The sequence below is a fragment of the Staphylococcus sp. IVB6214 genome (assembly GCF_025558585.1).
Lineage (GTDB): Bacteria > Bacillota > Bacilli > Staphylococcales > Staphylococcaceae > Staphylococcus.
Genome location: NZ_CP094723.1, coordinates 1,038,090 through 1,095,760, shown reverse-complemented (window position 1 = coordinate 1,095,760; position 57,671 = coordinate 1,038,090). Strand labels below are relative to the sequence as shown.

Sequence of the window (57,671 nt, the reverse complement as noted above, 5' to 3'; positions counted from 1 at the left end):
TGCGTCAAATCGGTCATTATATCGGCATGAGTTTCCAAATAATTGATGATATATTGGACTTTACGAGTACAACAGAAAAGCTAGGAAAACCGGTTGGCAGCGACTTGCGTAACGGTCATTTAACGTTACCTGTATTACTAGAAATGCGTCGAGATCAGGTATTCAAACAAAAAGTTGCATCGCTTCATCCGGATGCAGATGCCGAACTGTTTGAAGATTGTGTAGCACAAATCAGACGTTCTGATGTCATTGCACAGTCAAAAGAGATAAGTGCGCAATATCTTAGCAAAGCAACACAGCAACTAGATTTATTATCAAATGATGCATTGAAACCACTTTTCCAAAAAATCATTCATAAACTACAACATCGCATGCGTTAATTTGTAATTGAAAGCGCTTTACATACGTGATAGTATATTGATGTATGTTTATTAATAAGGGGGATTTTTCATGGAAAGAACATTTGTAATGATTAAGCCAGATGCGGTTCAACGTAAACTGATTGGAGAAATCGTACAACGCATCGAACGTAAGGGGTTAAAACTAGTCGGTGCGAAGTTAATGACTGTACCGCAATCTTTAGCAGAGACACATTATGCTGAACATAAAGAAAGACCATTCTACAATAGTTTGATTAGCTTTATTACATCAGCGCCTGTTTTTGCGATGGTATTAGAAGGAGAAGATGCAGTCAACGTCTCTCGTCATATCATCGGTGCAACGAACCCATCAGAAGCATCACTAGGCACAATTCGTGGTGATTTAGGTTTAACAGTAGGTCGCAATGTCGTTCACGGCTCTGACTCAGTTGAATCCGCAGAACGAGAAATTGCACTTTGGTTTGATGAATCAGAAATTAGTTCATACACTTTACCAGAAGAGGTATGGGTATACGAATAAGCGTATCATTTATGGAAGGGTCTATTGGGCCTTTCTTTTTTTATTTCAATGTTTGTATAGCGTTGGTTTTTAATCAGTAAAAGCGGTAAAATATTTTGAAGTTTTCTGTTAATTAAATATATGATTTATGCTATGATGAGAAACATATCTATTAAGTGAGCGATTGTAAATACTTGTCTTAGGGTAGATACATATTTTGCGCTTGAGAAGGAGTGTTATACAGATGAGGTTTTTAACAGCTGGAGAATCACATGGCCCACAACTCACAGTCATTGTTGAAGGGTTACCTGCAAATATGAAAGTGGATATTGAATCTTTGAATAAAGAGATGTATAAGCGACAAGGTGGGTATGGTCGTGGGCGACGTATGCAAATTGAAAAAGATAGTGTCGAGATTGTTTCAGGTGTCCGTCACGGCTACACACTCGGCAGTCCAATTACAATTGTGATAAAAAATGATGATTTTACACACTGGCGGAATATCATGAGTGCAGCACCGATTAGCGAACAAGAAGAAGCTGATATGAAGCGTGTCATTACTAAACCTAGACCCGGGCATGCTGACTTAGTTGGGGGACTAAAATATCAACATCGAGACTTACGCAATGTACTCGAACGTTCATCTGCACGTGAAACCGCTGCACGTGTTGCCGTTGGTGCCTTATGCAAACAATTGTTACAACAACTAGATATTGATGTATACAGTCGTGTGGTTGCTATTGGCGGCGTTCATGATGCTTCAGAATACGATATCGCAACAATTAAAGAACGCGTAGATAGCAATGATGTACGTGTTGTTGACGAAACAATTGCTCAACAAATGAGAGACAAGATTGATCAAGCAAAGCAAGAAGGCGATTCTATTGGTGGTGTTGTTCAAGTCATTGTAGATCATATGCCTGTCGGAATCGGCAGTTATGTACATTACGACCGCAAGTTAGATGGCCGCATCGCACAAAGTGTCGTCGGTATTAATGCATTTAAAGGTGTATCGTTTGGCGAAGGTTTTACGGCAGGTGATAAGTTAGGAAGCGAAATTCAAGATCCAATCCTTTATGACGAAACATCTGGTTACTACCGTGCTTCTAATCATCTCGGTGGTTTAGAAGGTGGGATGTCGAATGGAATGCCATTAGTTGTCAATGGTGTAATGAAGCCAATCCCAACATTATATCGACCATTAGCTTCTGTCGATATCAATTCAAAAGAACCATTCAAAGCGACAATTGAACGCTCGGATAGCTGTGCAGTTCCCGCTGCAAGTATTGTCTGTGAACACGCTGTAACTTTTGAAGTCGCACGTGCTCTATTAGAAGAATTTGAGTCGAATGATTTGTCGATTCTCAAAAAACAAGTCAATCAACGTCGTGAAATGAATATTAATTTTTAATAGGAGGTACGTTCATGGAATTCACAACGACATATGTATCTCAAAATTATCCCGTCGTCGTTTCACATCAAGCAATTCAGAGACTAATGCAATATACAGATGACTATCAACATGTCTTTGTATTTGTAGACGAACATGTTTCAGCACATTGGTCTTCAAAAATTCAAGCAGTGACTGAGTCTCGTGTCGATAGGACGTTTATATTACCGGCGGGAGAGCAAGTTAAAACATTTGAACATTTCCAATCCTACTTAGAACAATTATTAAGTTTTCAACCAAGTAGAAATACATGTCTTATCGCTATTGGTGGTGGTGCAGTTGGTGATTTTGTTGGTTTCTTAGCTGCGACATTGCTGCGAGGTGTCGACTTCATTCAAGTACCGACGACGATTTTAGCGCATGATTCAAGTATCGGCGGAAAAGTAGGAATTAATGCAACTCAAGGCAAAAACTTAGTCGGTGCATTCCATAGACCTGCAGCTGTGCTCTATGATTTAGACTTTTTGACCACACTGCCACCAGATGAAGTATTGAGTGGTTATGGTGAAGTATACAAACACGGACTACTTAATGGTGCTTCATCAATAAAAGCGCTGGAATCATCATACAATAATCGTGCTTCATTGTTAAAATTAATCAATATGGAACAATATTTGATGGAAGGTATTCAAACAAAACTCAACATTGTTGTGAATGACGAAAAGGAACGTGGACAACGACAATGGTTAAATCTTGGACACACATTTGGACATGCGGTTGAATATGCGACAAAAATCCCACATGGACATGCAGTGATGATCGGGATTCTCTATCAAATGATCGTTTCAAATCAAATGCTTGGGTCGTCGCATCAAGTTCAACACTATTATGATTATTTTCAAGCACTTGGTTATCCGCTTCATTTGATTGATACACTTACTTTTGAACCATTATTACAACTGATGAAACAAGATAAGAAAAACAATCAATCGGGTATACGTATGGTATTGCTCAAAAATATTGGCGAACCGACTGTTGAAACCGTTGAAATAGAGATACTGCAGCAAGCTTTTAATCGCTTGAAGTTGCTAAGAAAGGAGTCATCCGAAAATGACAACATTGATTGACATACAAGGTCCGTTGAAAGGGGAAGTCATCGTTCCAGGCGATAAATCGATGACGCACCGTGCCATCATCCTATCTTCGTTAGCGAAAGGGCAATCTACCATTTATCAACCGCTGCTTGGGGAAGATTGTTTGCGCACAGCAGAAATTTTTCGATTACTTGGTGTGTCTATCGCTATTCAAGATGATCGCATTGTCATTGATTCGCCTGGCTATAAGCACTTTAAAACACCACACCAAGTGCTTTACACGGGCAACTCGGGAACGACAACACGTTTGCTCGCTGGATTGTTAGGTGGTGTTGGCATACAAAGCGTGTTATCAGGCGATTTTTCAATTGGCAAACGACCAATGGGGCGTATTTTGACACCGTTGCAACAAATGAATATTGATATTTCAGGTGTTGATGGAGACTATACACCATTAATTATTCAACCAAGTTCTGTTAAAGGCATTCACTATCAAATGCCTGTCGCAAGTGCACAAGTCAAAAGTGCAATCTTATTCGCTGGATTGTTTGCTGATGAAGAAACTGTCATAGATGAAATCGATCTCTCACGTAATCATACAGAAACAATGTTTGCGCACTACGGTATTCCGATTGAAACTGACTCTTTACAAGTGTCCCTCCCTTCACGTGGTATCGATCACATTGAACAAGCTGATTTTTATGTGCCGGGAGATATCTCATCAGCTGCTTTCTTTATTGTTGCTGGTTTAATGATTCCTGGCAGTGATATTACAATACATCATGTTGGCATTAATCCAACACGAGATGGTATTCTAGAAGTTGTCAAAAAGATGGGTGGGAACCTTACTATTTTCAATGTTACTGAAGGGCCTGAACCGACCGCATCTATCCGTGTACAATATACACCTACTTTGAAAAGTACTGAAATCAGTGGAAACTTGATTCCTAGATGTATTGATGAACTACCTATCATTGCATTACTCTGTACACAAGCCCAAGGTTCAAGTATTATAAAAAATGCTGAAGAATTAAAGGTAAAAGAAACCAATCGCATTGACACAACGGCAAATGAATTAAACAAGCTCGGTTTAGCACTCGAACCTACGGAAGATGGTCTTATTATTCATCCATCCTCAATCACAAAAGTGGCTAAACTCGATAGTCATACAGACCATCGTATCGGTATGATGTTGGCAATTGCTTCAATCTTGTCACAAGAAAAGTATCATATTGAGCGATTTGACAGTGTCAATGTGTCATTTCCTGGCTTCTTAAATGTCTTAAAACAATTAGAAAATGAGGGATAACATGCAAGACATCTATAAGTTAATCGACGACATCAATAGTCAGAAATTAGAAGATATTAATAGTCGTGTAGAACAAGCGATTCAATCAGACCATGATGAAGCTTTATTCCTTCTCGGTGAAACATTATACCGTTTCGGACTTATGCCGCAGGGACTGGATGTTTTTAGAGCACTCTATATGAAATATCCAGATGAAGCAGACGTACTCATTTATTTTATTGAAGGTTTGATTTCTGAAAATCATACCGATGAAGCTTTAGAATATTTAAATGATGTGGAATTAACTCCTGAACGTTTAATGTTAGAAGCAGACTTATATCAACAAATCAATATGACAGATGTTGCGATTGATAAAGTACAACAAGCGATTGATATGCAACCTTCAGATCCGATATTGCACTTTGCAATTGCAGAATTATTTTATTATGACGGTCAATATCTTCGTGCATCACGTGAATATGATACAGTTCTTGAAGCAGGGGAACACATGGTTAATGGTGTGAATCTTTTCTCACGCCTTGCTGACAGCAGTTTACAAAGTGGGAACTATTCAGATGCCTTACAATGGTTTGAAGAAATTCATGAACAAGAAATGACTTCGGAAGATTATTTCAAAAAAGCAATTGCATTTGATAAAAATGATTTAACACAAGAAGCTATTAAAATCATACGTACATTATTACAAAAAGATCCTGATTATATGCAAGCGTATTTTTACTTACAACAACTGTACGAAAATGAAAAAGCATATGAAGATGCAATTGAAATCGGGACAAAAGGATTACGCCTTAACCAATTTTATAAAGAGTTGATGTATACGACAGGTGCATTACAAGTCGAACATGGTGACGCAGAAGTTGGGGTGTCATTATTAAAGCAAGCACTAGAAGTGGACCCTGCTTATCAAGAACCATTGATGTTACTGGCAGACTATTATCGCAACGAAGAAGATAATGAAGGACTTATCTCATTGATTCAATATACTGAAGAAGATGATATGGATCCACAATTCATGTGGCAAATCGCCTATGCACTTGGAGAAGAAGAACGCGATAAAGAGGCACAACATTTCTATGCACTTGCACATGAAACGCTGCACAGCAACATTGATTTTCTCGGCGACTATTATCACTATGTCGTTGAGATTGGTGATACAACAACACGAGAGAAACTTTTAGATCGACTTATCGAATTAGAACCAAACAATACGCAGTGGCATGAAGAACGTGAGCGCTATTTATAATTATAATGCCTTATCTGATACACCTTTATATGTAGCAAAGCAACAGTTTATCGCATATTTACTATCACACTATACATTCAAATCACGCATTAGTGTTTGGTTGCTTAATTATATCAGGGCAAATAGACAACTTCTCGATCATATTCGCTTTGTCGATCAAGTCATTGAAAATCATCCGACTTTAACACTCAGCACATCAGAATCTGAAGCGCATGCCATTCGTTATGATGATGACACATTTCATCTCATTAATACGAATCAAATTTTTCATGTCGTCCTTGCGTCAAACAAAACAATCGACATCAAACTTCATTTCGATCACCAAATGACAAGAGATGCACACCTTGATCACATCTTGTTACATCAGTTACTACAACAATCTAATCATGCAGACTACATGCGTGATTTATATCATATTGAACTTTCGCAAGCGACCGAGCAGGGTTTATTAACAATGCTTTCATCACAAATTGATATGAGTCTCACAATGCAAGATGCAGAAGCATTCTATCATTTCACACGTTTGCGTAATACGATAAAATTGCGTCGACTTTCTCAATAAATTGTCACGAGGTAAATATCATGTCTCATAAAGAACTCATGCACGCTTTTTTGTATGATAGGCCATTTCTTTACTTTTTACTTTTCTGCAACGTATTAGGGACGATATATGGTTATATATGGTATGAAGGTCAACTATCACAAACATCGTGGTATTTTTGGCCGTTCGTACCTGACAGTCCAACAGCAACCCTTTTCTTATCAATCAGTATCTTGTTGTTTCTGTTGAATAAACAATCAGCTATTGTTGATACACTCGCCTTTGTAACACTATTCAAATATGGCGTTTGGGCTGTCATCATGAATCTCATGCTTTTTTATGAAGACAACACCATCTATATCGTAGGGGTCATGCTTATCATGTCACATGGCATCATGGCGATTCAAGCACTCATATTCATACCAAGATTTCGTTTTACACTTGTGAGTCTCTCAGTTGCACTCATATGGGTTATTCATAACGATGTCATCGACTATGTATTTCACCAATACCCTGTATATGGATCCTTAGATCGATACGAGAGTCTCATTGGTTATATCGCATTTTGGCTATCGATGATACCGCTCCTTTACGTTATTTCAAAAATTAAGCGCCGCACAAGTAAATAGTTTGACCCTATAACATGAACCACGTAAAATATAACAAAAGGAGTGAAATACATGTCTTTAGTATCAATGATTGTATATTTTGCCATCTTGATGGTACTTCCAATGTACGCACAACACAGTGTAAAATCCAATTATGAAAAATATTCAAAAGTAAGATCAACAAGTGGCAAAACAGGGAGAGAAGTGGCATTAGAAATATTACATGCCAATGGGATAAATGACGTTGATGTCCAACGAGGCAATGGCTTTTTGACAGATCATTATGATCCAAGAAAGAAGGTTGTCGTTTTATCACCAGCAAACTATGACCGCCCAAGTGTAGCCGGAACTGCGATTGCAGCGCACGAAGTAGGACATGCAATTCAACATTATGAAGGATATTTCTTCTTACGCTTCCGCACAGCACTGGTTCCTGTGGCTAACTTAGGTAGTTCATTATCATATATCTTTATTATGATGGGAATTGTTTTAACTACAATGAATAGTGCTTTTGGAACATCCGCATTATGGATCGGTATTTTCTTAATGGCGTTCGCCGTGCTGTTCTCAATTGTGACATTACCAGTTGAGTTTGATGCAAGTAAACGCGCCATGACCCAAATTAAGAAGATGCAAATCGTTAATGAAAATGAATACAAACATGCAGGCCGTGTTTTAAGAGCGGCAGCAATGACATATGTGGCAGCAACCGCTGTTGCAGTGGCAGAGTTATTACGCTTTATCTTAATTGCACGTTCTCAAGAATAGTCTTAAAAGCTGAAACAAAATATGTTTCAGCTTTTTTGTGTTTTTATACACGCTATCCTGTAAACATGTCTCTATGAAACAGATGAGAGACATATAATATTCACCATATAAGCATCAAGAATTGCTCAAGAAGGCAGATACATGTATCATGAAAGGGAATGCTTATTAAGAAAGAGGTCATATCATGACAAAATCTATGCACGAGATGCAACAAGAAGTAGATGCTTATATTTCACAATTTAAAGCAGGGTATTTCTCACCACTCGCTAATCTAGCACGCATGACGGAAGAAGTAGGTGAACTTGCGCGTGAAATCAATCATTATTACGGAGAAAAACGTAAAAAAGAGAGTGAAGAAACAAATACAATCGAAGCAGAACTGGGTGACAATTTATTCGTATTACTTTGTATTGCGAACTCACTCAATATTGATATGACAGAAAGTTTTAATCAGACGATGCACAAGTTTAATACACGTGATAAAGATCGTTTTGAGAGAAAATAAAGGAGGTCTTTACATGAAAATAGGAATAACGTGTTATCCTTCTATCGGTGGGTCTGGTGTGATAGCGACCGAACTCGGAATATTGATGGCAGAACGTGGTCATGAAGTACACTTTATCACATCTAATATGCCTTTCAGACTAAATAAACCGATTCCTAATATTACGTTTCACCAAGTCGATGTGAATCAATATGCCGTCTTTCAATATCCACCCTATGACATTTCTTTGAGTACAAAAATTGCGAATGTGATTAACGAATATGATTTGGATGTGTTACATATGCATTATGCAATCCCACATGCAATATGTGGCATTCTCGCACGTCAAATGTCTGGTAAAGATATTAAAATTATGACAACACTTCACGGTACAGATATCACTGTCCTTGGTTACGACCATGCTTTGCGTAACGCAATAAAGTTTGGTATTGAACAAAGTGATGTTGTGACAAGTGTAAGTCAATCACTGAAAGAAGAAACTTATGACATCATTAAACCAAACAAGGATATTGTGCCAATATATAATTTCGTCCGTGAAACTGAATTTCCAACAGGTTATCAACCTGAACTTAAGGCAAGCTATGGAATTGCAGAAGATGAAAAAGTCATCATTCATGTGTCAAACTTCCGCAAAGTCAAGCGAATAGATACAATTATTGACACATTCAAACTGATTCGCCAAAACATAAAATCAAAACTATTACTGATCGGCGATGGACCAGAACTTCTCGATATGCGTGAAAAAGTCCGTGAACTAAAATTACAAGATGATGTATTGTTTTTAGGTAAGCAAGATTGTGTCAGCAATTTTTATCAAATCTCAGACTTAGTCTTGTTAATGAGTGAAAAAGAAAGTTTTGGACTCACGTTACTTGAAGCGATGACAACAGGAGTCGTTCCAATTGGTACATACGCAGGTGGTATAAAAGAAGTCATCAAGCATGGTGACACTGGTTATTTAGTCGATATAGGGGATAGCCGACACGCTGCAGAATATGCACTAAAGTTATTGTCAGACTCACAGCTATACACTCAAATGCAGCATCGTATGTTAAAAGATGTTCGAGAACGTTTTCACTCGACTATTATTGCTGATCAATATGAAGCGCAGTACCGTCAAATGATTGGAGAGTCCAACGATGCAAGATAAAGAAATTTTTGTGACAGCTTTTCCCGTCATGCAACAACTCGTCAATCATGGTTATGAAGCATATTTTGTCGGTGGTTCTGTGCGAGATTATTTAATGAAACGTCCAATCAATGATATCGATATAACGACGAATGCGACACCGGATGAAGTAGAAGCCCTTTTCGACCATACAATTCCGATTGGAAAAGCACATGGCACGATTAATGTCGTTTGGCAAGGTAGCAACTATGAAATCACCACTTTTCGTACTGAAGGAGATTACACCGATCACCGTCGTCCAAGCGAAGTATACTTTGTACGTGATTTATACCAAGATGTTGAACGACGTGACTTTACGATTAACGCTATTGCGATGGATCAACACTTTCATATAATTGATCACTTTGACGGATATAAGGATATTGAAGCAAAAATCATTCGTACAGTAGGTGATCCGCACGCACGTTTTGAAGAAGATGCTCTGCGTATCTTGAGAGGCATCCGTTTCAAATCACAACTCGGCTTTACAATTGCATCTGAAACATACGATGCAATGTTAAAACGCACACCTGATATTACACATCTTGCAATTGAACGTATCATGGTAGAGTTAGAGAAACTATTGAGTGGTCAATATGTCTCACATACGTTTGAGATGTTACAAGATTTGAACATATGGAAATATATGCCTTTCTTCAAAGAGATAGATATGAACCATATTCACGTTACAAACCCTGTAACATTAGCCCAGTTTTTAGCAATTGTTATGTATCAAACAAATGGGCAAACCGGTAGTTTAAAACAATTAAAGCGAAGCAATGATGAAGTCAAACATGCTGAACAATTATGTCGTGCGATGAAGCTCGCACCATCATTAAATACAAAAGCAGCATTGCGTCAATTTGTCTATGATTTTGGACAAACACTATGTATTGAATTGTTCACAATGCAATCTCTACTGAAAATGAATGGTATCCCACAAGTGTCACCATTGATTTTCAATACACAGACAATCTCAGACACTTGGCAGTCGCTTGCAATTCAGGAGCGACAACAATTAGCAGTCAATGGTAAAGTCCTTATGACTGCATTTAATCGAAAATCAGGTCCATGGCTAAAAGAAGCTTTGCGTTGTGCTGAATGTGCCGTCGTACAACAAAAGGTTCTTAATCATGAACAAGAAATTATTGAATGGGTGAAAGTACATGTCGAAATATCGTGATCAAATTTTAAAATTGTTAACTGAAGCACAACCACAATATGTATCAGGACAAACAATAGCCAATCAATTAAATATTTCACGTATGACAGTGAAGAAAGTCATTGATCAACTAAAGTCAGAACATGTCTCGATAGACTCCGTTCATAATAAAGGTCATCGGTTAAATGATTATCCAACTGTCTGGCATAAAGGGATTCTCCAAGGTTTATTGAAAAATCAGTCACTCATTGAAACGATTGAAACATACGAGTCAGTCACATCAACACAAGATATTGCGAAACATTTGCTCATTGATCATTCTGAAAGTATGCTGATATTAAGCAATGAGCAAACTGCTGGAAAAGGGCGATTCAAACGCCCATGGCAATCAGCAAAAGGAAAAGGCGTTTGGATGACACTTGTGTTACGTCCAAACATTCCTTTTTCTATGTTAACAACATTTAATTTGTTTATTTCACTCGCAATTTGCCATACGATCCAACAATATACAGATGAGACGGTTTCGATTAAATGGCCGAATGACATCTATATCGGCAATCGAAAAGTGTGTGGGTTTTTAACTGAAATGGTTGCGAACGCAGATGGGATTGAAGCTGTCATCTGTGGCATTGGCATTAATGTCAATCAACAATCCGACGACTTTGATACATCTGTGCCACTTCAAGCAACAAGTATTCGTCAACACCGAGAAACAGATGTAGAACGTTATACATTTATGCGGGATTTAATCATGCAAATCGAACGTCGATACCAACAGTTTTTGACAGAACCGTTTAACACAATTAAAGATGAATATATTGCTGTATCTAATATATGGAACCGACGATTGCGTTTTACAGAAGGTGAGAAACAATTTTACGGAGAGGTTATTCGTATAGATGACGACGGCTTTTTATATGTATTAGATGAGCAAGGCGATGTCCACCGTCTTATGAGTGCGGATATCGAACTACCATAGTGTTGTCGTGAAAGGAGGGCGTCATTGGAATGAAATCACCAAGATATGCGGTCATTGATCTAGAAACGACAGGTAATCAACCACATATAGATGATATTATTCAGATCGGTATCGTATTTATTGAACACCATTCGATTGTGGATACTTACCATACAATGATTAAAACAGACAAAGAAATCCCAATATTTATCCAAGCACTGACATCTATTGAAAATAATATGCTTACACAAGCACCTTATTTTCATGAAATAGCAGAAGAATTATTCGAAAAATTGCAAGGGTGTATTTTCGTTGCACACAATGTGAATTTTGATTTGAATTTCTTAAAAAATGCATTTGAACAATGTCATATCTCATACAACCCGAGACGTGTGATTGACACTTTAGAACTATTCAAAATTGCATTTCCAACAGCGAAAAGTTACCAGTTAAGTGAACTAGCACAATCTTTAAACATTCCGTTGACGCAAGCACATCGAGCAGATGAAGATGCAGAAACGACAGCGAAAATCATGATACGTGCCTTTCATCACTTTGAAAGCTTACCAATCGAAACAAAAAAGCAATTGTTTCACCTGAGTAAAGACCTAAAATTCAACTTACAAGATTATTTCTTTGAGCTTGTAAGACAACATCATAACACTCAAGTGTTGTCACCGTTATTGGAACAATTTGAACACATACACTATAAGCCTGTATCTCTTTTTGAGAAATCACATATTGAATTTGATGGTGATTTGAATGCACTCTATCAAAAAGTGATTACACAAGCTGGTTATCAATATCGTGAAGATCAACGTTATTTGACAGAAGTGATTTATCATCAACTCATGCATAATGAAAATGCATTGATTGAAGCTGAGACAGGAAGTGGCAAGTCTCTCGCATATCTTATTGCAGCCGTGATGTATTATATCGAAACTGGCGAGCATGTGATGATTTCAACAAATACAAAGCTATTACAATATCAATTAATCCAACAGGACATTCCATTAATCAATCAAGCATTAAATACACAGTTGAATGCCTGTATGATCAAAAGTAAAAAGGACTATATTTCATTAGGACTCGTACAACAAATCATTAAAGATCAAACGAATAACTATGAAGTTAATTTACTTAAAATGCAATTGCTCGTTTGGTTAATTGAAACGCATACTGGAGACATTCATGAGTTGAATTTACGTGGTGGCGTAAAAATGTATATGGACCAAAAGATCGAGACATATGTTCCTGTACGAAAAGATATCGAGTATTACTACCAACTGAGAATGCAAGCACCCCATATTCAGATAGGTATTACAAATCATGCACACTTGTTAAAAGCATCTGGAGAAAATGTGATTTACCAATTATTCGATCACTGCATCATTGACGAAGCACATCGTTTACCTGACTATGCCTTAGATTGTGTTGTTCACGAAGTCGGATATGCAGATATTAAATATCAACTAGGATTAATTGGAAAAACAGAAAATGAAAAGTTATTATCTCAAGTTGATCAATTGGAACAATTAAGAGTCCAGCAAAAAATAAACATTGCACCGATGAATGTATTTGCAATCAAACAAGATATCAATGAAATACACGAGATGAATGATGCACTTTTTGAACGATTGTTCACACAGATTCGACCAGAACAATTACATAATGATGAGTCATCAAAACGATATGACATCTATGATTTATCAACAGAGTCACTGTTAACCGACATTCAACAACTGACGAAAAAAATACATCTCACACTTCTTCATTTTGAAACAATTAAACATAAAACAATCAAAACGCTACGCAAGCAATTGTTAAATATTGTTGCACAGTTAAAACCATTTGAAGAAGGGATTAAACAAGGAAAAGTATTTTATGTATCTCTTAAAAATTTAGACCAAAAAGCAACCATTCGACTGCATATCAAACAAAATGATGTGAAAACGATATTGACTGAAAAGTTACTGTTACAGTTTAAATCGCTCACCTTCATTTCCGGTACCTTGACATTTAATCAATCATTTACTGCATTTGAAGGTTGGTTTAAAGAAGATACTGAATTTAATCGTTATCAGATTCACACTGAACCAGTGAACTATCCGAATGGCTATATCTTTATTCCAAATGATATTGAAGATTATCATTATCAAAATTATGATGCATATATTCAAACGATTGTAGAATATATATCACGCTACGTCTCAACAACACAGGGAAAATGTTTAATATTATTTACAAGTTATCAAATGATGTATACTGTCATGGAATATTTAAATGACATCACACTCTTCGATGAATATGTGATTCTTGCACAGCAACAAAGTCAAAATCAAAAAATCGTTCAGCAGTTCAATCATTTTGATAAAGCAATCTTATTAGGAACAAGTAGCTTTTTTGAAGGCTTTGACTACCAAGCGCAAGGCGTCAAATGTGTCATGATTGTAAAACTGCCGTTCATGAATCAACATGCGACAAAACCTTTATTGTTAAAAGATGAATTCACTAATATTTTCAAAGATTATATTTTACCAGATGCTGTTACACGTTTCAGACAAGGTCTTGGTCGATTGTTAAGAAATGAGCATGATAAAGGAATCATTGTCTCTTTTGACAACCGCTTAATCAACAGTCGTTTTAAATCATTCTTCCAGAAAACGATTCAACCGTATCATCAACAAATTGGTGATATCGATGCATTTGAAAAGCGTTTAAAACAACTTGGACATATGGAAGTTGAACAGAAAAACTGATACCAACCCTAGATGAGATTATTAACTTTTGTTAAAATAATAACAGTAAAATAAAATAGGAGATTAATTATGAAAACAACAATTAAAGAAGCAAAAAATTATATCGGACAAGAAGTAACAATTGGCGCTTGGCTTGCTAATAAGCGTTCAAGTGGTAAAATTGCATTTTTACAACTGCGTGATGGTACTGGTTTTATGCAAGGCGTTGTTGTCAAATCAGAAGTCGGTGAAGACCTCTTCAAAACGGCTAAATCGCTCACACAAGAATCTTCTATCTATATCACAGGTGAAATTACCGAAGATCAACGTTCTGACTTAGGATATGAAATGCAAGTGAAAGCAATCGAAGTGATTCATGAAGCGCATGATTATCCAATTACACCAAAAAGTCACGGTACCGAATTTTTAATGGATCACCGTCACTTATGGTTACGTTCAAAAAAACAACATGCAGTGATGAAAATTCGTAACGAAATTATCCGTGCGACATATGAATTCTTTAATGAAAATGGATTTACAAAAATTGATCCGCCAATTTTAACTGCAAGCGCACCGGAAGGAACAAGTGAATTGTTCCATACGAAATATTTTGATGAAGATGCTTTCCTTTCTCAAAGTGGACAATTATATATGGAAGCTGCAGCAATGGCACACGGTAAAGTATTCTCATTCGGTCCAACTTTCCGTGCTGAAAAATCAAAAACACGTCGTCATTTGATTGAATTCTGGATGATTGAACCAGAGATGGCATTTACAAATCATGACGAAAGTTTAAAAGTTCAAGAAGCATATGTTGCATTTGTCGTTCAATCCGTTCTTAAAAACTGTAAATTAGAATTAAAAGTTTTAGAGCGTGATACATCAAAATTAGAAAAAGTCGTTGCACCATTCCCACGTATTACGTATGATGATGCAATTAAGTTCTTACATGAAGCTGGTTTTGATGATATTGAGTGGGGGGATGATTTTGGTGCACCTCATGAAACTGCCATTGCAAATCACTATGATTTACCAGTATTTATCGTGAATTACCCAACAAAAATTAAACCTTTCTATATGCAACCAAATCCTGATAATGAAGATACAGTATTTTGTGCAGACTTAATTGCACCTGAAGGTTACGGTGAAATCATTGGTGGTTCTGAGCGTATCAACGATATAGAATTGTTAGAATCCCGTATTGATGCACATAACTTAGACCCAGAAAGTTATCAATATTATTTAGATTTACGCAAATATGGCAGCGTTCCGCATAGTGGTTTTGGATTAGGCCTAGAGCGTACTGTCGCATGGATTTCAGGTGTTGAACATGTTCGTGAAACTTCACCATTCCCACGTTTGCTTAACCGTTTATACCCATAATTAAAGGGAATTGATATATGCGCATAATGACCCATTGAAACCTTTATATCAAAGGTCTTCAATGGGTTTTATCTTATGGTAAAAAAAGAATTAATTGCTATAAACTATGCCCAAAATACGGTATGATAGTGATGCTACGTTAAAAGAAGGGGGGATTTGATGAAACTTCATGAATTAAAAATACGACCTTTCGTTTGTCGATACGAATTACTAGAACAATATGCATCTCTTGGTCTTAATGAATCAGACCTCATCATACTTATGAAAATATTATATGCCTATGAGACGAGTAATGAACTTCCTTCCATAGATATTTTACAGAAGGGAACATCAATGCAAGCTTCTGAAATAACAATGATTATCCAGAAGTTGATTCAATTAGGCCTTTTGGAAATGAATGTCGCTAAAAATAATGATGGTCGATTAAGTGAATACATTAACTTAGACGGGTTTTATGACCAGCTTTGTCAAGTACTCGAAGATGTAAATTCTAACATGCAAAATATCGATAAAAAACAAGCTTTCAAATCATTATTTCAAAAAATCGAAAATGGGTTTGGACGAACATTGTCAGCACTTGAATTTGAAACTTTGAATAAATGGTTAGACGTGAATGAATATGACTTGACAATTATTCATGCAGCTGTCGATGAAGCATTATCACATAACAAAACCAGTTTAAAATATGTAGATAGAATTTTATTGAATTGGGAAAAAAATAACGTTCGTACGGTGGATGATGCAAAACCAATACGTGCTAAATTTAACAAACAGCAACCTGTCGTAAAAAAAATTGAAAACTTCCCGAAATTTGATTGGCTGAAAGGAGAAAACCCATTTGATTAGTAAGAAAAAAGCACTAGAAATGATTGATGTCATTGATGGCATGTTTCCAGATGCTGAATGCGAACTCGTTCATAACAATGCATTTGAACTTACAATTGCCGTCTTATTATCTGCACAGTGTACAGATAACACAGTAAATAAAGTAACGAAGACGTTATTTCAAAAATATCATACACCAGAAGACTATTTAGCAGTTTCCTTAGAAGCGTTACAAAATGATATTCGCTCAATTGGTTTATATCGAAATAAAGCAAAAAATATTCAAAAACTATGCCGTTCTTTGATTGATCAATATGATGGAGAAATCCCTGAAGATCATGCCAAATTAGTAGGACTTGCTGGTGTTGGCCAAAAAACAGCAAATGTTGTGATGAGCGTCGCATTTGGTGAACCCGCACTTGCAGTAGATACGCATGTAGAACGTGTTTCTAAGCGACTAGGAATTTGTCGTTGGAAGGACAGTGTGACAGAAGTTGAGCGTAAATTGACATCAATCATTCCAAAGTCAAGATGGACGAAAAGTCATCATCAACTTATCTTTTTTGGACGTTATCACTGTCTTGCAAAAAAACCAAAATGTGATGTCTGCCCGTTGTTTGCAGATTGTCGTGAAGGACAAAAACGCCATCGTGCTGCCATGCGGTTAGAAGGAGCGATAAACGAATGACGATACTTACCAACATGTCTGAAATCGAAAGACAACTTGATATATTAGCACAATCACGAATAGTCGGTAAACCTGAAAGTATTGCGCCATTAGATCAATATTATGAGTTATTAATCACTTATTTTTGTCACATTAACGATATACAGCATATAGGTGATAAAGCTTATGAATTACTCCCTATCGTTCCATTTAACTTCGAAGAGCGTCTCAGTTATATCCAAGAGCGTAAACATCACTATATGGGATATCAACAAATGAAAACTTTAAAGTCTGAGCTGGTAAAAATGAATGCAGCTTATCGTGCAAAGCATAACTGAACTGGGTAATACCGCTTCAGTTATGCTTTTTTGCATAGAAAAAAGGACAGCATTTTGAAATACTGTCCTTTTTGTCTATTAGTTGTTAAGGAAATTTCTCAAAAATCCACCGTTATTATTACCTTGTTGCTGATTGTTGGCGTTATTTGAGTTTTGATTACTTTGTTTGTTATTAGAGTTGCTATTAGTACCACCACTAGATTCAGTGAAGTTACTTGTCGTATTACCATCTGGTGCTTGTGCAACATATAGGCTACGACCACTACCACCAACTGAAGCAGGGCGGTTAAAGTCTTTACCATCTTGTGGATTGATATCACCCATCACATCTCTAAATAAATACTGTGGTAATTTTTGTTCTGAGCTTCCTACGAATGAGTTTTCACCATATTCTTTAACTTTTCCGAAGCCCATCCATACAGACATTGTATAGCGTGGTGAGTATCCAGAAATCCATACGTCTTTAGCTGCTGAGCTAGGAAGACTGTATTGTGCATAAGTTTCATCTCCATACGTACCTGTACCTGTCTTAGCTGCTACATTTACACCAGAAATCCCATTACCATAAGCTGAACCATACGTATCAAATGTACCTTCTAAAATCTGCGTAATCATATAAGCAGTGTAATCATTCATTGCTTGATGACTCGTATGTTCGAACTCAATCGTATTGCCATTCGGTTCTACAACTTTTTTAATTGAATGCGCTTTGTTATAAGTACCGCCATTCGCAAATGATGCATATGCTGAAGCTAATTGTACAGGGGAGAATTCTGAAGATGAACCACCCAATACTTCTGATGGACCGATATTCGGATTCTCATATTCTAAACCAACTTTTGCAGCAAAATCTGTTGGAGCACTGTTACCCGCTTGTTCCTTCACAGTTTGCCAAGTTTTCAATGCTGGGATGTTAAAACTTTGTCGTAATGCATCATAGATTGTTACAACACCATGACTTCTTTGGTCATAGTTGCGGAAGGCACCACCGTCTATATAATAAACAGATTCATCTTGTAATGAATGATTCGTTGCCCATTGCAAGTTGTCAATTGCCGGTGCATACGCTAGGAATGGTTTCAATGATGAACCTGTCGGATGAACATCCGTTGCTTGGTTACGTTGAACGACATCTTTGTAGTTACGTCCACCAGATATTGCCGTTAATGAACCTGATTCACTGTCAACAATTGATGCACCAACTTGTTGCTCATCATTTTTGTAGTAACCACCATTGTCAACACGGCTTTGGAGCGCTGTCTGAACATCTTTATCCATGTACGTGTAAATCTTGATACCACTGTTTAAAATATCAGATAGGTTACGGCCTTTGAATTCATCGTTACTCATCAATTCTTGTTTCACAAAGTTGATATATGAATCATATTGTTGTGAACTGTCATCCGGCTTGATTTCACGGTCTTCTGCAGATCGATCAACCAAATTCTCCGTAATCGAAGTATCTTGTGCTTCTTTCATTTCTTTATCACTAATACGATTGTGATAATTCATTAAATAAAGCACTGTATCCTTACGCTTCTCTGCTTCCTCAGGATAATCATAAATATTATAAGTGTTTGGTACTTGAGGAAGACCAGCAAGATATGCTGACTCAGCTAAATTCAGATCTTTCAAATCTTTATCAAAGTAGTATTTAGCTGCTGCTTTCACACCGTATACACCATCTGAGTAATAAATCTTGTTCAAGTACATTTGGAAGATTTCATCCTTAGAGTACTCTTGCTCAAGGCGATATGAAAGATATGCTTCTTGTGCCTTACGTTCAATTGACTTTTGATCTGTTAAAAATGTACGTTTAACAACTTGTTGTGTTAACGTAGATGCACCTTGTGAACCGAATCCACCGGTAACATTTTTGATCACTGCACCAAATAGACGTTTATAGTCTAATGCACCGTGATCGTAGAAACGATTGTCTTCAGTAGCAAGTACAGCGTCCTTCATTTGATCTGGAACATCTTTTAGATCAACATGTTCGCGTCTCGCACCATTATCAAGCGTTTTAACAAGATTATCATTCTGATCATATATTTTAGCTGGACTTGGGTCTTGTAATTTCGCTTCATTAAAGGCAGGTGCTTTCCACGCATAATATGCAAAGAGAAGGACACCTACTAAAGCCAAAATAACAAAAGCTAAAACAAGGAAACTGATCACTTTTATCAATGTACGCTTAATATTTTTATTCTTTTTTTGACCGGACTTCTTTTTAGAACCATTAGAAGCCGCTTTCTTTTCCGTCATACGCGGTCCTCACTTTCATCTAATATCAACTTATCAACTGCTTTAAGATAATCCAATCTCGGTTGATACTGATAGGGAATATAGTAACCATTTTTTTGCACTTCTTCAACAGAAATTGACTTTTTGACATTATCTAAATAACGTTGCCAAAATACAATGAGTGCTTTAAATGATAACAAATAGGTTTCATCTCGTCCTTTAAAACGAATGAGCAAAAATGCAATGCCACCATGTCGATCAACTTCACGCATATGTTCAATCTGATGGTCGTGAATATTTTGTAATGGAAATGATGTTTTATTCTTTGTCTCTTTCGCTTCAAAATCGATATGACGACCTTGATACACACCATTGTAATCCGTCGTTGAAGGCGTTCTAAAGTAAGCCTCTTTGATGACTGCTTGACTTCGTTTCGGATAGTCAACATGTACGATTTGAACGGGTGTTGGCTTTTTATGAATAACCGCCACACGTGTATTCAAATAATGCTTGTTAGAGTGTTCGATATCTTTTTCCAAAGACATGCCACGTCCACCATATTTTATCGTACGCGATTGTGGTGTGTTTTGACTTCCGACTTGAGTCTTATTTTGTCTAAAAGGCTTACCATTGGGATAATTCATAGTCTCACCTACATTCCATCTTTTATGCCCTACAAACATATTGGATAGGTGGTTTATGAACACTTTTCAATCATTGCGTTTCATAAACTGACATTATTGTAACATAGATGACCCTTCTCTGTTACCCCAAAGCATGGTGTTATCAAGTTTTGTCACATTTTATGATACGATATAGTGTAATAGGTAGGTGATTTATATGGCAAAAACAATTTGGCAGCAACTCCTCAACGATATGTCTGTCATTGAATCCAAATATATACTTGCACGCGAGGGACAGACTTTTGACTTCCAAACAGATGTCGTCCCATTCACTTCAATAGTAGATACGCATATCCATACAATGCACGAAACAACCAATCAATTTTTAATACAACGAAATCGAATCGAATCATTAATGCAAACGCTCTCAGTTGCTTGTCATGATAAACGTACGAGTAAGCAACAATTTTATAATCAAGTAAAAACAGTAAAACATGATTTGCTAACGATAGAGCGTCAGGTAGGGAATCAACATGTATAAATCTATTTATGTGACTGGATATAAACCTTATGAATTAAATATCTTTAAAGAAGATGCAAAAGAAGTGTCTTATTTAAAAGCTTTTATCAAACATAAGTTAGTCGGCTATCTTGAAGAAGGACTAGAATGGGTACTGATTCAAGGTCAATTGGGTATTGAGTTGTGGACTGCAGACTGTGTGATTGAACTTAAAGAAAGCTACCCTGAACTCAAACTGGGCATTATTCCACCCTTTCAAAACCATACCGAAAAATGGCGTGAGCAACAACAATCCATGTATCAAGCAATCGCATCTAAAGCTGATTATGTAAATACAGTATTTCACAGTGGGTACGCAGGCCCACATCAATTTCAAGCTGCGTATCAATTTATGCTAGATCACACAGAAATGACAATGTTAATTTATGATGATGAACGAGAAGCCAGCCCTAAGTATTTCAAAAGTAAGCTGGTTGATTTTATGGCACAAACAAACTATACTTGTGATGTTGTGACATTTGACGAAATCACAAGTTTTATCGATGATTTACAGTGGTCAAATGAAATATGAATCAGATGAGGTGACGAATATGTCAGATGTTTCGTTAAAATTATCAGCAAAAGATATTTATGAAAAAGATTTTGAAAAAACCGTTGTTCGTGGCTACCGTCCTGAAGAAGTGGATGCGTTTTTAGATGATATTATTGTTGATTATCAAAAGATGGCAGAGTTAAATAATGAAGTCATTAAACTATCAGAAGAGAATCAAAAACTCAAAAAAGAGATTGAAGATTTACGACTTCGTGTCGCATCCGGACGTTCTCAAGAAAGCAAATCATTTTCAAGTCAAAGCATGCAGAACAGCAATGCCGATATTTTGAAACGTATTTCTAACTTAGAAAAGGCTGTCTTTGGCAAATAAGCATTGCTTTTAATCTCGGAAATGATATAATTTTGAAGTAATATTTTGGGTAATCGCTATAATTTTTTTATAGAGGAAAGTCCATGCTCACACAATCTGAGATGATTGTAGTGTTCGTGCTTGATGAAACCATAAGTCAAGGCAATGTAAATTGACGGCAACGAATTCGCCTAAGTCGTAAGATATGGTGATAGTAGTTTGAAAGTGCCACAGTGACGTAGCTCTAATAGAAATATTAGAGGTGGAACGCGGTAAACCCCTCGAGTGAGCAATCCAAATTTGGTAGGAGCACTTGTTTAACGGAATTCAACGTATAAACGAGAAGATATCATAATGATATTTTAGACAGATGATTACCACCGGCGTACGAGTGCAGCTAGTGCACGTAACGAGTACTATGGTACAGAACATGGCTTATAGAAATATTACAACTAGTATAAAAGGCTGGGGCATTCTATGTGTCCCAGCCTTCCGTATGTTAAGCTATACATGTAAAAGTGAAGCAACTGATATAAACAATAAATCAATTTATCCAGTCAATATAGGAGGCCGAATATGTTTCAATTATTAGCAGTATGTCCAATGGGCTTAGAGGCCATTGTAGCAAAAGAAGTGCAAGAGTTAGGCTATGACACACGAGTTGAAAATGGACGTATCTATTTCAATGGCGATGCAGAAGCGATTGTAAAAGCCAATTTATGGTTGCGTACTGCAGACCGTGTAAAACTCATCGTAGGACAATTTAAAGCAACGACTTTTGATGAATTATTCGAAAAAACTAAAGCATTACCATGGCATGAAATAATCCCAGCTGATGGACAGTTCCCAGTTCAAGGTCGCAGTCTAAAATCTGTCTTACACAGTGTTCCAGATGTTCAAGCAATTACTAAAAAAGCAATTGTTGAAAAATTAAAGTCTGAACACGCTGTTTCAGGCTGGTTAGACGAATCTGGGGCAAAATTTCCGGTTGAAGTTAATATTTTAAAAGATAATGTATTATTAACAATTGACACATCTGGTTCTGGTTTAAACAAGCGTGGCTATCGTTTAGCGCAAGGGGAAGCGCCAATCAAAGAAACATTAGCTGCAAGTTTAGTGAAGCTAGCAAATTGGACTGGAGACACGCCACTTATCGATCCTTTCTGTGGTTCCGGAACGATTGCTATTGAAGCTTGTCTTATCGCACAAAACATTGCTCCGGGATTCAACCGTTCATTCGTATCAGAAAAATGGCCAATCATTCCAGCTGGCTTATTCGATCAACTTCGTGCAGAAGCAGACGCACAAGCTGATTACGATAAAGACATTCAAATCTATGCATCTGATATCGATCCAGAAATGATTGACATTGCACGTCGAAATGCAGATGAAGTAGGTGTTGGTGATATCATTCAATTTGCAGTTAAAGATGTCAATACTTTAACTATTGATCATAAAGGACCTATTGGCTTAATTGGTAATCCACCATATGGAGAGCGTATTGGGGAAAGAGATGAAGTTGAAGAAATGTATCGTTATTTAGGAACATTACTTCAACAAAATCCACAATTGTCAATGTATATTATGACAAGTAGCAAGGAATTTGAATATCTTGTTAATCGTAAAGCAACGAAGAGACGTAAACTATTCAATGGTTATATCGAAACAACATATTATCAATATTGGGCAAATAAATAGGTGCTGCTTGCGTATGATTGAAAAAGGGGGGATTTCATGAACGATGAAGCGTCATTTAAACATGGAATTTTATTCGCATTGAGTGCGTATATTATGTGGGGAATTCTCCCTTTATATTGGGCACTCATAGAAGGTGTAAGTGCAACTGAGATATTGATGTATCGTATCGTATTATCACTCATATTCATGATAATTCTCGTACCTATCACGAAACAAACAACGCAACTCAAAGCTGATTTTCACCAGTTTATCAAAACACCTAGAAAGCTGTTGATTATTATCGTGGCAGGGTATGTTGTTACACTCAACTGGGGAACTTTCATCTATGCAATCAATGAAGGGTATGTTCTCCAAACTAGTTTAGGGTATTACATCAATCCATTAGTCAGTATCCTTTTAGCCATGCTCTTTTTCAAGGAACGATTTAATAGACTTGAATGGTGCGCTATTCTGTTCGCATCAATAGGCGTTCTCTATATGACATTCAAAGTTGGAGAATTTCCATTCATTTCACTCGTCCTTGCATTTACATTCGGTATCTATGGTTTATTGAAAAAACTTGTACCGATGAGTGCTGTTAGTAGCATTACGATTGAATCTATTGCAACAGCTCCGATGGCAATCATATATCTCACAATCATTGGTCAGTCTCACGGACTCAGTATCGGAATGAATAGTTCGACGTTTTGGCTTTTATTTTCAGGTGCGGTGACTGCAGTACCGCTTCTTGCATTCTCTGCAGCTGCAATACGCATTCCTTTGTCACTCATTGGATTCATTCAATATATCGGTCCAACATTAATTTTTCTAAATGGGGTCTTCATATTTAAAGAACCATTTAATACTGATCAATTCATAACATTTTGTTTTATATGGTTTGGGATTTTCATATATGTTTTATCTCAAATTTTTAAAATGAGACGTAAACCAAAACCCATTCAATATCATGAATAACTTATTATTTTGAAGTGCATCATCTTGTAAGAAGGTGCGCTTCTTTTTTTAGTACATAGATTCACCATTAAATATACTTCTTTTATTTTCTCTTTTACGCAAATACTATACAATAACAAGTAAGGACGGGATAACTTCAATCGCTATACATGTCCGTTTTCAACTCGCAAACACTGACAAACAAGGGGAATTATCATAATGAACAATATGGAACAATTAGACATACTCTATAAGCTAAAAAAAGAAGTCGAAAAATCAGATAATACGACTTTTGTACATACGATTAACCAAGTGATTAAAAAAGTTTATCTGAATCATTATACAATGACTTTCGTTGGTCATTTTTCAGCTGGGAAATCAACGATTATCAACAACTTGATTGGACAAGATATTTTACCAAGCTCTCCTGTCCCAACAACAAGTAATACAGCCCTAGTGACCGTTTCAGACACACCGGGAATCACTGCAAATATTGAAGGTGAACGATATACCGAACTATCTTCTTATGATGATGTTAAACAAATGAATAAAGAAAACTACAATGTGGAATCTATCGATATCCGTTTCCTATCTGATGACTATCAATATGGATTTACATTCCAAGATACACCAGGTGTCGACTCAAATGTCCAATCGCACAGTCATAGCACTGAACGCTTTTTATACACGAGCAATATGGTATTCTACACTGTTGACTATAACCATGTACAATCAGCGTTGAATTTCCAATTTATGAAACAGTTGAATCAAGCAGGGATACCTGTGACCTTTGTCATCAACCAAATTGACAAACATCATGATACAGAGTTGTCATTTGATGAATTTAAGGCACGTGTTTCAAAATCATTGACGGAGTGGGATATCAAACTTGAAGAAATTTTCTATATTACAAAATTTGATCACCCTGAAAATCAATTTGCAGCATTCAAAGCATATATGCATCAACAAGACAACCAACGTGAACCACTAGCTGACTATGTCGAACGCATGGTGACATTTATTCAAAATCACCAGTCTCAATATTTATCTGAACAAATGAATGACTGCTTAGACGCATTAAATATAGAAGCTGAGGCATTTAACGCTACTTACGAACAACATTTACAAGAACAATCCGTTCATAATGAAGCACAACTCATAAACAATCCTGATACATTGCGTCATCATCTTGAACAACAGCGCAAAAATATCATTGATAACGCCTATATCATGTCTCATGAAATGCGTGAACATATTCGATATTATTTGGAGAGTATGACGAAAAACTTCTCAGTAGGTGGATTGTTTAACAAACGCAAAAAAATAGAACAAGCAAGAGAAGAACGTCTCAAGACACTAATGTCTGAGTTACAAACACAAGTCACACAAGAGATTGTCAAACCAATGCAATCCGACATGGTCTTTTTGACACGTTTCATTGATAATAGCGCGCTCAATGACCGTATTCTTAATCAAACACTTAAGATTCCAACATCCTTGGTCACTGATTTATATCAAACACAAGTACAAATCAGTAATCAATATGTTTTGACGTTCTCTGAAGCACTTATGAAACAAATCGGTCAATATGTTCTTAAAGAATCGAAGCCACTCGATGATGAGATTATTTCGAATGTACAAGTTGAACTTCATGATGATGCCACAGATGACGAGACAGATGTATACGAACGTTATCGTACACTCCAAGCGTTGAAGACATCACTTGATACTAAAAACTATCAACATTACTACATACATTTGGATGACTCTCTCGACAAATTGATTGATCGGACACATATGACTTACACACCTGCACAACCTTCAGATGGCGCAAAAGATGCAGTGTCTAAACAATCAACTACAACAACTGATCGTCAACAGTCACAACGCAATCAGATTGATAATGCATTGACTACATTGTCTGAACTCACACTATATGACACACAAGTACATAACATGCGTCAGACATTAGATCGTCTTGATCATCAAGTCATTAAAATCGGTGTGTTCGGTACATTCAGCGCAGGTAAGAGTAGTTTGATTAACGCACTACTCGGTGATCAATATTTGGTAAGTTCTCCAAATCCAACGACAGCCGCTACAACTGAAATTTCTTATGGCAGTCAAAATACCGTTACTTTTAAAACAAAAGAGATGTTACTCGATGAACTAAATGATGTTGTAGAAGCTGTTGATTATCATTTCGATTCGATTCAAGCATTCTTATCACAAGATTTAAGTGATCTTAAAGGGCGCATTGATAAAAATAAATTAGCTTTTATAGAAGCAATTGAAAAAAATTATTCATTTTATGAGTCGCTTATTGCAGATGGTTATGAATTAGCCATCCCACAAGAAGAGCTGAGAAAATGGAGTGCTGAAGATGAATACGCAACGTTTGTTAGAACTGTTCACTTACAACTCGAACATGACTGGCTAAAAGACAAAATTATCGTCGATTCATTAGGTCTTTACTCAAACAATCAACGTCATACGAATGAAACTGAAAAAATTCTAGCAACTGCTGACTTGATTTTATATGTTAGCTATTTCAACCATGCGTTTACTGACAATGACAAAGCATTCATCGAGCATATGAAAGAGATGAATCAACTCATTGAAAATCAAGCTTTTAAAATGGTCATCAATGCGACAGACCTTGCTGAAACACCAGAAGATTTGGCAGCAGTTCATCATTATACACAAGATGCACTTGCTCAAGTTGGTATGCACTGTGATATTTTTGATGTTTCAAGTCGAGAAGCTTTGAGTCATGGTGATGTAGGTATTGAAAAACTGCAAGCTGCTATCCAAACATTTGTTAATGTTGAATCAAAACAAGTACTTGAAAAACAAATTTTCCATCAACTAGAAGCAATCACTAGTTCTCTAGACGCGATGCTTCAAGACGTAGAAAATAATGCATTGCAAATAAAACAAAATCATGCATACTTGAAACGTTTTGAAACAACACCCGTATTTCCAAAACAAATGATTCAAGGATTACAAACACAATATCGCAGTGAACTAGAAGATCAAATATACTATTTAAATGAACGATTAAATATTCAGTTATTAGACCATGTCAAAACTGTATTTAATACACAAATGACAGATACTGATGATTTTAAAACAGCAAAACGCCATGCTTCTAAAACATATCTTGATCAAATCCATCAAAAATTGTATTTAGAGCAAACATTACTTGTTAATCGCATGAAAAAACATTTCGAAACACAGTTTGCACATCAATTGGCACCTATCGTTACAGAAATGGCACAGCATCATGTGATTGTACAACCAGATACACACATCACAGTAGAAAGCATTGAAAAACCATACTTACAATTAGATTTATCATCATTTGTTTCAGCATTACCAAAACAATTAACGAAAAAAAGCATCTTGCAACCTAAACAACAACAAAAAGTGCAATCAGAGATTAAAAATTTAACTGTTAAACAACTCCAAATACATCTAAACGAATTACACACAGCTCTAAATACCTATGCAGATGTATTAACAACACAAGTTCAAGAAAAACTTAAAAATCTTGAAAATGATGCACAACAAGAAATTCAAAAATTGTTAGCATTTGAAATGGATGCATCACAGCATGAAGCATTACAAAAAGCATTACTACAACTTAAAAAAATATTGAATTAAAGGATAAATAATATGAATAAACGTACATTATTGATTGATGGCATGGCACTGTTATTCCGACATTTTTATGCTACAAGCGTCCATAAGAATTATATGATTACATCTAATGGGCTCCCGACAAATGGCACACAAGGATTTGTGAGACATGTGATGCGTGCCATTCACGACATTGAACCTACACACGTTGCGATATGCTGGGATATGGGGAAGTCGACATTTCGTAATGAACTGTTTGCTGGTTATAAACAAAATCGACCAGAACCACCTGAAGCGTTAATACCGCAATTTTCACACGTACAATATATTTCTGAAGAACTGGGATTCTTTAATATTGGCTTACCCAACTACGAAGCTGATGATGTGATTGGTACTTTAGCGACGCAAACGGCAAATACAGAAAATAACAATGTTTTCGTCATTACAGGTGATCGAGATTTACTACAATGTTCAGCTGATAATATCCATATTTGGCTCGTAAAAAAAGGATTCACAGAATATGCAAAATTTGATGCACATGCCTTCCATGAACATTACGGTCTTGCACCAAAACAATTGATTGATGTCAAAGCATTCATGGGTGACAGCGCGGATGGTTATCCCGGGGTAAAAGGAATTGGTGAAAAAACAGCAATCAAGCTTATCCAACAATACGGTACCGTTGAAAACGTCATCGCCAATATCGAATCACTCACAGCTGGTCAGCAGAAAAAGATACATGCCGATATAGACAACTTAATGGCTTCGAAGCAATTAGCTGAAATCATCTGTGATGCACCAATTGAAACACATGATCTTTGGCAACGAATGACCTACACACCCGACTATGCACGCATTATAAATGTTTGCGAAGAACATGAACTACGTGTTGCAAGAAAATACATTGAATCATTATAAAAATAGAGATAGCAACGGTTAAAATAACCTGTTGCTATCTCTATTTTTACTGCTTTGTCGCTCGATAAAGTGTTTGTTGTGCCAGTTGATTTGCTTCTTTATTTTGTGCACGTGGTATCCACTTTACAAAACATAAATCAAATGTCTGTGCGCGCTGATTGAATTGATCAAGATATGGTTTAAACTTTTTATTTTTTACAAAGTTACGATTCACGACATCTTCAATGAGTTGAGAGTCTGTATAAATTAAAGCATTCGAAACTTGTAACTGTGATGCTTGTTTTAAGGCATATAATAATGCTTCCCATTCTGCACTGTGATTGTCCATTTCACCAAGTACTTGCGAAAAAGAATGTCGGTCATCTTCTTCTACAATGACAATACCACATGCACTTACGCCTGGATTCCCTTTTGTCGCTGCATCAAAATAGATTTTTGCCATTCATTGACACTCCTTACCTAAAGAAAAAAAGGGGACACGCAATAAATTAGTTTTCAGAGCGATATCTCGTCCCGTTTTCTAATACATGCTAAGTCACCCTTAACTATCATTCATTAAATATCGTCATCATTTATTTTACCATGTCGATACATTGATTTCGCCCAATATCCAAATGGCACATTGAATAATGTTGATACAAGTTTTAATAGATACGTCGTAATAAAGATTTCAAAAATAACATCATTTGGAAGTGGTCCGCCATAGAAAGCAATCATAACAAATAACGCTGTATCGATGATTGAACTCAATGTCGTACTACCATATGCACGAATAATAAATGTACGGTCAGATTTGAAAACTTTTTTTATCGCATTGAAGATAAACACATCGATGTGTTGTCCGATAATATAAGCTACAATAGACCCCAATGCAATACGTGGAATAACACCAAAAATAGTTTGTAAGGCATCTTGAGAAATATCCGCTTCACTTGGCGCAAATGCTAATGATACTTGCATCACTACAATCATGACAAGTGTCGATGTAAAACCAAGCCATACAGCTTTTTTTGCTACTTTTCTCCCGTAAATATCATTTAAAATATCCGTAGCCAAATAAATGGACGCAAACATAACGTTACCTAAAGTGGCTGATATTGTGAAAATATCCACTGTCTTGATCACTTGAATATTCGCAATGATTGTACCGATTGCAACCCATGCATATAGTCCTTGTTTCCCAAAAAGACGAAACATCGACACCATCAATACAAAGGTCAACATAAAGGCACCAAGACCTACTAACTCATTATACATATTAATTTCCTCCTAAATTTTGACCATGCGGGTGTTTAGAAACCGCTTAATAACAACCTATCTATCATAGAACAGTCAAGTGTAAAATTCAATATAAAAATAAAGAAATGCCATTATAAAAATAATGATTTAATATGAACAATATAGAATAAAATATTTCTAGTTACGTACAATTTATGACAAAATTTTTTCTTAATGATCCTGAGTCAAACAGTTCAATGACTGGTTGATTCATGTTACGATAACCTTTGCTTAACACACATTTTTGCGAGGTGACAGATATGTTAACAGAAGAAAAAAGAAGAGCGATTGACATGATTGATACATTAATGGCTGACTATTGTACACAATGTCTAATCAAATCACATCTAAGAAAAGAAGAGAGCAAGACATCTGCACATCATTTTTGCATTCAACAATGTTCTGTTGGTCAACGTATCCAAGCCTTAGGAAAACATTTGCAATAATTCTCTGTAACATAAGGAGCGTCATATACAATGGAAATTATTAAAATTGAACCAACACCGAGTCCAAATACAATGAAGATTGTCATTTCAGAAAAAAGACATGATAACCAATCTAATACATTCACTGAAGTGCACGAATCACAACCTGCATTTATCAATCAGGTCTTATCTATTGATGGTGTTAAATCTATATTTTATGTATTGGACTTTTTAGCTGTGGACAAAATGCCAAAAGCAGACTGGGAAGAAGTGTTACCACGCATTACTGCCACATTGAATGGTAATCAAGGAATTCAACAAGAAAAAAATGCCACTCAAGAACACTTTGGAGAAGTGAAAGCAGAAGTCTTAAAGTTTAAGGACATTCCTTATCAGATAAAATTAACGACTGATACTGAAGAACAACGCCGTCAATTAAACAACAGCTTTATCGAAGCAATGACTGCAGCACAGCTTCCAGGTGATAATGTTGTATTTTTAAGAAAATGGCACAATTTAGGTATCCGTTATGGTGAATTAGAACAAATCATGGATGAAGTAGAAGAAGAAATGAATGCGCTCTATCCGAATGAAGTATTACAACAATTAGTTTCCCGTGCGGAGCAAAAGATGGAGGCTATGCCGACAAAAGAATATCATCATGTGACATTAGAAACTTATAAACAGGCAGATGATTGGAAAGCACGTTTACGCATGCTTACTGCATTTCCAAAACCAACTGATGCAGACTACCCATTATTGGCGCATGCTTTAACCGAAGAAAAAGTGCAACTGCGTCGTGAAGCTATTGTGCTGTTGAGTATGATTGAAACAAAAGAGACATTGCCGTATCTCTATAAAGGGTTGCGGGATAAAAGTCCCGCAGTTCGACGTGCAGCCGGAGATGCCTTGAGTGATTTAGGGTTTGCTGAAGCATTGACTGAAATGGAGCATGCACTAGATGATCCACATAAAATTGTCCGCTGGCGTGCAGCGATGTTTCTCTTTGATGAAGGTGGGGAAGCGCAACTTCCTGCTTTGAAGGCGCATCAAGATGATTCGGCCTATGAAGTGCGTATGCAAATTGAGATGGCTATCACACGCATTGAACAAGGGGAAGCTGCACTTGGGTCAGTCTGGAAACAAATTGCAAATCGAAAACGATAAATGATGTTATAATATTTAAGAAATCAAAAATAGACGTTAAAAAGGAGCGAATGAATCATGAATGCTTATGATGCATATATGAAAGAACTCGCAGCACAAATGCGTGGCGAATTAACACAGAATGGTTTTACAAGTTTAGAAACTTCTGAATCTGTTACAAACCATATGAACGAAAGACAAGACGATGAAACGACATTTGTCGTTATTAACTCAACTTGTGGCTGTGCAGCTGGACTTGCACGTCCCGCAGCGGTTGCTGTTGCGGAACAGAATGAGAAAAAACCAGACTACAAGGTAACTGTGTTTGCTGGTCAAGACAAAGAAGCAACTGAGACAATGCGGGACTACATTCAACAAGTTCCATCAAGTCCATCATTTGCACTCTTTAAAGGAAAAAATCTAGTCCATTTTACTCCACGTGAACATATCGAAGGCAGAGATATCAATGACCTTGCGATGGATATTAAAGAAGCTTTTGATTCACATTGTTAATCATGTTGAAATGGGGCTGGGACATAGTACTCAGCCCTTTTGTATGTATAATAACGTAAAATGGCAGTAGGTGTCTGAAGTGAAAATGCGTTTTTACAAACTTTGGGAGCACTACAAAAATCATAAACATTTATAATGATTTTGTCGTAGTGCCGCTGCAAAGATGATTAGATGTGTGCCAAGTTTATTAAGTAAACGTAGTCACATATCAATCAGCTAATGCAAAACTTCTAGTCATCCTTGCCGGGGTGGGACGACGAAATCTTTTATAGCAAAAAAGATTTCTGTCCCACTCCCTCTTTTTATACATAGAAGCAGATATTATCAGAAGCAATCAGCCATTTCATACACTTTCTATCTAACTGCTATTTGTTTTTTATTTTTAAATTTCTATAAAATCGTCTATTATAGATATTAAAGGAAAGAGGTGAACGTCATGAATCCATTTGATCAAGCATACCATGAGCTATGCACTGAAATTTTAGAAATAGGCAATCATCGTGATGATCGTACAGCAACAGGTACCATCTCAAAGTTCGGTCATCAACTACGCTTTGACCTATCAAAAGGGTTTCCATTATTAACGACAAAAAAAGTATCATTTAAACTTATCGCAACAGAACTCATATGGTTTATTCGTGGCGATACGAACCTAAGATATCTTTTACAATATAACAACAACATATGGAACGAATGGCCTTTTGAAAAATACATACAGAGCCCGGATTACACTGGTCCCGATATGACTGATTTCGGTCATCGTAGCCTAGTAGATCCAGATTTTAAAGTTCAATATGATGAAGAGATGAAAAAATTTAAAAATGCCATTTTAACTGATGACGTATTCATGCAAAAACACGGAGATTTAGGCAATGTATACGGTAAACAATGGCGGGATTGGGTTGGCGCAGACGGTCAACATATTGATCAATTAAAAACAGTAATCGAACAAATCAAGCAATCACCAAACTCTAGACGTCACATCATCAGTGCTTGGAATCCTGCAGAGATTGAATCGATGGCGCTCCCACCATGTCATACGCTCTTTCAATTTTATGTAGAAGATAACAAGTTGAGTTGTCAATTATACCAACGTAGCGCTGATATTTTTCTCGGTGTACCATTCAACATCGCAAGCTATAGTCTACTCACGCATTTAATTGCGAGAGAATGTGGTTTAGAAGTAGGGGAATTCGTTCATACATTTGGTGATGCACACATATACAGCAATCATATCGACGCTGTAAATACACAGCTTGAACGTACAAGCTTTGCGCCACCTGAACTCATTATTCATACAGATAAGTCTATTTTCGATATTGAATATGAAGATTTAGAAGTTGTGAACTATTCATCTCATCCACCTATCAAAGCACCGATTGCGGTGTAATTTTGAGGAGTGATTCATTTGACATTATCCATACTCGTTGCCCACGATGAAAATCGCGGAATTGGTTTTAACAATCAGTTACCTTGGCACTTACCTAACGACCTGAAGCATGTTAAAGAGATAACAACTGGTCATACACTCGTGATGGGACGTGAGACATACGAATCGATTGGAAGACCTTTACCCAATAGAAAAAATGTTGTGTTGACACGTAATCCTAAATTTCGAGCAGAAGGTGTTGAAGTGATTCATCATTTAGATGATATCTCAAAATTGGAAGGTAAAGTTTTTATTTTTGGTGGCCAAACACTATTTGAATCATTAATAGATAAGGTCGATGACATGTATATCACAGTCATTCATGATACATTCCAAGCAGATACATTTTTTCCACCTTATACATTTAAAGAGTGGCAGGTCGAATCATCTTTAGAAGGAACAGTGGACGACAAAAATCACTATGCACATACATTTTTACATCTTATTAGAAAATAAATTGGAGGCTTTATATTATGCAGCGTATTATTGTGACAGATTCAACATCTGATCTAGATCCATCGTACTTGAAAGAACATGGCATTCATGTCATCCCATTAAGCGTTACAATTAATGGAAAGTCCTATGAAGACCAGACTGATATTTCATCAGAAGATTATATCAACTATTTGGGAGACGATAGTTACGACTTAAAAACAAGTCAACCGCCTTTAGGAAAGTTTGTTGAAAAATATGAAGAATTAGCTAAAGATGACGTTGAAATCATTAGTATTCACTTAACATCTGGCTTAAGTGGTACGGTTCAAACTGCACGACAAGCAAGTGAAATGGTAGATGGTAACATTACCGTTATTGATTCAAAATTTATCGCATGGGGATTAGCGTATCAAATTCAATATCTTGTTAAGTGGATTGAAGAAGGTATCTCAACTGAAGAGATTCTAAAAAAATTAGAAAAACTTCAAAAAAATATCAAACTCTATGTTGTTATCGGACAGCTTGATCAGTTAATCAAAGGTGGACGTATTAGCAAAACAAAAGGTTTCTTAGGTAATCTTATGAAAATCAAACCAATCGGTGAATTGGTGGACGGTAAGTTAGAAATGATTCATAATGTTCGCACACAGTCGGCATGCGTCAAGCAACTTGTAAGTGACTTAAAACCATTTGCTGACGGTTCAAAATTAGAGAGTGTTGGTATCTCACATGCTGATGCTGAAGATTTCATGAACAAAGTGAAAGACAAACTGGATGAAACATTTGAAGTGGGAAGTTTCCAATTAAGCCATACGTCTCCTGTTATTTCTACACATACCGGCAAAGGCGCAATCGGTTTAATCGTCTTAAAAGAAGACACATACTAAACGAAATGAGGGATGATCATGTCACAAGCAACACTTGCAGGCGGATGTTTTTGGTGTTTAGTGAAGCCATTTACATCTTATGATGGTATAGAAGGAATTGTATCAGGATATAGTGGTGGACATGTTGAAAATCCAACCTACGAACAAGTATGTTCCAATACAACAGGCCATGTGGAAGCTGTACAAATCACTTATGATCCTGAAGTTATTTCATACGAAGATATTTTAGATATTTATTTCAAAACATTCGATCCAACCGATGATAAAGGACAATTCTTTGATAGAGGCGACAGTTATCGACCGGTTATTTTCTATCATGATTCCGATCAGCAACAAATAGCACTTGAAAAAATCAGAAACTTAGATGTACAAGGCATTTTTGATAAGCCTATCGTAACACCCGTTGAACCTTATAAAAATTTCTATCCAGCTGAGACACATCATCAAGATTATTACCTTAAAAATCCACAGCATTATGCACAATATCAAAATGGATCTGGTAGAAAAGCATTTATAGAAAAACATTGGGGGAATGTACATGATTAAAAAAGATAAATCAGATTTAACGGATATCGAATATCTAGTCACACAACAAGATGGTACAGAACCACCATTTGACAATGAGTATTGGAACCACTTTGACAAAGGTATTTATGTCGATAAATTATCAGGTAAACCTTTGTTTACTTCCAATGATAAATTTGAATCAGATTGTGGATGGCCAAGTTTTTCGAAAGCAATTGATGATGACGAAATTATTGAACTTGTTGACAAATCATTCGGTATGTTACGCACTGAAGTTCGTTCAGAAGGGAGCAATAGTCACTTAGGTCATGTATTTAATGACGGCCCTAAAGAGCGTGGTGGCTTGCGCTATTGTATCAACTCCGCTGCTGTTCAGTTCATTCCATATGAAAAACTGGAAGCACTGGGCTATGGAGATTATATTAAATTGTTCGACAAATAAAGAGGAGTGAACGTCATGTTTAAAAAGTTATTTGGAAAAGGTAATGAAGCAAGCAAAGATGTTAAGATTTATGCACCAATGACTGGTGAGTATGTTAAAGTCGAGGACATTCCAGACCTCGTTTTTGCACAAAAAATGATGGGTGACGGTTTTGGTATTAAACCAACAGAAGGAAAAGTTGTATCACCGATTGAAGGTGTTGTAGATAACGTATTCCCAACAAAACATGCAATTGGATTAAAAGCCGACAACGGTTTAGAAGTACTCGTTCATATCGGTTTGGATACAGTTCAACTGAATGGAGAAGGTTTTGAAACACTTGTAGAAAGTGGTGACCGAGTAAATGTAGGCGATGCACTTGTATCATTTGATTTAGATTACATTAATGAAAATGCTAAATCAATTATCTCACCTATCATTATCACAAACTTCGCAGACCACGTTGAAACGCATCAATTTCAAGAAGTGACTGCATTAGAAAAAGGGCAAACGCTCGTAATAGATGTGACTGTGAAATAATGAAAGATGCCTCTTTTTACCAATTTGCTCTGACAGTGAGAGGTCGTCGTGATGACAAAGGACAATTGGCTGAGATGATATTTCAAGATCTTGATTTCCCAAAATATGAGACAGATTTTGATCAAATATCTCGTTATATCGAAACAGAAGGGACATATTCCATACCACTTTCTGTATTTGATCATTTATTTGAAGAATATCAGGAATGGCTTCAATTTTAATCATCATACACACTACGACATTGCAAATAACATTCATCAAAGGTTGAGATATGAATCATGTCCCAACCTTTTTTGAGTCATAAACATTAAAATACAACATTGTTAGATAGGTAAAACATCTTAACTTGTTTATAAAAATATAACCGCAAGAGGCTCCTTTATCTTTTCCTCACTTTTAGCCGATTCATTATATACAAGGAGCTGGATTATGAAACCAAAGAAAACTAAAACGCCTAAATATATACCGCTAAAGTACTTCGTGTTAAGCATTCTCGTCACAATTATTTTAACAACTGTTATCATACTGACGAGCCTATGGTATTGGAAACATTCAACAACTGATCCAAGTATTCAAAAAAATGCTGAGAAGCTCGGTGAAGTTTATGAATTAATCGCAACAGATTATTATAAAAATACAGATAAATCATTATTACTTGAAGATGCAATTAAAGGCATGACAAAGAGTTTGAAAGACCCTTATACTGAATACATGACAACAGAAGAAACAAAATCTTTCAACGAAGATGTTTCTGGTGACTTTGTTGGTATTGGGGCAGAAATGGAACAAAAAGATGGGAAAATCTATATCGCAAGTCCTATCAAAGAATCGCCAGCTGAAAAAGCAGGCATTCAGCCGAGGGATGAACTCATCGCTGTAAATGGACATGATGTAAAGGGCAAGCCATTGACAGAAATCGTAAAACAAGTGCGCGGTAAGGAAGGCACAACTGTGAAGTTATTAATTAAACGCAGTGGTGAAAAGAAAGAATTTTCAATTGAAAGAGAGACAATTCATGTTGAAAGTGTCAAACATGAAAAACACGGTCAAACACATGTTTTTAAAATCAACAAATTCCAAGAAGGCACAGCGGATGAATTAAAAGCAGCAATTGAAAAAGCACAAAAAGATGGAGCGAAAAATATATTGATTGATTTACGAAATAACCCCGGTGGCTTATTAGATGAAGCCGTCGATATGGCTAATATTTTTATCGATGAAGGCCAAACTGCTGTTCAACTTGAAAAAGGAAAGCAGAAACGTCAGATTACAACAGCGCACAAACCACTTGAAGGGATTCGTGATCTTAATATCGGAATTTTAATCAATGAAGGATCTGCAAGTGCTTCCGAAGTATTCACAGGGGCACTCAAAGACTATGACGTTGCAAAAGTGTACGGTGAAAAATCCTTTGGTAAGGGGATCGTTCAAACAACGCATGAATTTAGCGATGGATCATTGTTAAAATATACAGAGATGAAATGGCTCACACCAAAAGGTCATTACATTCATGAAAAAGGAATTAAACCCGATGTTGAAGTTAAAGGTGCTGCTTACGAGAATATGACAGTTATTCCAACTGATAAATCCTTCAAAGTTGGCGATCAATCAAAATATATTAAATCAATCAAAACAGGACTTGATGCGCTCGGTTATGATGTCGGCCAAGTTGATGAGCACTTCGACTCAACTTTAGAAACAGCGATTCAATCTTTCCAAACAGATCAAAAAATTGAAACAAATGGGTTGTTTAATCGCAAAACAAATGAAAAAATGACAGAACAACTTGTGAAAAAGTCATCAGAAGAAGATGTAATGCTGTCGCGTACACTCAAAAAACTAGGGAAGTGATGATGAGATGAGACTTGCAACAATGTCTGACTTACAAGCAATTGATACGTTAGTGAGAGAAGCTAAAATGCTTATGAAACAGGATAACAATCCACAATGGGATGCACAATATCCAGTATTACAAGATTTTGAAAGGGATATTCAAGAACAAACACTCTTTATTCTTGATGAACAAGAAATCATTAAAGGATTCATTGTCATTAATGATGAAGCACCCGATTAGTACGATCAACTGGAGTGGCCCATCGATCGTAAAAATGCTTTTGTCATACACAGACTCGTTGCATCTTCACAATACCCTGGTACAGCAAAACAATTGATGCACTTTGCAACTTCATATGCTGAACAACATCAAAAAACAGTATTGCTGACAGATACATTCTCAGAAAACATACGCGCACAAAGGTTATTTAAGAAACATCACTTTATCAAATCAGGGGAAATGACCAGTGATCTTTTCCCTTTTGATAAAGGCAAACCATTTTATGCATACTATAAAAAATTAACAAGATGAGAGGGAGAATATGGTTAAAATTGCATTTACAGGTGGCGGCACAGTCGGTCACGTTTCCGTTAACTTAAGTTTAATTCCAGCCGCAACAAAGAAAGGGTATGACACGATGTATATCGGTTCAAAAGAAGGCATTGAACGTGAAATGATTACATCACAGTTACCAGAGACACCTTACTATCCAATTTCTAGTGGTAAGTTGCGTCGGTATCTCTCAAAAGAGAACTTAAAAGACGTATTTAAAGTATTAAAAGGCATATTAGATGCAAGAAAAATTTTAAAACGTGAGCAACCAAACTTAATTTTTTCAAAAGGTGGCTTTGTCTCAGTACCTGTTGTACTTGCGGCAAAATCATTGAATATTCCAGTAATCGTACACGAATCTGATCTAACACCTGGTTTAGCAAATAAAATTGCAATGAAGTTTGCTAAAAAAATATATACAACATTTGAAGATACTTTAAAACATGTTCCTGCTGATAAAGGTGTCTTTGTCGGGGCAACAATTCGTGAAGACTTAAAAAATGGTAACAAAGATCGTGGATATGCGCTTACAGGTTTTCAACCATCGAAAAAAACACTTCTCGTGATGGGAGGTAGTTTAGGCAGCCAAAAGATTAATGAACATTTAAGAGCGGAACTTGATTTATTGTTAAACACATATCAAGTCGTTCATTTAACAGGTAAAGGATTGAAGGATGAAACACTTGCAAAATCAGGTTATGTTCAATATGAATTTGTAACTGATGAGTTAACAGACCTTTTAGCAATCACTGATACTGTTATTTCACGTGCAGGATCTAACGCCATTTATGAATTTTTGACATTACGTCTTCCAATGTTGCTTATTCCGTTAGGTTTAGATCAATCTCGCGGTGATCAAATTGATAATGCCAACTATTTTGCACAACAAGGATATGCGATGACCATTGACGAAGCAACACTTACAAACGGTACAATCAGTTCATCATTAAAGACACTCGAACAATCACGAGATGACTATATAAAAAACATGCAAAGCTTTACAGAAAGTTATACGAAGGAAGCTTTGCTTGATAAAATTATTCATGATGGTATTGGCTAAGGAGTGACGTATGACACATTTGAAAAAAATGCTTTATATGTTTATTTATAGTGGTTTGTTTTTGTTGATTGCACGCTTACACAATGCTTCAATTGGTAAGTGGATTGACGCCCACGTCTATGAATTTATCTTTACATCTCATAGTAGTGTGATGACAGTGATTTTTCTTACCGTAACATATATCGGAGAAGTCATAGGGATGGTTGTATTAACAATCGTTCTCGTTGTATTACTCACAAAGTATCAATATCGTGCTGAGGCACTCTATTTAGCCCTTACAATGATTTTAGCTCGGCTGAGCAATCCAATTTTAAAACATATTTTTAATAGAGAGCGCCCTAATACGATGCGATTGATTGATATCTCAGGTTTAAGTTTTCCGAGCGGCCATGCGATGGGATCGACGGCCTTCTTTGGCAGTATTTGTTTTATCGCTTTACGTATCTTAAAAGGGAAATCTAAATCTTTTGTCATTGCCTTATCTATCATGATGATTTTATTGATTTGTGCATCACGTATTTATCTAGGCGTTCATTATCCAACAGATATACTAGCTGGTATATTAGGAGGTTTATTCTTCCTCACATTGACACAAATTATATTAAGAAAACCACTCAATCTTTCTTAAACAAATAAAAGCCGTTGCACGCAAATGCAACGGCTTTTATTTATAGTTTAATTTAATATCAACGAAATTTTTATACGGGCATATAAAAGGGGATATTATTTGAAAATGACTCAACCCATTAAAACGAATAGTGTGGGGGGGAATCGTTGTGATTGATAATCATTTTCAATTACATTATAACTCATTGAGAATAATTGTCAATTAGAAAGTTCAAATTTTTTTATCTTTCTCAAACTCCTAATATGTCCTATGATTATAGATGAGGTGACAACATGAAAAATGTATTAATTATTGAAGATGAGCAAAACTTAGCACGCTTTATCGAACTTGAACTAAAACACGAAAATTATGACGTATCGATTAAAAACGATGGCATATCTGGCTTAAACATAGCACTACAACAAAATTTTGATATTATACTACTCGATCTGATGCTGCCAGGTATTGATGGCTTAGAAGTTTGTAAACGTCTCCGCAAACAGAAGGATACACCGATTATTATGATTACGGCAAAAGGGGAAATCTATGACAAAGTACAAGGGCTTGATCATGGTGCAGATGATTATATCGTAAAACCTTTCGAAATTGAAGAATTGTTAGCTAGGATACGTGCATTAGTAAGACGTGCATCTGATGACCAACAAACGAATAAAGACACTGTAGAAGTAAGTGGCATTGTTATCGATAAAAATGCGTTTCACGTGTCATATGGTGAACAAACCATCGAATTAACGAAGACAGAATTCGACTTATTACTCGTTCTCGCTGAAAATAAAAATCACGTTCTACATCGTGAACAAATTTTGAACCATGTTTGGGGATATGATTCTGAAGTCGAGACGAATGTTGTCGATGTTTATATTCGATATTTACGCAATAAATTAAAAGTCATACAAAAAGAAAAAATTATTGAGACCGTACGTGGAGTTGGGTATGTGATTCGTCAATGAAGCAACCTACACTGAAAACCAAGTGGACACTTGTCACAACCATCATTACGTTTCTAATTATCTTTATATTTTGCTTATTAATTATTTATGCAGTTAGCAGTTTATTAAAACAACATGAACTAGAAGAGGCAGAACGCAGTGCAGATGAACTTTATCAACTCCTTACGACGAAGGATTTTGAAAAAATCACACCGCTAGAATTTAGTTCTGTCACAAGTAATCATCAAAAAGTGATTTTGTATGATCGTGACGGTACACAATTAATGGAGAATACAAATGCAACGGATGTAACCTTTGCGCCAGAATTTGAAAAAACTTCGGACCGATATATTCGTATCTTAAAAAACAGTCACGGTTCTTTTATTGTGATCTCCAATCCAGTTGACACAAATTATTTTGAAGGATACGCAACTGTCGTTCATCCGCTCGATGTTTTTGATGATCTATTAAACTTTATAACTTATCTTGCACTAATTTTTGGGTTAATTGCTTTATTTGTTACAGCTTCTATCAGCTATGCTTTCTCAGCGCAAATTACAAAACCTATTAATATCATCACTGACAAAATGACACAAATTAGAAGAAATGGATTCCAAGAAAAATTAGAAGTACCTACAAATTATGAAGAAACCGACGCGCTCATCGACAACTTCAACAATATGATGGTGAAACTAGAAGAGGCTTTTAATCAACAGCGACAATTTGTTGAAGATGCATCACATGAATTGAGAACACCTTTACAAATTATTCAAGGCCATCTTAATCTTATTCAGCGTTGGGGTAAAAAGGATCCTGCTGTGCTTGAAGAGTCATTGACTATTTCTCTTGAAGAGATGAACCGTATTACCAAGTTAGTCGAAGAACTACTGCTATTAACGAAAGATGACCCGAAAACAATCGAAAATCAAATCGAACAAGTCGATGTCAACTTAGAAATAAAAAATCGAATTCACTCATTAAAACAAATTCATCCAGATTATGATTTCGAGTTTGAAAGTAATCAAGATTTTATTTACTTATATATGAATGCTTTTCACTTGGAACAGATTCTTCTCATCTTTCTTGATAATGCGATTAAATATGATCAAGAAAACCGTGATATTCATATTAAAACAAAATTGATTAATAATCGTGTACTCATCGAAATCAAAGATCATGGGTTGGGTATTCCGAAAGAAGATCAGGAACATATCTTTAATCGTTTTTATCGTGTAGACAAATCACGATCACGTCAACAAGGGGGCAATGGATTAGGATTATCAATCGCAATGAAAATGGTAAAACTCTATGACGGGCATATTACTGTAAACAGTGAAGAAGGGAAATACACAATATTTACGATTAGTTTTAATTCTATGAAACATCACTAAAATATCATGATTTTGCCTTTAAATGTTCACAATTTAATGCTATTATTTACTTGTAAGCGTTTTTATTCTTTCTGTGGAGGGTGGATTATGAAAAACGATAAACAGGTGAGTGAAGCGCCTGTAAATTTTGGGGCTAATTTAGGGTTAATGTTAGAACTTTATGACCAATTTTTAGATGATCCTAATTCTGTATCTGAAGATTTGCAAGTGCTTTTCAGCACAATTAAAAATGACAACACATCTTATTCAAACACATCAATGCAATCAAGCTCGGGAGACAACACGATTAAACGTGTGATGCGCTTGATTGACAATATTCGACAATACGGGCATTTACTCGCTGATATCTATCCAGTAAATAGACCACAACGTACGAATATTCCTAAACTAAACATTGAAGACTTCAATTTAGATCAAGCAACGCTTGAGAAGATACCAGCAGAGATTATCTCAGATCACTTTAAGGATATATATCCGAACGCATTTGAGGCAATCAAACGTATGGAGAAGCGATATAAGGGGTCTATCGCGTTTGAATATACACATATTAATAACAACAAGGAGCGTGTATGGTTGAAGCGCAGAATTGAAACACCATACAAAGCAACCTTGAACGAAGATGAAAAAATTGAACTTTTTAAATTGCTTGCACATGTAGAAGGATTTGAAAAGTATCTTCACAAAAACTTTGTAGGTGCAAAGCGTTTCTCAATTGAGGGTGTTGACGCACTTGTACCTATGATTGCACAAATTATTAAACGTGCAGCTGAGAATGAAATAAAAAATATCCAAATTGGTATGGCACATCGTGGTCGTTTAAATGTATTAACTCATATTTTGAAAAAACCATATGAAATGATGCTTTCAGAATTCATGCATACTGATCCGATGACATTCTTACCTGAAGATGGTAGCTTAACACTTACATCTGGATGGACAAGCGATGTTAAGTATCACTTAGGTGGGGTTAAAACAATCCAAACTCATGGTATTGAGCAACGCATCACTTTAGCGAACAATCCAAGTCACCTTGAGATTGTTGCACCAGTAGTGATTGGACGTACACGAGCAGCACAAGACTTCGTAGCACAATCTGGTCAAGTTGAAACTGATTTCAATGGTGCTGTGCCAATTATCGTTCATGGTGATGCTGCTTATCCAGGTCAAGGGGTTAACTTTGAAACGATGAACCTAGGCAATTTAGACGGTTATAGTACAGGTGGTACAATTCACTTGATCACAAATAACCGTATTGGGTTTACAACAGAACCTACGGATGGTCGTTCTACGACTTATGCTACGGATGTTGCAAAAGGTTATGACGTACCAATTATGCATGTCAATGCGGATGACGTTGAAGCAACGATTGAAGCGATTGATATTGCTATGGAATTTAGAAAGGAATTCAACAAAGATGTCGTGATTGATATCGTTGGATATCGTCGTTTTGGACATAACGAAATGGACGAACCGATGTTGACGAATCCACTTCCTTATAAAAACATCAAAAAACACAAAACAGTCGAAGTCATTTACGGTAACAAACTCGTAGAAGACGGCGTTTTAAAAGAAGATGACGTTCAAACAGTAATGGATGATGTGCAAAAAGAAATGCGTCAAGCACATGACCAAATTGATAAGACAAACAAAATTGACAATGCAGAAATGGAAATACCGGAAAATATTTCAAAACCATTGGCTAGTAACGAATCCGAGCTTTCTTATGATCGCTTAAAAGAAATCAATGATGCCATGTTGACTTATCCTGAAGATTTTAAGATTTTCAATAAGTTACAACGCATCTTAGATCAGCGTCGTAAACCTTTTGAGAGCGATGAAGGTCTTGTTGATTGGGCACATGCAGAACAACTTGCATTTGCAACTGTGATGCAAGAAGGCACACCTGTTCGTATGACTGGTCAAGACTGTGAACGTGGTACGTTTAGTCATCGCCATGCAGTTTTACATGATCAAGAAAGTGATTCAGTACACATTCCGTTACAACATGTACCAGATCAAAAAGGAACATTCTACATTCATAACTCACCATTATCTGAATCAGCAGTCGTTGGCTTTGAGTATGGTTATAACGTAGAAAATCCAGATTCATTTAACATTTGGGAAGCACAATTTGGTGACTTTGCTAATATGGCACAAATGTACTTTGATAACTTTATCTTTTCTAGTAATGCGAAGTGGGGTGAACGTACAGGTTTAACATTTATGTTGCCTCATTCATTTGAAGGGCAAGGACCTGAGCATTCATCTGCTCGATTAGAACGTTTCTTACAACTTGCAGCCGAAAATAATATGACAATCTGTAATTTGTCAAGCGCAAGTAACTACTTCCATTTATTACGTGCACAAGCGGCAAGCTTAGGTACTGATGCAATGCGACCACTCGTATTGATGTCACCAAAAGGCTTATTGCGTAATAAAACAGTCGCTCAACCTATTTCTGAATTTACATCAGGGGGCTTTGAGCCAATCTTAGTAGGTACACATGATCCAGAAAAAGTAACAAAAGTCATTCTTGCATCAGGTAAAATGCTTGTAGACCTAAAAGAATCAATGAGCAAAGAACCGAATGAAGCAATCGCACTTGTTGCTGTGGAAAGATTGTATCCATTCCCAGAAGAGGAAATTGTGGCGTTCTTAGAGACGTTACCAAACCTTAAAGTTATTGCTTGGGTACAAGAAGAGCCACAAAACCAAGGGGCATGGCATTTCGTATATCCACAACTTAATCGCATTGTCGGTGACAAATACGAACTTGAATACCAAGGTCGTCCACACCGTGCGGCGCCATCAGAAGGCGATGGAGAAATTCATAAAATTGTACAAAGTAAAATTATTGAAAATAGCTTAAATATCTAGGGGGCATATCAAAATGGCAGAGGTAAAAGTTCCAGAATTAGCAGAATCAATTACAGAAGGTACCATTGCAGAATGGTTGAAAGAAGTCGGCGATACTGTCGAAAAAGGGGAAGCAATCTTAGAACTTGAAACAGATAAAGTAAACGTTGAAGTTGTTTCTGAAGAAGAAGGTACAATCCAAGAACTACTTGCTGAAGCAGGCGATACAGTTGAGGTGGGGCAAGCAATTGCAATCGTTGGTGAAGGCGGTGCAAAACCTGCTGAGAAGAAAGCTGAAGAGAAACCAGCTGCTAAAGAAGAAAAAGCATCTGAACCAGAGCCATCAAAAGAGAAAGAAGAAGAAACATCTTCATCATCAAACGATCGCGTGAATGCTACGCCGTCTGCACGTCGTGCTGCTCGTGAAAAAGGTATTGATTTAGCAGAATTAAATGCAAAATCAGGTGATATTTTACGCAAAGAAGATGTTGAACGTGGTGTAAAACCTGCTGAACAAAAAGCTGAGAAAAAAGCTGAAAAACCAGCAGCACCACAAAACCCTTCAAAACCAGTGATTCGTGAAAAGATGAATCGCAGAAAACAAACAGCTGCTCGTAAATTACTAGAAGTAAGTAACAACACAGCAATGTTAACAACATTCAATGAAGTTGACATGACAAACGTGATGGAACTTAGAAAACGTAAAAAAGAAAAGTTCATGGAAGATCACAATGGTACAAAACTTGGCTTTATGTCTTTCTTCACAAAAGCAGCAGTTGCAGCATTGAAGAAATATCCAGAAGTAAATGCTGAAATTGATGGCGAATACATGGTAACAAAACAGTTCTATGATATTGGTGTTGCCGTATCAACACCAGGTGGTTTATTAGTACCAAACGTTCGCGACTGTGATAAGAAAAACTTCGCTGAAATTGAAGAAGAAATTGCAAACTTAGCTGCCAAAGCACGTGATAATAAACTATCACTTGATGATATGATTAATGGCTCATTTACGATTACAAATGGTGGTATTTTCGGATCAATGATGTCAACACCAATTATTAATGGTAATCAAGCTGCAATTTTAGGTATGCACTCTATCATTACTCGACCAATTGCAATTGATAAAGATACAATTGAAAACAGACCAATGATGTACTTAGCATTAAGCTATGACCACCGTATCATCGATGGTAAAGAAGCTGTTGGATTCTTAAAAACGATTAAAGAATTAATCGAAAATCCAGAAGATTTATTGCTTGAATCATAATAAATACAAAAGATACCATAAGTGTCACTGCTATAAAGTGGCACTTATGGCTTTTTTGATGCTTCATCTTTTGCTAACAAGCCATATGTGTTACGCTATTATTAATTAACCATAGGAGACATCAAAACTATGCAAATCAACAAAAAACTACTGATTCCTATTCTATCTGTCGGTGTCTTAATTATCATCATTAATTTTATTTTCATCCTAACGAGCTTATTTGGTTTAACAAACTATTGGCCAGTGTTTCAAACAATTGGCTTAGGGCTTGTTATTTTATATGGATTTGATATTTTACAAAATCGTAAACAACGATCTCTTTATTTTTACGCGGGAATTGTATTTATTTTATTCGGTATCTTTTTCCAATAATTATAAGCAATTTCAACAACAATACTGTAAAAGTTGGCTATAATATAATGTATAGTCAATTACATGAATGTATTAACAAACTATAAATTCATATAGGTTATAGACAAAGTAAATGATTTATTTCATAATATATTAGGATTGAATATAAGAAGGTGAGAAAATGTTACATGAAACTTGGAAAGAAACAACGCCAATTAAGCAAGTAAAAGTCGTACATACCGATGCGAAAAAGTTCACAGTAAGTGATATGTTGACAATCGGTAAAACTTACGATGTTGTTAATGAAACAGAAGAATATTATCAAATCATTGATAACTCTGGTCATGTTGGTGGCTATTATAAAACATATTTTGAAGAAGTATAAACTGTATATTATAAAATGAAAAAGCGATGGACATATGTACTATCGGCTTTTTTCTTATGTTTTTTAGGTTTTAATCATATCAACAACATTCTATTTTTAATTTTTGAAAGGTGAGAATCATGACTCAAGTAAATACTGGTTATATTAACGCAGATAAGACTGTTTTTGGTGATGCTGAAAAACTATTCAGCTTGAATAAAAACATCTTACTTAAAGGACCTACTGGTTCAGGGAAAACACGTTTAGCTGAAACATTAAGTGAAACAACAAATATTCCAATGCACCAAATCAACTGTTCTGTCGATTTAGATGCAGAAAGCTTACTCGGCTTTAAAACGATTAAAACTTCAGAAAATGGTCATCAAGAAATTGTTTTTATTGATGGTCCTGTAATTAAAGCAATGCGCGAGGGACACATTTTATATATTGATGAAATTAACATGGCCAAACCTGAAACTTTACCTATTTTAAATGGTGTGCTTGACTATCGCCGTCAATTGACAAATCCATTTACAGGGGAAGTCATCAAAGCTGCGCCAGGCTTTAAGGTCATTGCAGCAATCAATGAAGGTTACGTCGGAACATTGCCAATGAACGAAGCATTAAAAAACCGTTTTGTTGTGATCAATGTTGAATATATAGATGGTGATACTTTGCATCAAGTTATCAAAGCACAAAGCTTATTACAAGACGATGCATTAATCGATCAAATTATTAAGTTTAATGAAGATTTGCGTACGATGACCCAACAAGGTCAACTTTCTGAAGAAGCTGCGAGTATTCGTGCGCTAATCGATATGAGTGACCTTGCAACTGTCATGCCAATTGAACGTGCAATTCAACGTACAATAATTGATAAGTTAGAAGATGAGCGTGAACAACAAGCTGTGCAGAATGCTGTAGAACTGAACTTTTAGAGGGTGATACAAATGAGCGATCGCTTTATTCTATTTAACGATGAACAACTTGATGCGATGAAGGTCATGATGTTACAAGACCTTTCACGATTACTATTAAAAGACAAAGACACACAAGTTAAAATTCACAAATTCCCGTATTATGATGCTATTAATAATGAAGTCATTTGCAGTTCGTTTTGGTCACATCGTCCGGAACATATCGAACATACAGGGTTAAAAACAGATATTTTACTAGCAACATATAGTTACTTTAATATGACACCCAAAATTGTCAATGAAGTCATTTTGAATGAAGAAGGTTTTAATCATCCAAAACTTTATCGTCAGCTGTACAAATTGATAGAAGAGATGCGTATTCTCAATCTCATTGTTAGCGAACGTCCTCGTACCGCAAAATTGATCAATGTACGTCGTCAAATGCGTTTACAATACTGTGAAACACAAATCAACTTCTATCAAACAAAAACAATGTACACAGAGTTGTTCTTTTTGAATTTGGAACGATCATTTTTGAGTGAGAACTTTTTTGAAGTACCGCAAATTCACTCTGAGATTAATCCAATTTTGGAAAGCATGTATCAGTACTTACCTGATTTCTTTAATATCCTTACGAGTGAAGAAGCTATGTACTTAACACAGCGTATCATGTTCCAAGTAGATGACTGGTTGAAAGATGACATGTTGAATGAATACTATCATATTCCACGTCACGTGTATAAAGCACTTGAAGGATTAACACTAGATGATATTAAGAGAATGGATGCCGCTCAGACTGACGGTCATTCAGATGAAAAAGATGACGTCGAAACAGAAGAAATTGACGCTAAGTCTGCTGATTCTGATACTGCTGGTGGCGCATACTTAGAGACGGAATTGCATGAAGGAGAAAGCAGTGAAGCTTTGAGTGATAACGATACTGCACGTGAAGGTGACAGCTCAGACGATATGACAGACATGTTATCGAAAAAAGGGAAAGGCTCTCAAGATACCATTGAAAATGAAGAAGGGGGAACACAAGGCCCTTCAAATAGCTTATTAGGATTAACGGGTATCAATGCCAATGTTCGAATTGAATGGAACGTTCCAACAATTCTACCAGAGTATACGGAATCATATCGTCAAGTACAAACAGACGTACAATATGAGACAAAAGACTTAATACAAATTATTAAAAAAACAATTGATCGTGAATTTCAAGATGTACGTACAAATCTTACAAAAGGTCGTTTACAACGAAACCTTGTAAATTGGTTTGTCGACGATCAATATAAACTGTTTTATAAAAAAGCTGATCAAAGTCAAACATTTGATGCGACTTTCACTTTATTAATTGATGCATCAGCAAGTATGCACGATAAAATGGATGAGACGATTAAAGGCGTTGTTCTATTTCACGAGACATTGAAAGCACTAAATGTTCGCCATGAAATTCTTGCATTTACAGAAGATGCCTTTGATTCAGACGAAGATGATCAACCAAATATCATCGATGAAATCATCAACTATCATCAGTCTATCTATCAAGCAGATGCACCAAGAATTATGTCATTAACACCACAAGATGATAATAGAGATGGTGTTGCCATTCGTGTTGCCAGTGAGAGACTTCTTACCCGTTCAGAAAAGCAAAAATTTCTCATCGTATTTTCTGACGGTGAACCGTCTGCATTTAATTATGCACAAGATGGTATCTTAGACACATACGAAGCAGTAGAAATGTCACGCAAACTAGGTATTGAAATTTTCAACGTCTTCTTAAGTCAAGAGCCAATCACTGAAGCTATCGAACAAACAGTGCACAATATTTATGGACCATTTGCAATATTTGTTGAAGGCGTACAGCATTTACCAAGTCAACTATCGCCACTTCTTAAAAAATTGTTACTTAAATCTTTTTAATGAAAATTAGATATCAATATACAATTAACAGCATCATAAATTTTAATATCTTGTATTAATTAACAATTTCATTATAAAAGCCTGTCATTTTAAGACATAAAAAGGGATAAAAACCATGATTATGTGATATTTTTATCATAATTTAGTTTTTATCCCTTTAAAACTTTAGAGTGTTTAAAAATGCTTTTAAAATTTTCAGAAATCTTATAGACGAATGAAATTTATTGTGATAAAATGAGTCATAAATTTAAAAAGGAAGGTTTAGGAGTAAGTAAAATGAACAAAAATACATTAGTTATTGGTTTTATGTTATTTGCAATATTTTTTGGGGCAGGTAACCTGATTTTCCCACCTAGCTTAGGTTTAGCAAGTGGTCAATATTTTTGGCCATCAATTATTGCCTTTGTCGTTACTGGTATTGGTTTACCTTTACTAGGTGTTGTTGTCGGTGCACTCGACAAAGAAGGGTACATCGGTGCAATTAATAAAATTCACCCTGCATTCTCAGTAGTGTTCTTAGTTGTTATTTACTTAACAATCGGACCATTATTCGCTATCCCACGTACAGCTTCAACATCTTTTGAGATGACGGTAACACCAATCATTAATTCAAGTAGCGCTGTTTGGTTATTTGTTTTCTCAGTAGTTTACTTTTTAGTTGTACTATACTTATGTTTCAACCCTGGTAAGATTGTAGACCGTATCGGTGCGATTTTAACACCATTATTACTTATCACAATCCTTGCGATGATTGTAAAAGGTTTCTTTGACTTTGGTGGGAATCCTAATGCAATGGCTGATCCAGAAGTATATAAATCAAACATCTCTGGTTTCTCAAAAGGATTTACTGAAGGTTACTTAACTATGGATGCGATTGCAGCGATCGCTTTCTCAATGATTGTTGTCAATGCTGTAAAATCAACTGGCGTTAAAACAGCTGACCAAATCTTCAAACAAACTGCAATGGCAGGTCTTATTGCAACAGCCGCTCTTGCTTTTATCTACATTTCATTAGGCTTTATCGGTAACCATATGGTTATTAGTGAAGAAACAATGAAACATTTGACTGAGAACAATCAAAACATTGGTGCTTATCAGTTAATTACAATTGCAGCAACTGGTTACGGTGCTTTTGGTAAATACTTACTTGGTATTATCGTAGCACTTGCATGTTTAACAACAGCTTGTGGATTAGTAGTATCTGTAAGTGAGTACTTCCACAGTATTTTACCGAAGTTATCATACAAAACATACGTTGTAATCTTTACGTTAATCAGTTTTGTATTATCTAACTTAGGATTGAACTCAGTGATTCAACTTTCAATCCCAGTACTATTGATTATTTACCCAGTTGCAATCACTACTGTATTCTTAATATTAATCGCACGTTTTGTTCCAACACGTCGCATTACGCAACAAATCACAGTGGCAGTAGTTTCATTAGTATCGATTTTAAGTGTATTCAACTCAAACGGTTGGTTAAAACTCTCATTTATCGATAACTTACCACTACATGACTACTCATTAGAATGGTTCCCAATTGCAGTTATTACATTATTAATTGGTTATGTTATTGGTGCTTTCGTGAAGTCATCTAATGTCATTGTATACGAAAAAGAATAACTTAAAAGGTCTCGCCACTATTGGCGAGACCTTTTTATCGGCAAGAATAGTTAAAGGCACTCAACAATAAGTAGTTGTGTGCCTTTAACTAATACGTATTATTGAAAGTCATTTCTTTGATCTTTTGCTGTCAGTAAACGTGATCGTAAATCTTGTTCCAGCTGTTTTAAATCTTGTTCAGCTTGTTGACGTTTCTGACGCCCATCAGCTTGAATCTGTAATGTTTCTTCAATCGTTTGAATAATATTATCTTGTGTCGTTTTCAACGTGTCAATATCTACAATTCCACGTTCGTTCTCTTCTGCAGTGACGCGTGCATTCTGACGTAACATTTCAGAGTTACGAATTAGCATTTCATTCGTTGTATCCGTCACTTGTTTTTGTGCTGTCACAGCTTTATTTTGACGGTTTAAGGTTAGTGCTATTGCCATTTGATTTTTCCATAATGGAATACTTGTCAAAATTGAACTTTGAATTTTTTCTGCTAATGCTTGGTTAATGTTTTGAATCATACGAATCTGTGGTGCAGATTGTAATGTGATTTGACGTGATAATTGAAGGTCATAAATACGCTTCTCTAATCGATCAATGAATTGTTCCATATCTGCAACTTCCTGTACGGCCATCTGATTGTCTGAAGTCCGTGCTTTCTCACGCAATTGAGGCAATACATTTTGTGTTAAATCTTCTTTTTTACGCTCTGCTGCTGCAATATATAAGTTTAATACATCATAATAATCTTTATTTTGTTGATATAGGCCATCTAATAAGCGAACATCTTTTACTAATTCTGATTTATTCTTATCTAACTCAACAGAGATTCGATCAACTTGTGCACTCACAGATTGCATACGTGAAAATACTTGTTGCATTGATGCTTTTGATCTTTTGAAAACTTTCTTCAAAAAATTCTCTTCTTTTTGTGATAAATCTTCAGGATCAATTTCTCTCAATTTTTTCATTAAGTTTTCCAGCGTCTCACCAATCGGCCCAATATCTTTTGACTGAATGTTGTCTAACATCTGATGTGAAAAACTTGATAAATGTGACTGTGCATTAGAGCCAAATTTCATTAAGCTATCGTTATTCAGAGGCTCAATTTCTTTTGCCAACTGTTGGATTTTCTGTTGGTCTTGTTCTGAAAATTGAGGTCCTACTACTTCATCTGGTCCTTCTGTTGGAAGTGGCACTTCCTGCAAATGGTTATCTCGTTCAAACGAGGTGAAGTATTGATCTAACGGATGACTCATTGTTGTTTGTGTTTTATTGTTTTGTGTCATTAGCATGCTCCTTTTCTTTTTCACTTAAGTATAATTTAGATAAGCGCATTTCCGTATCTAATTGGTTGTAACGTGGTTCATTGACACGCTTGAGATCAGCAATTAATGTACGTTTAATCTCTTCTAGTGTAATGCGTGTTTGATACAATGCCTGTTGATCTGCTGCTGATTTCATCGGCATTTTTGATAGATGCGTGTAGTTTTCTATTAGATTAAGCGCATGATCAATATGTGAATAATAAAAACTTTCTATTTGATAAAATTGATTCGGCTTTTGACGCACAATTTGATTAATCGTTCTTGCCAATCGATAAATATCATTGACTAACTTAAAATCTTGAATAGATCGCACATTGATAAATGATTTGAAGATACGTTTTACTTTGCCTTGTGCAACATTCATCTGGTGATGTATATAACGATAATCTTTACGTGATAATCCAAGTTCATTTAAATAATTTTTAGAAGACAACCGTTGCGTAGGGACGTAACCTAATACGAAACCAACACCACCAATCAATAGATCGAAAATCCATTGAATATCTAATCCAATTGTACTTGCAATGAATGATACTGTTGCAACTGGAACGCCTACAACAACACCTAATATACGCGATAAATTATATCTCATTATGACAACTTCCTTTATCCCAGTACTTTAAATTTCTCTTCCTGTGGTACAATATTCAGTGCTTCAATATGATGATGTGTCACCGATGAAGCAGGGGATGCGCCATTAACCACTGCCTGTACAAAAGCTTTAAGATTTTCACTTTCACCTTGTGCAATGACTTCAACGTAGTCATTTACGTTTTGTACAGTTCCTGTCACGTGATATTTTAATGCAAGTCGTTCTGTAAAATAACGAAACCCGACACCTTGAACGCGGCCATGAACACTGATTAAATAACGTTTCATTTTGTATCACCTCTCTCTTTAATTATACGTACTTTTGAAGAAAAAGACTAACAATTAAGAAGCGCATTTCATTTTAAGTAAGCGCTATGTCGTTGAGCAATGATTTGTTTGATAAAGAGAAACAAACATGATAAAGCAGTTGCTTGATGCATGGTAAAATCTATCTCTAAAGTTGAATAACTTGATTTTTATGTTTAAAAGTCTTAAGTTGTTGGGGTAGGGATAATTACAGTTTCTGATTAAAATAACATAATTCATCTCTTAATCATTCATAAATCGAATGTGTCAGTACAAATGGGAGGGACATCTTTATGTGGGAACTCACAAAAATTCGTGCAGACTATGAAGGCTGGTGGCTTTTTGATGACTGGCCAGAACATATCGTTGATCGACAAAGTTTTACAACTTACGAAGCTTTTATAGAAGCATATGAATCAACAATTAAAGAAGCAAAACAAAATTATTGTAATCATATTGTTGGCAAACATAATATATATGCATTCTACAATAATTGTGATATGAACTATTGTGAAGATTGTGGAGAAGATCTCCAAATATTTTATAGTTTTATTGTATTAAAAGATAAAGAAATTTATTTAAATCTTCCATTAATAAACTGATTAAAATTTTTTAATTTCTGTATTGCAAATACGTCAACCTTACATTATAATAGTATGTAAGCAATTGCATTATTCCATATTGCAAAGAATATTGATGTGAAATGGAGTATTTTTTGTAATATGCGAATAGCGCATATTGAATTTTAGTCTTGGAGGTTTCACATATTATGAAACAAGGTACAGTTAAATGGTTTAACGCTGAAAAAGGTTTTGGTTTTATCGAAGTTGAAGGAGAAAACGACGTATTCGTACACTTCTCAGCTATCAACCAAGAAGGTTACAAATCATTAGAAGAAGGTCAAGCAGTTGAATTTGAAGTAGTTGAAGGCGACCGCGGCCCACAAGCTGCAAACGTTGTTAAACTATAATAAATAGATGCAATGTTGACTTAACAAAAAGACGGGTACATTCCATGTACGCGTCTTTTTGCTGTCTTTATACCCATAAGCAGTCCTACATGTTCATTCTCCGCTAAAATTACACAGCAACCAATTAAAAAGGTGAGACAGGTTTTCCCATCCCACCATAAAATATTTTTATCTCACATCATTGATAATCAGTTGTCTTAACGACTGGCGTTTAATCACTTCACGTGCCTTACCATTTGCCACAAAGAACACGGCTGGTTTTTGAATTTGGTTGTAGTTCGATGCCATACTATAATGATAAGCTCCCGTTGACAACACTGCTAAATAATCACCACGTGCTACACTTGAAGGAAGTGCTGCCTCATGTATTAAAATATCACCTGATTCACATAACTTTCCAGCTAATGTCACGACTTGATCTGCCGATTCATTACGATTCACAAGCAGTACTTTATATTTCGCATCATACAGTGCTGTACGGATGTGATCACTCATCCCACCGTCAATAGAGATATATTTGTTTACAGTAGGGATATCTTTTATTGTACCAACTTCGTATAAAGTCACACCCGCTTCAGCCACAATGGAACGTCCTGGTTCAATACTTAATGTCGGAATTGGATAATCAAGCTCACGACATTTTTGTTTCACTGCTTGAACAATTTCCGTAATTCCTTGCTCAATATCAAACGACTGATCACCTTCAACATATTCTACGCTAAAGCCACCACCAAGATTCAGTAATTCAGTTTCAAGCGCATGATGATCAAGCCATTCTAATACCATTTTAGCTGTTTCAATCATACCTGTTGTTTCTTCAATTTGAGATCCAATATGAAAATGAATACCTTTTAAATGTAAGTGATGACTTTGTTGAATACGTTCAACAGCTTGTTCGGCTAGCCCATGTTTTAATGACAAACCAAATTTACTTTTTTCTTGACCCGTTTGAATAAATTCATGTGTATGCGCTTCTACACCTGGATTCACACGGATTAACACATCTACCGTATCTGTCGCATAGTCGTCTAAAACATCAATTTCATCTAAAGAATCGACTACAAAGTAACCGATACCTTGAGAAAGGGCATATTGTATTTCTTGTTTTGTTTTGTTGTTTCCATGAAAATGAATACGCTTTGGATCATATCCCGCTTCAATTGCTGTATAAAGTTCACCTTCAGACACGACATCTAGATCAAAATCTTCTTCTTGTACAAGTTTAATCATCTGAATACATGTAAATGCTTTTGACGCATATGATAAAACATAGCCGATATCATTATGTTGAAACGCTTTATGATAACGTCTCATTTGTTCACGAATTTGATTTTCATCGTACACAATTGTTGGTGTACCGTAACTTTGGGCAATTGTTTTTAAACTTGTCCCATCAATTGTAAGTTCTCCTGATTTGTTATAAGTGACTGTCATTTATTTGTACTCCTTTATTAAAGAATCAAGGTTGAGTGCACTCAATTGTTCAGAATTTGCACCGACACCTTTGAATGTATAATCATCTATTCTTAAATCTTCATTATAAAGCGTCACAACGTCTTGTGGCCGCACATCATCGTCTACCTCTACAAACATATGACTCATCATGAGTGCACGAATCGGATAGCGTTTTTGATGAATTAACACATCATGTTGTGCACGTGTACGCAAGATACCATCTCCATACCCAATATCAACAACAGCAAGTTTGGTATTGTCCTTCTCCGCTGTATATGCAAAGCTATATCCACAATGTTGACCTGCTTGAACTGTACGTACTTGTATGACATTTGCTTGTACAGTAAGTGACTGTGATATCGACGTTCTAGAAAGTGATGCATAAGGTCGAGACCCGTACAATGCAATACCAACTCTCGCATGTGTGTGATGCTGGAATATTTGTCCTTCACGTATAAAACTCGCACTGTTTTGTGCATGAATCATCTCAAATTGATAATCTTTTTTCAGTAATGTCTCTACAATTTGAATCCATGCATCTCGCTCTTCTTCATAATCTGAAACGTCAAATTCATCTGCATAACCAAAATGTGTCCATAGTCCTGTGATAATCATTTTAGGTTTTGTATTGGCTTGATGATCTTCAAGTACTTCTAACAACTCATCAAGTGTTTTAA

58 protein-coding genes, 1 other RNA gene and 1 pseudogene (2 of these 60 cut by a window edge) are annotated in these 57,671 nt (G+C 36.0%); 51 read left to right on the top strand and 9 right to left on the bottom strand.

All coding sequences use genetic code 11. The features are described 5' to 3' along the window. The 18 genes from MUA51_RS05285 to MUA51_RS05200 form a co-directional block, all read left to right on the top strand. Nucleotides 1-380, top strand: partial view of a polyprenyl synthetase family protein gene (locus tag MUA51_RS05285; RefSeq protein ID WP_262560834.1) — the final stretch only. Its footprint begins 577 nt before the window's first position; the window shows 380 of its 957 coding nt (coding positions 578-957); the start codon falls outside the window, past its left edge; it ends in the stop codon at nucleotides 378-380. Nucleotides 381-450: 70 nt separating this feature from the next. Continuing rightward, on the top strand, nucleotides 451-900 hold the full coding sequence (gene ndk / locus MUA51_RS05280; protein ID WP_262560833.1) for a nucleoside-diphosphate kinase: 450 nt from the start codon (nucleotides 451-453) through the stop codon (nucleotides 898-900). Between the two features lie 223 nt (nucleotides 901-1,123). Further along, a complete protein-coding gene (gene aroC, locus MUA51_RS05275; protein WP_262560832.1) occupies nucleotides 1,124-2,290 on the top strand; it encodes a chorismate synthase in 1,167 nt (388 codons plus the stop codon). Nucleotides 2,291-2,304: 14 nt separating this feature from the next. After that, nucleotides 2,305-3,396 (top strand): 3-dehydroquinate synthase, encoded by a 1,092-nt coding sequence (gene aroB / locus MUA51_RS05270; RefSeq protein WP_262560831.1) that lies wholly within the window; start codon nucleotides 2,305-2,307, stop codon nucleotides 3,394-3,396. Beyond that, a complete protein-coding gene (gene aroA, locus MUA51_RS05265) occupies nucleotides 3,380-4,672 on the top strand; it encodes a 3-phosphoshikimate 1-carboxyvinyltransferase (RefSeq protein ID WP_262560830.1) in 1,293 nt (430 codons plus the stop codon). The genes aroB and aroA overlap by 17 nt, the downstream gene beginning before the upstream one ends. A 1-nt stretch (nucleotide 4,673) precedes the next feature. Continuing rightward, complete coding sequence (locus MUA51_RS05260; RefSeq protein WP_262560829.1) at nucleotides 4,674-5,915, top strand: tetratricopeptide repeat protein; 1,242 nt, start codon at nucleotides 4,674-4,676, stop codon at nucleotides 5,913-5,915. Beyond that, the gene (locus MUA51_RS05255; RefSeq protein ID WP_262560828.1) at nucleotides 5,890-6,477 is read left to right on the top strand and encodes a YpiB family protein; all 588 of its coding nucleotides are present in this window, start codon (nucleotides 5,890-5,892) and stop codon (nucleotides 6,475-6,477) included. The genes MUA51_RS05260 and MUA51_RS05255 overlap by 26 nt, the downstream gene beginning before the upstream one ends. 20 nt (nucleotides 6,478-6,497) lie before the next feature. Next, the gene (locus tag MUA51_RS05250) at nucleotides 6,498-7,085 is read left to right on the top strand and encodes a DUF1405 domain-containing protein (RefSeq protein WP_262560827.1); all 588 of its coding nucleotides are present in this window, start codon (nucleotides 6,498-6,500) and stop codon (nucleotides 7,083-7,085) included. Nucleotides 7,086-7,136: 51 nt separating this feature from the next. After that, a complete protein-coding gene (locus MUA51_RS05245) occupies nucleotides 7,137-7,832 on the top strand; it encodes a zinc metallopeptidase (RefSeq protein ID WP_262560826.1) in 696 nt (231 codons plus the stop codon). Nucleotides 7,833-8,016: 184 nt separating this feature from the next. Then, complete coding sequence (locus MUA51_RS05240; protein ID WP_262560825.1) at nucleotides 8,017-8,337, top strand: nucleotide pyrophosphohydrolase; 321 nt, start codon at nucleotides 8,017-8,019, stop codon at nucleotides 8,335-8,337. 13 nt (nucleotides 8,338-8,350) lie between these two features. Continuing rightward, nucleotides 8,351-9,487, top strand: a complete 1,137-nt coding sequence (bshA, locus tag MUA51_RS05235) for an N-acetyl-alpha-D-glucosaminyl L-malate synthase BshA (RefSeq protein ID WP_262560823.1) — start codon at nucleotides 8,351-8,353, stop codon at nucleotides 9,485-9,487. Further along, nucleotides 9,477-10,688 (top strand): CCA tRNA nucleotidyltransferase, encoded by a 1,212-nt coding sequence (locus MUA51_RS05230; RefSeq protein ID WP_262560822.1) that lies wholly within the window; start codon nucleotides 9,477-9,479, stop codon nucleotides 10,686-10,688. Before bshA ends, MUA51_RS05230 begins: the two co-directional genes overlap by 11 nt. Further along, nucleotides 10,672-11,646, top strand: coding sequence for a biotin--[acetyl-CoA-carboxylase] ligase (locus MUA51_RS05225; protein WP_262560821.1), 975 nt, complete (start codon nucleotides 10,672-10,674; stop codon nucleotides 11,644-11,646). The genes MUA51_RS05230 and MUA51_RS05225 overlap by 17 nt, the downstream gene beginning before the upstream one ends. Before the next feature lie 29 nt (nucleotides 11,647-11,675). After that, nucleotides 11,676-14,384: a helicase C-terminal domain-containing protein gene (locus tag MUA51_RS05220; protein ID WP_262560820.1), complete on the top strand. Its 2,709-nt coding sequence runs from the start codon at nucleotides 11,676-11,678 to the stop codon at nucleotides 14,382-14,384. Nucleotides 14,385-14,453: 69 nt separating this feature from the next. After that, entirely contained in the window at nucleotides 14,454-15,746 is a 1,293-nt protein-coding gene (gene asnS / locus MUA51_RS05215) for an asparagine--tRNA ligase (RefSeq protein ID WP_262560819.1), read from the top strand. A gap of 159 nt (nucleotides 15,747-15,905) precedes the next feature. Then, a complete protein-coding gene (locus tag MUA51_RS05210; RefSeq protein ID WP_262560818.1) occupies nucleotides 15,906-16,592 on the top strand; it encodes a DnaD domain-containing protein in 687 nt (228 codons plus the stop codon). Further along, nucleotides 16,585-17,259 (top strand): endonuclease III, encoded by a 675-nt coding sequence (gene nth / locus MUA51_RS05205; RefSeq protein ID WP_262560817.1) that lies wholly within the window; start codon nucleotides 16,585-16,587, stop codon nucleotides 17,257-17,259. The genes MUA51_RS05210 and nth overlap by 8 nt, the downstream gene beginning before the upstream one ends. Then, entirely contained in the window at nucleotides 17,256-17,576 is a 321-nt protein-coding gene (locus MUA51_RS05200; RefSeq protein WP_262560816.1) for a YpoC family protein, read from the top strand. The genes nth and MUA51_RS05200 overlap by 4 nt, the downstream gene beginning before the upstream one ends. A gap of 78 nt (nucleotides 17,577-17,654) precedes the next feature. On the opposite strand, the gene MUA51_RS05195 is transcribed toward MUA51_RS05200, so the two are convergent. Together MUA51_RS05195 and recU are read right to left on the bottom strand one after the other, a co-directional pair. Next, entirely contained in the window at nucleotides 17,655-19,841 is a 2,187-nt protein-coding gene (locus MUA51_RS05195; RefSeq protein WP_262560815.1) for a transglycosylase domain-containing protein, read from the bottom strand. Beyond that, entirely contained in the window at nucleotides 19,838-20,464 is a 627-nt protein-coding gene (gene recU / locus MUA51_RS05190) for a Holliday junction resolvase RecU (RefSeq protein WP_262560813.1), read from the bottom strand. Before recU ends, MUA51_RS05195 begins: the two co-directional genes overlap by 4 nt. Before the next feature lie 196 nt (nucleotides 20,465-20,660). On the opposite strand from recU, the gene MUA51_RS05185 reads away from it, so the two are divergent. The 8 genes from MUA51_RS05185 (at nucleotide 20,661) to MUA51_RS05150 (ending at nucleotide 29,056) form a co-directional block, all read left to right on the top strand. Next, on the top strand, nucleotides 20,661-20,984 hold the full coding sequence (locus MUA51_RS05185) for a YppE family protein (protein ID WP_262560812.1): 324 nt from the start codon (nucleotides 20,661-20,663) through the stop codon (nucleotides 20,982-20,984). After that, nucleotides 20,977-21,534 (top strand): SLOG family protein, encoded by a 558-nt coding sequence (locus tag MUA51_RS05180; RefSeq protein ID WP_262560811.1) that lies wholly within the window; start codon nucleotides 20,977-20,979, stop codon nucleotides 21,532-21,534. Before MUA51_RS05185 ends, MUA51_RS05180 begins: the two co-directional genes overlap by 8 nt. A gap of 19 nt (nucleotides 21,535-21,553) precedes the next feature. Continuing rightward, on the top strand, nucleotides 21,554-21,886 hold the full coding sequence (gene gpsB / locus MUA51_RS05175) for a cell division regulator GpsB (protein WP_262560810.1): 333 nt from the start codon (nucleotides 21,554-21,556) through the stop codon (nucleotides 21,884-21,886). 41 nt (nucleotides 21,887-21,927) lie between these two features. Continuing rightward, nucleotides 21,928-22,308: RNase P RNA component class B (gene rnpB, locus MUA51_RS05170), an RNA gene on the top strand. A gap of 133 nt (nucleotides 22,309-22,441) precedes the next feature. Then, nucleotides 22,442-23,563, top strand: coding sequence for a THUMP domain-containing class I SAM-dependent RNA methyltransferase (locus MUA51_RS05165; protein ID WP_262560809.1), 1,122 nt, complete (start codon nucleotides 22,442-22,444; stop codon nucleotides 23,561-23,563). 36 nt (nucleotides 23,564-23,599) lie between these two features. After that, the gene (gene rarD / locus MUA51_RS05160) at nucleotides 23,600-24,517 is read left to right on the top strand and encodes an EamA family transporter RarD (RefSeq protein WP_262560807.1); all 918 of its coding nucleotides are present in this window, start codon (nucleotides 23,600-23,602) and stop codon (nucleotides 24,515-24,517) included. 198 nt (nucleotides 24,518-24,715) lie between these two features. Continuing rightward, nucleotides 24,716-28,162 (top strand): dynamin family protein, encoded by a 3,447-nt coding sequence (locus tag MUA51_RS05155; protein WP_262560806.1) that lies wholly within the window; start codon nucleotides 24,716-24,718, stop codon nucleotides 28,160-28,162. 12 nt (nucleotides 28,163-28,174) lie between these two features. Then, nucleotides 28,175-29,056: a 5'-3' exonuclease gene (locus MUA51_RS05150; RefSeq protein WP_262560805.1), complete on the top strand. Its 882-nt coding sequence runs from the start codon at nucleotides 28,175-28,177 to the stop codon at nucleotides 29,054-29,056. A 46-nt stretch (nucleotides 29,057-29,102) separates the two neighbouring features. Here the strand turns inward: MUA51_RS05150 and MUA51_RS05145 are convergent, their stop codons facing one another. Both MUA51_RS05145 and MUA51_RS05140 read right to left on the bottom strand, forming a co-directional pair. Then, the gene (locus MUA51_RS05145) at nucleotides 29,103-29,498 is read right to left on the bottom strand and encodes a ribonuclease HI family protein (protein WP_262560804.1); all 396 of its coding nucleotides are present in this window, start codon (nucleotides 29,496-29,498) and stop codon (nucleotides 29,103-29,105) included. Between the two features lie 113 nt (nucleotides 29,499-29,611). Beyond that, entirely contained in the window at nucleotides 29,612-30,313 is a 702-nt protein-coding gene (locus tag MUA51_RS05140; protein WP_262560803.1) for a queuosine precursor transporter, read from the bottom strand. A 281-nt stretch (nucleotides 30,314-30,594) separates the two neighbouring features. On the opposite strand from MUA51_RS05140, the gene MUA51_RS05135 reads away from it, so the two are divergent. The 23 genes and pseudogenes from MUA51_RS05135 (at nucleotide 30,595) to brnQ3 (ending at nucleotide 52,353) form a co-directional block, all read left to right on the top strand. Continuing rightward, nucleotides 30,595-30,780 carry a zinc-finger domain-containing protein gene (locus MUA51_RS05135; protein ID WP_481906519.1) on the top strand — a complete coding sequence of 62 codons (186 nt, stop codon included), beginning with the start codon at nucleotides 30,595-30,597 and terminating at the stop codon, nucleotides 30,778-30,780. A gap of 30 nt (nucleotides 30,781-30,810) precedes the next feature. Next, complete coding sequence (locus MUA51_RS05130) at nucleotides 30,811-31,926, top strand: conserved virulence factor C family protein (protein WP_262560802.1); 1,116 nt, start codon at nucleotides 30,811-30,813, stop codon at nucleotides 31,924-31,926. Between the two features lie 57 nt (nucleotides 31,927-31,983). Beyond that, the gene (gene brxA / locus MUA51_RS05125) at nucleotides 31,984-32,418 is read left to right on the top strand and encodes a bacilliredoxin BrxA (protein WP_262560801.1); all 435 of its coding nucleotides are present in this window, start codon (nucleotides 31,984-31,986) and stop codon (nucleotides 32,416-32,418) included. A gap of 436 nt (nucleotides 32,419-32,854) precedes the next feature. Next, the gene (locus MUA51_RS05120; RefSeq protein WP_262560800.1) at nucleotides 32,855-33,808 is read left to right on the top strand and encodes a thymidylate synthase; all 954 of its coding nucleotides are present in this window, start codon (nucleotides 32,855-32,857) and stop codon (nucleotides 33,806-33,808) included. Nucleotides 33,809-33,826: 18 nt separating this feature from the next. Continuing rightward, complete coding sequence (locus MUA51_RS05115) at nucleotides 33,827-34,303, top strand: dihydrofolate reductase (protein WP_262560799.1); 477 nt, start codon at nucleotides 33,827-33,829, stop codon at nucleotides 34,301-34,303. Nucleotides 34,304-34,320: 17 nt separating this feature from the next. Further along, complete coding sequence (locus MUA51_RS05110) at nucleotides 34,321-35,169, top strand: DegV family protein (RefSeq protein WP_481906518.1); 849 nt, start codon at nucleotides 34,321-34,323, stop codon at nucleotides 35,167-35,169. Between the two features lie 12 nt (nucleotides 35,170-35,181). Then, nucleotides 35,182-35,715: a peptide-methionine (S)-S-oxide reductase MsrA gene (gene msrA, locus MUA51_RS05105; RefSeq protein ID WP_481906517.1), complete on the top strand. Its 534-nt coding sequence runs from the start codon at nucleotides 35,182-35,184 to the stop codon at nucleotides 35,713-35,715. Then, on the top strand, nucleotides 35,708-36,136 hold the full coding sequence (msrB, locus tag MUA51_RS05100; protein ID WP_262560797.1) for a peptide-methionine (R)-S-oxide reductase MsrB: 429 nt from the start codon (nucleotides 35,708-35,710) through the stop codon (nucleotides 36,134-36,136). The genes msrA and msrB overlap by 8 nt, the downstream gene beginning before the upstream one ends. A 15-nt stretch (nucleotides 36,137-36,151) precedes the next feature. Beyond that, on the top strand, nucleotides 36,152-36,655 hold the full coding sequence (locus tag MUA51_RS05095) for a PTS sugar transporter subunit IIA (RefSeq protein ID WP_262560796.1): 504 nt from the start codon (nucleotides 36,152-36,154) through the stop codon (nucleotides 36,653-36,655). Beyond that, nucleotides 36,655-36,876 carry a YozE family protein gene (locus tag MUA51_RS05090; protein WP_262560795.1) on the top strand — a complete coding sequence of 74 codons (222 nt, stop codon included), beginning with the start codon at nucleotides 36,655-36,657 and terminating at the stop codon, nucleotides 36,874-36,876. The genes MUA51_RS05095 and MUA51_RS05090 overlap by 1 nt, the downstream gene beginning before the upstream one ends. 208 nt (nucleotides 36,877-37,084) lie before the next feature. Beyond that, nucleotides 37,085-38,506 (top strand): S41 family peptidase, encoded by a 1,422-nt coding sequence (locus MUA51_RS05085; RefSeq protein WP_262560794.1) that lies wholly within the window; start codon nucleotides 37,085-37,087, stop codon nucleotides 38,504-38,506. Between the two features lie 7 nt (nucleotides 38,507-38,513). Continuing rightward, nucleotides 38,514-39,020: pseudogene (locus MUA51_RS05080) on the top strand (GNAT family N-acetyltransferase). A gap of 10 nt (nucleotides 39,021-39,030) precedes the next feature. After that, nucleotides 39,031-40,101, top strand: coding sequence for an undecaprenyldiphospho-muramoylpentapeptide beta-N-acetylglucosaminyltransferase (locus MUA51_RS05075; protein ID WP_262560793.1), 1,071 nt, complete (start codon nucleotides 39,031-39,033; stop codon nucleotides 40,099-40,101). Nucleotides 40,102-40,111: 10 nt separating this feature from the next. Next, the gene (locus MUA51_RS05070) at nucleotides 40,112-40,729 is read left to right on the top strand and encodes a phosphatase PAP2 family protein (protein WP_262560791.1); all 618 of its coding nucleotides are present in this window, start codon (nucleotides 40,112-40,114) and stop codon (nucleotides 40,727-40,729) included. Nucleotides 40,730-41,001: 272 nt separating this feature from the next. Further along, a complete protein-coding gene (locus MUA51_RS05065) occupies nucleotides 41,002-41,679 on the top strand; it encodes a response regulator transcription factor (protein WP_262560790.1) in 678 nt (225 codons plus the stop codon). After that, nucleotides 41,676-43,049, top strand: coding sequence for a HAMP domain-containing sensor histidine kinase (locus MUA51_RS05060; RefSeq protein ID WP_262560789.1), 1,374 nt, complete (start codon nucleotides 41,676-41,678; stop codon nucleotides 43,047-43,049). The genes MUA51_RS05065 and MUA51_RS05060 overlap by 4 nt, the downstream gene beginning before the upstream one ends. Before the next feature lie 87 nt (nucleotides 43,050-43,136). Then, nucleotides 43,137-45,926 (top strand): 2-oxoglutarate dehydrogenase E1 component, encoded by a 2,790-nt coding sequence (locus MUA51_RS05055; RefSeq protein ID WP_262560788.1) that lies wholly within the window; start codon nucleotides 43,137-43,139, stop codon nucleotides 45,924-45,926. Nucleotides 45,927-45,939: 13 nt separating this feature from the next. Further along, complete coding sequence (gene sucB / locus MUA51_RS05050; RefSeq protein WP_262560787.1) at nucleotides 45,940-47,175, top strand: dihydrolipoyllysine-residue succinyltransferase; 1,236 nt, start codon at nucleotides 45,940-45,942, stop codon at nucleotides 47,173-47,175. Between the two features lie 129 nt (nucleotides 47,176-47,304). Further along, on the top strand, nucleotides 47,305-47,547 hold the full coding sequence (locus MUA51_RS05045) for a hypothetical protein (RefSeq protein WP_262560786.1): 243 nt from the start codon (nucleotides 47,305-47,307) through the stop codon (nucleotides 47,545-47,547). A gap of 160 nt (nucleotides 47,548-47,707) precedes the next feature. Then, nucleotides 47,708-47,911 carry a DUF6501 family protein gene (locus MUA51_RS05040; RefSeq protein WP_262560785.1) on the top strand — a complete coding sequence of 68 codons (204 nt, stop codon included), beginning with the start codon at nucleotides 47,708-47,710 and terminating at the stop codon, nucleotides 47,909-47,911. A gap of 119 nt (nucleotides 47,912-48,030) precedes the next feature. Beyond that, nucleotides 48,031-48,828: an ATP-binding protein gene (locus MUA51_RS05035; RefSeq protein ID WP_095117024.1), complete on the top strand. Its 798-nt coding sequence runs from the start codon at nucleotides 48,031-48,033 to the stop codon at nucleotides 48,826-48,828. Nucleotides 48,829-48,840: 12 nt separating this feature from the next. After that, nucleotides 48,841-50,730 carry a vWA domain-containing protein gene (locus MUA51_RS05030; RefSeq protein ID WP_262560784.1) on the top strand — a complete coding sequence of 630 codons (1,890 nt, stop codon included), beginning with the start codon at nucleotides 48,841-48,843 and terminating at the stop codon, nucleotides 50,728-50,730. 276 nt (nucleotides 50,731-51,006) lie between these two features. Then, nucleotides 51,007-52,353, top strand: coding sequence for a branched-chain amino acid-like transporter carrier protein BrnQ3 (gene brnQ3 / locus MUA51_RS05025; RefSeq protein WP_262560783.1), 1,347 nt, complete (start codon nucleotides 51,007-51,009; stop codon nucleotides 52,351-52,353). A gap of 98 nt (nucleotides 52,354-52,451) precedes the next feature. Here brnQ3 and MUA51_RS05020 read toward each other — a convergent pair whose 3' ends face one another. Genes MUA51_RS05020 through MUA51_RS05010 form a run of 3 tightly spaced genes read right to left on the bottom strand, consistent with a single transcriptional unit; the run spans nucleotide 52,452 to nucleotide 54,551 of the window. Beyond that, complete coding sequence (locus MUA51_RS05020) at nucleotides 52,452-53,633, bottom strand: toxic anion resistance protein (RefSeq protein WP_262560782.1); 1,182 nt, start codon at nucleotides 53,631-53,633, stop codon at nucleotides 52,452-52,454. Continuing rightward, on the bottom strand, nucleotides 53,617-54,264 hold the full coding sequence (locus MUA51_RS05015) for a 5-bromo-4-chloroindolyl phosphate hydrolysis family protein (protein WP_262560781.1): 648 nt from the start codon (nucleotides 54,262-54,264) through the stop codon (nucleotides 53,617-53,619). Before MUA51_RS05015 ends, MUA51_RS05020 begins: the two co-directional genes overlap by 17 nt. Before the next feature lie 14 nt (nucleotides 54,265-54,278). Then, a complete protein-coding gene (locus MUA51_RS05010; protein WP_262560780.1) occupies nucleotides 54,279-54,551 on the bottom strand; it encodes an acylphosphatase in 273 nt (90 codons plus the stop codon). Nucleotides 54,552-54,862: 311 nt separating this feature from the next. On the opposite strand from MUA51_RS05010, the gene MUA51_RS05005 reads away from it, so the two are divergent. Both MUA51_RS05005 and cspA read left to right on the top strand, forming a co-directional pair. Then, nucleotides 54,863-55,171 carry a DUF1033 family protein gene (locus tag MUA51_RS05005; RefSeq protein WP_262560779.1) on the top strand — a complete coding sequence of 103 codons (309 nt, stop codon included), beginning with the start codon at nucleotides 54,863-54,865 and terminating at the stop codon, nucleotides 55,169-55,171. Nucleotides 55,172-55,338: 167 nt separating this feature from the next. Then, nucleotides 55,339-55,539, top strand: a complete 201-nt coding sequence (cspA, locus tag MUA51_RS05000; RefSeq protein ID WP_015900294.1) for a cold shock protein CspA — start codon at nucleotides 55,339-55,341, stop codon at nucleotides 55,537-55,539. A gap of 168 nt (nucleotides 55,540-55,707) precedes the next feature. Here cspA and lysA read toward each other — a convergent pair whose 3' ends face one another. Together lysA and alr are read right to left on the bottom strand one after the other, a co-directional pair. Then, the gene (gene lysA / locus MUA51_RS04995; RefSeq protein ID WP_262560776.1) at nucleotides 55,708-56,973 is read right to left on the bottom strand and encodes a diaminopimelate decarboxylase; all 1,266 of its coding nucleotides are present in this window, start codon (nucleotides 56,971-56,973) and stop codon (nucleotides 55,708-55,710) included. Further along, a protein-coding gene (gene alr, locus MUA51_RS04990; RefSeq protein WP_262560775.1) for an alanine racemase crosses the window boundary here: on the bottom strand, nucleotides 56,974-57,671 show its 3' portion. 373 nt of this gene lie beyond the right edge of the window; 698 of the gene's 1,071 nt are visible here — the last part of the coding sequence; the start codon falls outside the window, past its right edge — the gene reads right to left on this strand; the stop codon is at nucleotides 56,974-56,976. It lies immediately after the preceding gene.

Coding starts and splice junctions, on each gene's coding strand:
- ndk (WP_262560833.1), top strand. CDS start 451: ATGGAAAGAACATTTGTAATGATTAAGCCAGATGCGGTTCAACGTAAA.
- aroC (WP_262560832.1), top strand. CDS start 1,124: ATGAGGTTTTTAACAGCTGGAGAATCACATGGCCCACAACTCACAGTC.
- aroB (WP_262560831.1), top strand. CDS start 2,305: ATGGAATTCACAACGACATATGTATCTCAAAATTATCCCGTCGTCGTT.
- aroA (WP_262560830.1), top strand. CDS start 3,380: ATGACAACATTGATTGACATACAAGGTCCGTTGAAAGGGGAAGTCATC.
- MUA51_RS05260 (WP_262560829.1), top strand. CDS start 4,674: ATGCAAGACATCTATAAGTTAATCGACGACATCAATAGTCAGAAATTA.
- MUA51_RS05255 (WP_262560828.1), top strand. CDS start 5,890: ATGAAGAACGTGAGCGCTATTTATAATTATAATGCCTTATCTGATACA.
- MUA51_RS05250 (WP_262560827.1), top strand. CDS start 6,498: ATGTCTCATAAAGAACTCATGCACGCTTTTTTGTATGATAGGCCATTT.
- MUA51_RS05245 (WP_262560826.1), top strand. CDS start 7,137: ATGTCTTTAGTATCAATGATTGTATATTTTGCCATCTTGATGGTACTT.
- MUA51_RS05240 (WP_262560825.1), top strand. CDS start 8,017: ATGACAAAATCTATGCACGAGATGCAACAAGAAGTAGATGCTTATATT.
- bshA (WP_262560823.1), top strand. CDS start 8,351: ATGAAAATAGGAATAACGTGTTATCCTTCTATCGGTGGGTCTGGTGTG.
- MUA51_RS05230 (WP_262560822.1), top strand. CDS start 9,477: ATGCAAGATAAAGAAATTTTTGTGACAGCTTTTCCCGTCATGCAACAA.
- MUA51_RS05225 (WP_262560821.1), top strand. CDS start 10,672: ATGTCGAAATATCGTGATCAAATTTTAAAATTGTTAACTGAAGCACAA.
- MUA51_RS05220 (WP_262560820.1), top strand. CDS start 11,676: ATGAAATCACCAAGATATGCGGTCATTGATCTAGAAACGACAGGTAAT.
- asnS (WP_262560819.1), top strand. CDS start 14,454: ATGAAAACAACAATTAAAGAAGCAAAAAATTATATCGGACAAGAAGTA.
- MUA51_RS05210 (WP_262560818.1), top strand. CDS start 15,906: ATGAAACTTCATGAATTAAAAATACGACCTTTCGTTTGTCGATACGAA.
- MUA51_RS05200 (WP_262560816.1), top strand. CDS start 17,256: ATGACGATACTTACCAACATGTCTGAAATCGAAAGACAACTTGATATA.
- MUA51_RS05195 (WP_262560815.1), bottom strand. CDS start 19,841: ATGACGGAAAAGAAAGCGGCTTCTAATGGTTCTAAAAAGAAGTCCGGT.
- recU (WP_262560813.1), bottom strand. CDS start 20,464: ATGAATTATCCCAATGGTAAGCCTTTTAGACAAAATAAGACTCAAGTC.
- MUA51_RS05185 (WP_262560812.1), top strand. CDS start 20,661: ATGGCAAAAACAATTTGGCAGCAACTCCTCAACGATATGTCTGTCATT.
- MUA51_RS05180 (WP_262560811.1), top strand. CDS start 20,977: ATGTATAAATCTATTTATGTGACTGGATATAAACCTTATGAATTAAAT.
- gpsB (WP_262560810.1), top strand. CDS start 21,554: ATGTCAGATGTTTCGTTAAAATTATCAGCAAAAGATATTTATGAAAAA.
- MUA51_RS05165 (WP_262560809.1), top strand. CDS start 22,442: ATGTTTCAATTATTAGCAGTATGTCCAATGGGCTTAGAGGCCATTGTA.
- rarD (WP_262560807.1), top strand. CDS start 23,600: ATGAACGATGAAGCGTCATTTAAACATGGAATTTTATTCGCATTGAGT.
- MUA51_RS05155 (WP_262560806.1), top strand. CDS start 24,716: ATGAACAATATGGAACAATTAGACATACTCTATAAGCTAAAAAAAGAA.
- MUA51_RS05150 (WP_262560805.1), top strand. CDS start 28,175: ATGAATAAACGTACATTATTGATTGATGGCATGGCACTGTTATTCCGA.
- MUA51_RS05145 (WP_262560804.1), bottom strand. CDS start 29,498: ATGGCAAAAATCTATTTTGATGCAGCGACAAAAGGGAATCCAGGCGTA.
- MUA51_RS05140 (WP_262560803.1), bottom strand. CDS start 30,313: ATGTATAATGAGTTAGTAGGTCTTGGTGCCTTTATGTTGACCTTTGTA.
- MUA51_RS05135 (WP_481906519.1), top strand. CDS start 30,595: ATGTTAACAGAAGAAAAAAGAAGAGCGATTGACATGATTGATACATTA.
- MUA51_RS05130 (WP_262560802.1), top strand. CDS start 30,811: ATGGAAATTATTAAAATTGAACCAACACCGAGTCCAAATACAATGAAG.
- brxA (WP_262560801.1), top strand. CDS start 31,984: ATGAATGCTTATGATGCATATATGAAAGAACTCGCAGCACAAATGCGT.
- MUA51_RS05120 (WP_262560800.1), top strand. CDS start 32,855: ATGAATCCATTTGATCAAGCATACCATGAGCTATGCACTGAAATTTTA.
- MUA51_RS05110 (WP_481906518.1), top strand. CDS start 34,321: ATGCAGCGTATTATTGTGACAGATTCAACATCTGATCTAGATCCATCG.
- msrA (WP_481906517.1), top strand. CDS start 35,182: ATGATCATGTCACAAGCAACACTTGCAGGCGGATGTTTTTGGTGTTTA.
- msrB (WP_262560797.1), top strand. CDS start 35,708: ATGATTAAAAAAGATAAATCAGATTTAACGGATATCGAATATCTAGTC.
- MUA51_RS05095 (WP_262560796.1), top strand. CDS start 36,152: ATGTTTAAAAAGTTATTTGGAAAAGGTAATGAAGCAAGCAAAGATGTT.
- MUA51_RS05090 (WP_262560795.1), top strand. CDS start 36,655: ATGAAAGATGCCTCTTTTTACCAATTTGCTCTGACAGTGAGAGGTCGT.
- MUA51_RS05085 (WP_262560794.1), top strand. CDS start 37,085: ATGAAACCAAAGAAAACTAAAACGCCTAAATATATACCGCTAAAGTAC.
- MUA51_RS05075 (WP_262560793.1), top strand. CDS start 39,031: ATGGTTAAAATTGCATTTACAGGTGGCGGCACAGTCGGTCACGTTTCC.
- MUA51_RS05070 (WP_262560791.1), top strand. CDS start 40,112: ATGACACATTTGAAAAAAATGCTTTATATGTTTATTTATAGTGGTTTG.
- MUA51_RS05065 (WP_262560790.1), top strand. CDS start 41,002: ATGAAAAATGTATTAATTATTGAAGATGAGCAAAACTTAGCACGCTTT.
- MUA51_RS05060 (WP_262560789.1), top strand. CDS start 41,676: ATGAAGCAACCTACACTGAAAACCAAGTGGACACTTGTCACAACCATC.
- MUA51_RS05055 (WP_262560788.1), top strand. CDS start 43,137: ATGAAAAACGATAAACAGGTGAGTGAAGCGCCTGTAAATTTTGGGGCT.
- sucB (WP_262560787.1), top strand. CDS start 45,940: ATGGCAGAGGTAAAAGTTCCAGAATTAGCAGAATCAATTACAGAAGGT.
- MUA51_RS05045 (WP_262560786.1), top strand. CDS start 47,305: ATGCAAATCAACAAAAAACTACTGATTCCTATTCTATCTGTCGGTGTC.
- MUA51_RS05040 (WP_262560785.1), top strand. CDS start 47,708: ATGTTACATGAAACTTGGAAAGAAACAACGCCAATTAAGCAAGTAAAA.
- MUA51_RS05035 (WP_095117024.1), top strand. CDS start 48,031: ATGACTCAAGTAAATACTGGTTATATTAACGCAGATAAGACTGTTTTT.
- MUA51_RS05030 (WP_262560784.1), top strand. CDS start 48,841: ATGAGCGATCGCTTTATTCTATTTAACGATGAACAACTTGATGCGATG.
- brnQ3 (WP_262560783.1), top strand. CDS start 51,007: ATGAACAAAAATACATTAGTTATTGGTTTTATGTTATTTGCAATATTT.
- MUA51_RS05020 (WP_262560782.1), bottom strand. CDS start 53,633: ATGACACAAAACAATAAAACACAAACAACAATGAGTCATCCGTTAGAT.
- MUA51_RS05015 (WP_262560781.1), bottom strand. CDS start 54,264: ATGAGATATAATTTATCGCGTATATTAGGTGTTGTTGTAGGCGTTCCA.
- MUA51_RS05010 (WP_262560780.1), bottom strand. CDS start 54,551: ATGAAACGTTATTTAATCAGTGTTCATGGCCGCGTTCAAGGTGTCGGG.
- MUA51_RS05005 (WP_262560779.1), top strand. CDS start 54,863: ATGTGGGAACTCACAAAAATTCGTGCAGACTATGAAGGCTGGTGGCTT.
- cspA (WP_015900294.1), top strand. CDS start 55,339: ATGAAACAAGGTACAGTTAAATGGTTTAACGCTGAAAAAGGTTTTGGT.
- lysA (WP_262560776.1), bottom strand. CDS start 56,973: ATGACAGTCACTTATAACAAATCAGGAGAACTTACAATTGATGGGACA.